Here is a 53323-nt window from a genome sequence, read left to right on the forward strand (position 1 = left end):
CCGGGTCCCAGAAATGCACCAGGCGGATCGCGCCAGGGCCGGCCAGGTCGGCGGGCAGGCGCAAAGGGTCGCCGGAAAACACCGCGGTGTGTTGACTGAAGGCCCGCAGGAAACGGCCCTGGAACCAGTCATAGGCCACCCACAAGACGACGGCGCATCCGAGGGCGAGCAGGCTGGCAAGCAAGGTCGTGCGGTGGGACGGGCGCATGGAGTCGATCCTCTGAAGCCGCGTAGCTTGCCATGCTTGCCGCGACAGATGAATATCGCAGGCCTGTAAAGTCTGTTTCGCGCGATGCGCCCATGCCTGGAAACCTTGATGCCTGCCACTTTCGACCCCGATCTCCTGCGTGCCAGCCTGCAACCGCTGGCCCAGTGGCAAGCCCTGTCCGAGCAAGCCCAGGCTTACCAGCGGTTCTACGGGCTGGATTTTCCCCAGCGCAGTGTGCGCAAAGGGTTGGGGCGTTTCGAGGTGGGCGGGTATGAGGTCGTCAGTCAGGTCTGGTGGCCGGAAAAGGCCGTGGCGACGTTGTTTGTGTTCCACGGTTACTACGATCACATGGGGTTGTACCGGCACTTGATCGAGTGGGCCCTGGAGCAGAAGTTCGCGGTGATCGCCTGCGACCTGCCGGGCCATGGCCTGTCCAGCGGCGAACGCGCCAGCATCGAGGATTTCGCCGAGTACCAGGCCACCTTGCAGGGGCTGTTGGCCGAGGCTGGGACACTGGACCTGCCGCAACCCTGGCACCTGTGCGGGCAAAGCACCGGCGGGGCGATCGTGGTCGATCACGTACTCAACCACGGGGCGCAGAGTCCTGCCCAGGGCCAGGTCATCCTGCTGTCACCCCTGGTGCGGCCACGGGCCTGGGGTTGGTCGCGCCTGAGTTATTACCTGCTCAAGCCGTTCGTGAGCGGTATCGCCCGGCGTTTCAGCGAGAACTCCACCGACCCGCAGTTCCTGCCATTCCTGCAAGCCGACCCGCTGCAGCCGCTGCGCCTGCCTACTGCCTGGGTGGGGGCATTGGCGCGATGGATCAAGCGTATCGAAGCGGCCCCGAGCAGCCCGCGCCAGCCCTTGATCGTGCAGGGGCAGGCGGACATGACGGTGGATTGGGTGCACAACCTGCAAGTGCTGCGCGGCAAGTTCGACCGGCCGCAGGTGTTGATGTTGCCGGAGGGGCGGCATCACCTGGCCAATGAGGCCTTGGCGTTGCGGCAGGAGATGTTTGGGTTTCTGACCAAGCGGATGAGTCGGGTTCGGCGGTGACCGGGCTATTGCTATCGCGAGCAAGCTCGCTCCCACATTGGACCTTTGGTGCTCGCGAAACCTGAGTGCACTCAAGCCCCTGTGGGAGCGAGCTTGCTCGCGATAGCGGTGCCTTGGACGCTGAAGATCTATTGCCCGAGCGTCTGCCCCACCGCCAACCCCGCCCGGATCGCCGCCAAAGCCGCCTGGTAATAAGCCTGGCCTTCAGCCGATTCGGCGAAGGTTGCGAACTCTTCCAGCTCGGTATCCGACAAGTCACGGTAGACGTACAACAATGTGTTGTTCAGGTCCGCGCCGATCTGTTCCATCAGTCGCTGACGCTGGCCGTTGAGCATGCCTTGGGCCTGGCCAGCTCCCAGCAGGCCGGGGATCATCGAGCTCAGGCTGTCGGCCGCCACGCCGGCGATCGCCAGGCTGACTTCGGCGCCGGCTTCGCGGGCGGGCAGGGCCTGGGCCAGGTGGCCGATGATCAACAGGCGGTTGTCGCTGGCTTGCATCTTCGGCAGGCCCTTGGCGTTTTTCGCCAATTGATCGCGCCGGGTCGCCAGCAACTCGGCCGCCACGACCTTGCGGCCCAAGGGCGACTGGAAAAAGCCCAGGGCCGGGTTCGGGTCTCGAAGCTTGCTGCGTAATTGTGCCTCGGCCCGCTGGTCCATGGCCTGGGGGGCGAAACGTTGATTGCTGTTGTTGACCAGCGCCTGGAACACCGCCGGCGGCAGGCTGCTCTGATAGCGCTGCTGGGCGGCGCTCAAGGCATCATTGAAGTGCGCCCGCTGTTCCGGCCAGCCGGCGACCTTGTACAACTGGTCGTAGCTGTCTGCCCAGGCGGGCAACACGCAGAACATCAACAGTGAGAAAAGCAAACGGCGCATAGGGACTCCTGTCAGCAGCCGACTATTCTCCGTGGGGTGTGGGGTCTTGTCGAGAATTCGTATCAAGTTCGTACGGTGGTGCTATCCGACGCAGCGAAGCCGCTGCGTGGCGCTGTCGGTTTTGCAGGCACAGGCATACTATGCGCGCCATGCAAATACCTTCTGATCACCCGCTGCTGTTACGTATCGTCGACGACCTGGCCGAGCGCGGCTGGTCGCAGCAGAACCTCTTCCTGCCGGACGCGCTGACCCGTGCCCTGGCGGCCGAATGCCGCCAGCGTGCCGCCGAGGGTGAGCTGGCTCCGGCAGCGGTCGGACGCGGGCCGTTCTCGGAGATTCGCGAAGGCATTCGAGGTGATCGCATCCAGTGGATCGAACCCGGCCAGGCGCCAGCCTGCGACCGTTACCTGGGGTTGATGGACAGCCTGCGCGAGGCGATGAATCGCGGGTTGTTCCTGGGGTTGGAGGATTTCGAAAGCCATTTCGCCCTGTACCCGCCCGGTGCGTTCTACCTCAAGCACGTCGACCGCTTCCGCGATGACGACCGACGCGCGGTGTCTGCGGTGCTCTACCTCAATGACGATTGGCTGCCGGAACATGGCGGCCAGTTGCGCATGTACCTGGAGGATGGCGTGGAGCGTGACGTGGTGCCCATCGGCGGTTGCCTGGTGGTGTTCCTGTCGGGGGGCATCCCCCATGAAGTACTGCCGGCCACCCGGGATCGCCTGTCCTTGACGGGGTGGTTTCGACGCCGCGGCAACGAGTTGTTCTGACGATGGAAAAGATCCTGGTCAGTCGCTGCCTGCTCGGCCATCGCGTGCGCTACGACGGCGGTGCCAGCGGGCCGTTCGATCAGCTTCAGCACTGGCTCGACGAAGGCCGGATCGTGGCGCTGTGCCCGGAAGTCGCCGGCGGCCTGCCCACGCCCCGGGCGGCGGCGGAGATTCCCGGCGGGCAGGGTGGGCAAGTGCTCGACGGCCACGCAGCCGTGATCACTACCGACGGTGAGGATGTCAGTGCGCAGTTTTTGTCAGGCGCGTATCAAGCATTGGAACAGGTGCGTGAACACGGCGTCCGTATCGCTGTGCTCAAGGCCAACAGCCCGTCATGCGGCAATCTGCTGACCTATGACGGGACGTTCAGTGGTGTGAAGGTCAGTGGCGAAGGCGTGACGGCGGCATTGCTCAAGCGCCATGGGGTGCAAGTGTTCAGTGAGCTGGCGTTGGCTGAAGCGGCTTTGGCGCTCAAGGTATTGATCGACGACTGACTACGGGGCAGCGTTGCTTTTTTTATTGACCTGAGAAACCGAGGTGTCAGGTTTTGGGGCTGCTGCGCAGCCCAGCGGGGATAAATCCCCTCGCCACAAACAGTGTCTACCTTGTCCCCGGTTCAGGCAGGGAATGTCTAGAGCTGCTCGGCCAACTGCTCGATCCGCTCCTGCCGTTCCGCCTGGCTCAACCGCGCATGAGGATTCAGCGACGACCACTGTGGATGCGCCCGGGCCTTGTTCAAGGCATCGGGCAGCTTGCCCTCGCGCCAGGTCTTGTCTTGGGGCGTGGCGATGCGGATGCTGTCCATCGCCGCATGGCCGCGCAGGTTGAGGGCTTGCAGCAATTGTCGTTGGCGCAGGGCCAGCAGGCGCAGCACGCCATCGTCCACCGTCAGTTCCCGTTGCCCCTTGAGCTTGCCCATCAGTCGGTTGCCATAGCTGCGAGCGGTTTGCAGGGTGCCGCCGACAATGGCACCGGCCAGGGCCGCGGCACCGAGGGTCAGGCCACCCACCAGCAAGTCCACGCCGGCGCCGGCCGCCGCCCCTGCCGCGATTCCGCCACCGACGCGTACACCCAGTTGCTTGAGGGTTTCAGGGTTGAACAAATCATCGCCCCAGCGTCCGTCGAGCAGCGGCAGGTCGCTGGCCGCAGCGTCCTGGGGGCGGAACGCGTAGAGCTTGAGCAGGGCTTCGACGCAGCGCTGTTCGCGCTGACGCACCGCGTTGCGCAGTTCACTGATGGCCTCGCGTTCCAGCTCGGCATCACTGGCCACGCTGCGTCGGCAGGCGGCGCAGTCGATCAGCAATTCGGCGATCAAGCGCGCCGCGCTCTGCTGGCGGGCCAGGCGTTGGGCCTGTTGGTCGGCGACCAGTCGCTCCAGTTGCCCACGGGCGCTTTCCAGCAACAACGCGAGGCTTTCATACAGGCGCCGCTCGCCGTCCTCGGGCGGGGCGACGCTGTCGAAGTGCACCAGGGCGTGCAATCCCAATCGCGCCAGGGCTTCGCGCCAGTCGGGCTCGCGATGGTGGGCGCTGCTGACGAAATTCAACACCGGCAGCAGAGGTTTGCCACAACTGGCGAGGACTTCCAATTCATCGCGGTACTTGGCCAGCACCGGCTCACGGGCATCGATCACATACAGCCCGGCGTCGCTGGCGAGCAGTTGCCGCAGCACCTTGGCTTCCTGTTCGAAGCGTTGCCGTGCCTCGCTGCCTTCGAGGAAGCGAGCCAGGCGCGCCGGGCCGTCCAGGCGTTCGCCAGGGCGCTCCAGGCGCTCGAGATAATCGAGCAGGGCGATGGCGTCTTCCAGGCCCGGCGTGTCGTACAGCTCCAGCAGCGCTTCGCCGTCCACCGACAAACGTGCGCCCTCGACGTGCCGGGTGGTGCTCGGACGGTGGGACACCTCACCGAAGCCGACGTCGCGGGTCAAGGTACGCAGCAGCGAGGTCTTGCCGACGTTGGTGTGGCCGACCACGGCCAGCTTCAACGGCTTCATGGGTTCAGTCATGGCCGGTCTCCAGCCAGTTCAAGGGCATGCAGTCGGCGAAGGGTAGCTGCAACTGCTGCAGCGCGTTGTGCCAGTCGCCCAGGCGTTCGGCGTCGAGGGCTTCGCCTAGTGGGGCCTGCAACAGCCAGACGCGGGTGGCGCTGGCGCTGCGGGCCAGCTCGGCGATCAGCGCCAGGCTGCCCCGGTCCGGTGAACGGCGTGGGTCGCAGGCAATCGCCAGTCGCGCCGGGGGAAAGCGCGACAGTTGTTCGAGGAGCCGGTGGCGGGATTCGCGACTGTCGAGGATGCCGGCATTTTTCACGGTGTCTGGCAGTTTCGGTGGCCAGGGCCGCTCGTCCAGTTCGATCGCCACCAGCAAGGCTCCGTCGCTTTCCTGCGCACTGACCGCATTTTCGATCTGATGCAACTGCGCGGGCGCGGCGTCGTTGACGCCCAGGCGCTCGCTGCTGGGCATCAGCCGTTCACGCAATTGGGCGTAGCCCGGCAGGTTCAAATCCAGGTGCAATGTGGCGCGACCGCGTCGCCAGCGCCACAGGCACAGCAAAGCCAGGCCCAGGCGTGGCAGCACGCCATAGACCAGCAGCACGCCGACCAGCCAGGCGGCCCAGGCCTGGCGGGCGCTCTCGATGTCCAGGGCGCCGTCGCCGCTGGCGCGGATCATCTCCACGGTCGGCACACTGAAGCCCAACAGGGCAGGCAGTGCGCCGAGGCCTCGGGTCATGGCGACGAAGGTCTCGCTGCCGAGGAGGGTGGTTTCCCAGACAAAGCCATAGCGCCGGGTCGCCATCAGCATCAGCAGGATGACCAGCGCGCTGAGCATCGCCAGCAGCCACACGCCATTGACCAGCGCACCGAGGGCCCAGCGATTGAGCTTGTGCTGTTGCAGCAACAGCAGCAGGGCCGGTGCCAGTTGGGCGGCCTTGGCATCGCGGGCGAGTTTTTCGCTGAGCCACAGCCACAGGCGCCCCAGCGCGGCACCTTGCTCGCCCGCGAAGATCAGGCCCAGGACCCAACCGACGAGCAGGATCAGGTTCAGCCCCAGAAGACTGCCCAGGGCCCAGAACACATTGACCGGTGTTTGCCCATCGCCGAGGGCGGCGAACCCGAGGCCGGCGCCGCTGATGATGGCGAGCACCGCCAGCACGAACAGCGCCAGGCGTGCCCCTTGCAGCCAATGGCGCAGGGCTTGGGTGAGGCCATCGCGCTCGGCCAGCCAGCGGGCGCGGTGACGGATGCGGGTGGAAAGATCGCCGCCTGCCGCGCGGGCCAGGCGATTGGCTTCCTGGTCCTCGAGCGGGCCGGCGTGCTCTTCACGCAGGCGGATCGTCTCGGTCAACCAGAGGTTCTGCAGTGCTGTCACGGGGGCTTCCGTTGCTCGAATGAGGGTTGAGCATAACCGCTGTGATGCCTGTCGGGGTACGCCGGGCCTCTGGTATCCTCGCGGCCATGAACAAAACTCTCCCCTTAAGCCTGATCGCAGCCCTCGGTGAAAACCGCGTGATCGGCGTCGACAACAGCATGCCCTGGCACCTGCCGGGGGATTTCAAATACTTCAAGGCCACCACCTTGGGCAAGCCGATCATCATGGGTCGCAAGACCTGGGATTCCCTCGGCCGACCGCTGCCGGGGCGCCTGAACATCGTCGTCAGTCGCCAGCCGGGGCTGGTGCTGGAGGGGGCGGAGGTGTTTTCCACCCTGGAAGCAGCGGTGGCACGGGCCGAGGCCTGGGCCTTGGAACAGGGCGTCGATGAGCTGATGTTGATCGGCGGCGCCCAGCTGTACGCCCAGGCCCTGGCACAGGCGGATCGACTGTACCTGACCCGCGTGGCGCTGAGCCCGGAGGGGGATGCCTGGTTTCCGGAGTTTGATTCGAGCCAATGGAAGTTGGTCTCGAACCAGCCGAACCCGGCGGAAGGGGACAAGCCGGCCTACAGCTTCGAAGTGTGGGAAAAGCTGTAAGCCCTGTGGGAGCATGCCTGTGGGAGCAAGGCTTGCCCGCGATGAAAGCGACGCGGTCTTCCATGGACCGGGCCCGGATCGCGAGCAAGCTTTGCTCCCACAAGTGTCAGGCCATCAAGCCTGCACCAACTCCCCATGCTCCTCGGCATCGAGCAAGGCCTTGTCAGTCTGCTGCATCACCTGGCTGGTAATCGCCCCGGCGGTGATCGAGCCACTGACGTTCAACGCCGTACGGCCCATGTCGATCAGTGGCTCGACGGAAATCAGCAAGGCGACCAGCGCGACCGGCAAGCCCATGGCCGGCAGCACGATCAGCGCGGCGAACGTCGCGCCGCCACCGACCCCGGCCACCCCGGCTGAACTCAACGTCACGATCGCCACCAGCGTCGCGATCCAGACCGGATCCAGCGGGTTGATGCCCACGGTCGGCGCGACCATCACCGCGAGCATGGCCGGATAAAGGCCGGCGCAACCGTTCTGGCCGATGGTGGCGCCGAACGAGGCGCTGAAGCTGGCAATCGCCCGTGGAATGCCGAGGCGGCTGGTCTGGGCTTCGATGCTCAACGGGATGGTGGCCGCGCTGGAGCGGCTGGTGAAGGCGAAGGTCAGCACCGGCCAGATCTTGCGGAAGAAGCGCAGCGGGTTGATCCCGGCAGCGGACACCAACAGGCCATGGACCACGAACATCAGGCCCAGCCCGAGGTACGACACCACGACAAAACTGCCGAGCTTGATGATGTCCTGCAGGTTGGAGCCGGCCACCACCTTGGTCATCAGCGCCAGCACACCGTACGGCGTCAGCTTCATCACCAGGCGCACCAGGCGCGTCACCCAGCTTTGCAGGGTGTCGATGGCGTTGATCACTTTCTGGCCTTTCTCCACGTCATCCTTGAGCAACTGCAACGCCGCGACACCGAGGAACGCGGCGAAGATCACCACACTGATGATCGACGTCGGCTTGGCCCGCGCCAGGTCGGCAAAGGGGTTCTGCGGAATGAACGAAAGCAGCAGTTGCGGGATGTTCAGGTCGGCGACCTTGCCGGCGTAGTCGCTCTGGATCACTTGCAGGCGCGCCAGTTCCTGGGTACCGGCCACCAGGCCTTCGGCGGTGAGGCCGAACAGGTTGGTCAGGCCGATGCCGATCAGCGCGGCGATGGCGGTGGTGAACAGCAGCGTGCCAATGGTCAGGAAGCTGATCTTGCCCAGGGACGAGGCGTTGTGCAGGCGGGCCACGGCGCTGAGGATCGACGCGAAGACCAGCGGGATCACGATCATTTGCAGCAATTGCACATAGCCGTTGCCCACCAGGTCGAACCAGCCGATCGAGGCCTTGAGGACCGGGCTGCCGGCGCCATAAATCGTGTGCAGGGCGATGCCGAACACCACGCCCAGCACCAGTGCCAGCAGCACTTTCCTGGCCAGGCTCCAGGTACTGTGGCGGGTTTGCGCCAGGCCGAACAGCAAGGCGAGGAATACCAGCAGATTGAGGATCAGCGGCAGATTCATCAAAAGAGCTCCATCAGACTTGTGCCAGTCGCCTGAAGCCGCGACTGCGAACCGGGGAGCCTAACAGCCTGATAACTAATGAATTAATACTAAAAAAGCATGTAGATTGTCGTTTATGGAATAAGGCAGTGACGTTTACGGATACGCGGCTGGCGTGATCACGATGTAAGCGGTCGCCCACAGGCGAGGACTGTCACAAGCATTTGTTAGCGTCGGATTCTTTGAACCCGGGAGAAATGCCGATGAAGCTCGCACCTCGTTTTCTCGCTGTCGCCTTGAGTCTTGGCCTCGCCGGCCAGGTGCTCGCCACCGAACTCAAGCACTGGCCGGCGGAACAGGCCAAGGCCCTGGACGCGATGATCGCGGCCAACGCCAACAAGGGTAACTACGCGGTGTTCGACATGGACAACACCAGTTACCGCTACGACCTTGAGGAGTCGTTGCTGCCGTTCATGGAGAACAAGGGCCTCATCACCCGGGAAAGCCTGGACCCGTCCTTGAAGCTGATGCCGTTCAAGGACACGGCCGACCACAAGGAAAGCCTGTTCAGTTACTACTACCGCCTGTGCGAAGTGGATGACATGGTCTGCTATCCGTGGGTGGCCCAGGTGTTCTCGGGCTTCACGCTCAAGGAACTCAAGGGCTATGTCGATGAGCTGATGGCGTCCGGCAAGCCGGTGCCGACCACCTATTACGATGGCGACAAGGTGGTCCAGTACAACGTCAACCCGCCGAAAGTCTTCACCGGCCAGGCCGAGCTGTACAACAAACTGATGGAAAACGGCATCGAGGTCTATGTCATGACCGCCGCTTCCGAAGAGCTGGTACGCATGGTCGCCGCGGACCCGAAATACGGCTACAACCTCAAGCCGCAGAACGTGATCGGCGTGACTACGTTGCTCAAGGACCGCAAGACCGGCGAACTGACCACCGCCCGCAAGCAGATCACCGCGGGCAAGTATGACGAGAAGGCCAACCTCGGCCTGGAATACACGCCTTACCTGTGGACCCCGGCGACCTGGATGGCCGGCAAGCACGCGGCGATCCTGACGTACATCGACGAATGGAAAAAACCGGTGCTGGTGGCTGGCGACACGCCGAGCAGTGATGGCTACATGTTGTTCCACGATGTGGACGTGGCCAAGGGCGGGATTCACCTGTGGGTCAACCGCAAGGACAAATACATGACCCAGATTAACGGGATGATGGCCAAGCACGCCGCCGCCCAGGCCAAGGAAGGACTGCCGGTGACAGCGGACAAGAACTGGGTGATCGTCAAGCCGGAAGATATCCAGTAAGCCTGCAATGATCGTTCCCACGCTCTGCGTGGGAATGCATACCGTGACGCTCCGCGTCACTGGACGCAGAGCGTCCCTTGAGGCATTACCACGCAGAGCGTGGGAACGAACAGCCCCGCGCACTTGGCGGGGCATTTTTATTGCGACGAACGACGCTTACAGGCCGTCAAGCATCGCCTTGTTACGCACCGCACCCTTGTCGGCGCTGGTGGCGAGCAGGGCGTAGGCCTTGAGGGCCGTGGTGACTTTGCGTGGACGCACTTCCACCGGCTTCCAGCCCTTGTTGTCCTGTTCGATGCGGCGCCCGGCCAGTTCTTCGTCGCTGATCAACAGGTTGATCGAGCGGTTCGGAATGTCGATCAGGACCTTGTCACCATCGCGCACCAGGCCGATGGCTCCGCCAGCCGCCGCTTCCGGCGAAGCGTGGCCGATGGACAGGCCCGAGGTGCCGCCGGAGAACCGACCGTCGGTCAGCAAGGCGCAGGCTTTGCCCAGTCCTTTGGACTTCAGGTAGGACGTGGGGTAGAGCATTTCCTGCATGCCCGGGCCGCCTTTCGGACCTTCGTAGCGAATGATCACGATGTCGCCGGCCTTCACTTCGTCGGCGAGGATGCCGCGCACCGCGCTGTCCTGACTTTCGAAAATCTTGGCGTTGCCTTCGAACACATGGATCGACTCGTCGACGCCGGCGGTTTTCACCACGCAGCCGTCCAGGGCGATGTTGCCGTAGAGCACGGCCAGGCCGCCCTCCTTGGAGTAAGCGTGCTCGACGCTACGGATGCAGCCGTTTTCACGGTCGTCGTCCAGCGTCTCCCAGCGGGTCGACTGGCTGAACGCGGTCTGTGTCGGGATGCCCGCCGGGCCGGCCTTGAAGAAGTGATGCACGGCCTCGTCGGTGGTCTGGGTGATGTCCCACTTGGCGATGGCCTCGGCCATGCTCTTGCTGTGCACGGTCGGCAGGTCGGTGTGCAACAGGCCGCCACGGGCCAGGGAACCGAGGATGCTGAAGATCCCGCCGGCGCGGTGCACATCTTCCATGTGGTACTTCTGGATGTTCGGCGCGACTTTGCACAGTTGCGGCACATGACGGGACAGGCGGTCGATGTCGCGCAGGTCGAAATCGATCTCGGCTTCCTGGGCCGCGGCCAGCAAGTGCAGGATGGTGTTGGTGGAACCGCCCATGGCGATGTCCAGGGTCATGGCGTTCTCGAACGCCTTGAAGTTGGCGATGTTGCGCGGCAACACCGACTCGTCGTTTTCGCCGTAGTAGCGCTTGCACAGCTCGACGATGGTCCGGCCGGCCTGCAGGAACAACTGCTCGCGATCGCTGTGGGTGGCGAGGGTCGAACCGTTGCCCGGCAGGGCCAGGCCCAGGGCTTCGGTCAGGCAGTTCATCGAGTTGGCAGTGAACATGCCGGAGCACGAACCGCAGGTCGGGCAGGCGCTGCGCTCGTACTCGGCAACCTTCTCGTCAGAGGCGCTGGAGTCGGCGGCGATCACCATGGCATCGACCAGGTCGAGGCCGTGGCTGGCGAGCTTGGTCTTGCCCGCTTCCATCGGGCCGCCGGACACGAAGATCACCGGGATGTTCAGGCGCAGGGCGGCCATGAGCATGCCCGGGGTGATCTTGTCGCAGTTGGAAATGCACACGATGGCGTCGGCGCAGTGGGCGTTGACCATGTATTCGACGGAGTCGGCAATGATCTCGCGGCTCGGCAGCGAATAGAGCATGCCGTCGTGGCCCATGGCGATGCCGTCGTCCACGGCGATGGTGTTGAATTCCTTGGCAACGCCGCCGACGCGTTCGATTTCCCGGGCAACCAGTTGGCCGAGGTCCTTGAGGTGGACGTGGCCGGGTACGAACTGGGTGAAGGAGTTGGCAATGGCGATGATCGGCTTCTTGAAGTCGTCATCCTTCATCCCCGTGGCGCGCCACAAGGCACGGGCGCCGGCCATGTTGCGGCCATGGGTGGATGTTTTCGAGCGGTAATCAGGCATGGAGCACTCCGGGCGGCTAATCAGGTACTTATCAGGTATCAATGGGGAAGTGAGCTTCTGTCGACGTCTGGAGCACCCGGGTTTGGCCGTGTGTCCGGAAGTGGCCGATGACTTTGCAGGATCGCTGCGCGCCTCGGCATGAGCTCATAAACCCGCCGGGGATGAATGGCGATGAATGTCACGATTCTACACCGCTGGCGCCAGGATGAAATGACGCAAAGCGCTGATCGGGCGCCAATGTCGTGCACGGGATGACGACTGGCAGGGTTCAGCCGGTCAACAGCCCCCTGTCACGCTGTCGGACCAGGGCATTGAGCGCCAGCCCCAGCAGGCTGAGCAGGACCAGGCACAGGGCCAGGGTGAGCTGCAAGTCCAGCGGGGTGAGGCTGATCGCGGCACTGGTCAGCCCGCCGACGATGAAGATCAGCACACTGCCGGCGGAGGCGGACGTGCCGGCCCGCCCGGGAAATCTGTTCATGGCTTGGGTGTGGGCGGCTGCGCGGGCAATGGTCGTTCCGGTGGTGCACACGATCATGGGCAGTAACAGGGTACTGACTGACAAACCCAGGTGATTGGCAAGCCCCAGCATTAGGAGGCCTGCGGCGAGGATCAGGGCCAGCCCGGTGATGATTTGCGTCTGTGGATCGATTCGATTGCTCAGCACGGACGCCACCGCGCCTCCGCCGATGTAGGCCAGCCCATAGCCCAGCAGCGCCAGGGAAAAAGCCTCGGGGGAGAGGCGCAACTGGTCGATCAGGACCAGCGGCGAGATGACGATGAACGAAAAATGGCAGGAAAAAGCCAGCGCCGAGGTTAACCAATAGGCCATGAAGCTGAAGTCGCCGCAGACCTTTCGATAGGATGCGATGAAGTCCAGGCGCCTGGGTTGGCTGTCTGCCACAGGGCGTTGAAGTAAACGACAGGCGCTGATGAATGCACCGATTGCCAGGGCAATGAACACCAGGAAGCTGCCTCGCCAGCCCATCCAGCTTTGCAGCCCGGTGCCGGCCAGGGGCGAAACGGAAATGAAAATCCCCCCGCAGGTGACCAGAAAGATCCGCAGGCGCTGCTGTTCCTGACCGGTGAACAGGTCTTGGATCAGCGCTTGGGACAGCACGAAGCAACCGCATCCCAGGGCCTGGACGACACGCAAGAACAGAAAGGCCCCGTAACCGTCGGCGAGCACGCAACCGGCGGCCCCCACGGCGGAAACGGCGATCCCGATCAACAGCAGGTTTTTTCGTCCCATGACGTCGGAGAGCGGGCCGACCAGCAGTTGGGAAAGGGCAATTCCCACCGCGAACAGGCTGACAGACAAGGCAATGTCCGCCGATGAGCGTTCAAAATGCTCGGACAGGGCGGGGAACGAGGGCAGCACGACATCGATGGGAAAGACGCCGAGCAGTGTCAGCGTCAGCAACAAGCCTACGGTGGCCGGTTTGCGGGCAGCCAGGCGATTTTGCGGATCAGTCATTGACGAGGTCCAAGGCGTACCTGAGGGGGCGCTTTCAATCCTAATGCGTCATGCCCGCCGGGCGCGGGGAGATTGAGTAGGAAGGCTCTGGAAATTGTGTGGGAGTTCTCCTATGGACTTGTTCGGGCGTGCAAAAAAAATCGCAGCCGAGGCCGCGATCAGAATGCGATTCGAGTGCGCGGGGCACAGCGCTACGGCACTGGCCCCGCCCGGTGTCAGCTGTTGGGCAACAATCGGCAGGTGATGCTCTTGATGTAGCGGGTCTCGGCGATGGCCGGGTGTACCGGGTGGTCTGGCCCCTGGCCGCCGCGTTCGAGCAGTTGGATGTTGCGGTCCAGATGACGGGCACTGGTCAGCAGGATGTTTTGCAGGTCGTCTTCGGGCAGGTGCATCGAGCACGACGCGCTGACGAGGATGCCGTCCTTGCTGAGCAGGCGCATGGCTTGCTCGTTGAGGCGGCGATAGGCGCCTTCGCCGTTCTTCAGGTCCTTCTTGCGCTTGATGAAGGCCGGTGGGTCGGCCACGATCACGTCGAAACGTTCTTCGCTGGCCTTGAGCTCCTTCAGGGCTTCGAACACGTCGCCTTCGATGCAGGTCAGCTTCTCGGCGAAGCCGTTCAACGCGGCGTTGCGCTCGACACCGTCGAGGGCGAAGGCCGAGGCATCGACGCAGAATACTTCACTGGCGCCGAACGCCGCGGCTTGCACGCCCCAGCCGCCGATGTAGCTGAACAGGTCCAGCACGCGCTTGCCCTTGGCGTACGGGGCCAGGCGTGCGCGGTTCATGCGGTGGTCGTAGAACCAGCCGGTTTTCTGGCCTTCCATGACCGGCGCTTCGAACTTCACGCCGTTTTCTTCCAGGGCCACCCATTCCGGCACCAGGCCGAACACGGTCTCGACGTAGCGGTTCAGGCCCTCGGCGTCACGGGCCGCGGAGTCGTTCTTGAACAGGATGCCGCTGGGCTTGAGCACCTGGGTCAGGGCGGCGATCACGTCGTCCTTGTGGGCTTCCATGGTGGCCGAGGCGATCTGCACCACCAGGATGTCGCCGAAACGGTCGACCACCAGGCCTGGCAACAGGTCGGAATCACCGTAGACCAGGCGATAGAACGGCTTGTCGAACAGCCGCTCGCGCAGGGACAACGCCACGTTGAGGCGATGCACCAGCAGGGACTTGTCCAGCGGCAGCTTCACGTCACGGGACAGCAGCCGGGCGCAGATCAGGTTGTTGGGGCTCATCGCAACGATGCCCAACGGCTTGCCGCCGGCGGCTTCGAGGATGGCCTGGTCGCCAGCCTTGAAGCCATGCAGGGGCGTGGCGGCCACATCGATTTCGTTGCTGTAGACCCACAGGTGGCCGGCGCGCAGGCGACGGTCGGCGTTGGCTTTGAGGCGCAGGCTAGGCAGGGACATGACGTCGCTCCGGAAAAAAGAGCGGGAGTATACCGTGTTGCAACCTTGGCGGGGCTTGCGCTGGACATGTGGCGATGTAGGAGCTGTCGAGTGCAACGAGGCTGCGATCTTTCCCCGGACAATTTGATTCCCAAGCGAAAGATCAAAAGATCGCAGGCTTCGCCAGCTCCTACAGAGTAGAGCGTCCCAGGCTTCAAGCGGACAACGCGCTGAGCAACTCGCGGTTGAACGCCGGGATGTCATCGGGCTGGCGACTGCCGATCAACGTGCCGTCCTTGACCACTTCCTGGTCGACCCAGTTCGCGCCGGCGTTGACCAGGTCATCCTTGAGGGTCTTGTAGCTGGTCATGGTCTTGCCCTTGACCAGCCCGCTCGACGCCAGTAACCAGCCGCCATGGCAAATCACCGCAATGGGCTTGCCCGCCGCCTCGAAGCCCTTGACCAGTTGCTGGGCGTCGGGATCGATGCGGATGGTGTCGGAGTTCTGCACGCCACCGGGCAGTACTACGGCGTCGTACTGCTCGACATTGGCGGCCTTGAAGGTCAGGTCGATCGGGAAGTCGTCGGCCGGCTGGTTATGGTTCCAGCCTTTGACCTGGCCTTCGCGGGCCGAAACGATGTCCACCTTGACACCGGCCTGTTCCAGCGCCTGCTGGGGGCCGGTCAGTTCGGCCTGTTCAAAACCGTCGGTCACCAGGATGGCGACACGTTTGTTGTTCAGGAAACCAGGCATGGAAAAATCTCCTCAAGCTGAGTGGTCGGGCTGCCGACTCAAGCCTGTATGCAGGCTTGGCTGTCGGCCTGTAAAGTCCGAAGCCGATGCCTGAAGGAAAGTTCCGCCGATCTACCCGGCGGTGTATCGGATCCATCTTTAAGGGTTAGAATCCCCGCCTGACCCAGAGTGTGTACTCATGTCCAAAGAACTTTCCGCCGAACAGATCCAACAGTCCCTGCAAGGGATCAGTGTGCCGCCCCAGCCGCAGATCATGGTGGATCTGCAGATGGAGCAGTACATGCCCGACCCGGACCTGGAGACCATCGCCAAGTTGATCTCCCAGGATCCGGGGCTCTCGGGAGCCTTGCTCAAGATCGTCAACTCGCCGTATTACGGGCTGCGCAACAAGATCACCTCGATCCAGCGCGCGGTGAACCTGCTGGGCAGCCGGTCGATCATCAACCTGATCAATGCGCAGTCGATCAAGGGCGAGCTGCACGACGACGCCATCGTGACCCTGAACCGTTTCTGGGATACGGCCCAGGACGTGGCGATGACCTGCCTGACCCTGGCCAAGCGCGTCGGCCTGGAGAACGGTGACGAAGCCTATGCCCTGGGGTTGTTCCACGACTGCGGCGTGCCGTTGATGCTCAAGCAGTTCCCCAACTACATGGGCGTGCTGGAGGAGGCCTACGCCAATGCCAGCGCCGAGTGCCGGGTGGTGGACACCGAGAACCGCCTGTTCAACACCAACCACGCGGTGGTCGGTTACTACACTTCCAAATCCTGGCGCCTGCCGGATCACGTCAGCCAGGCGATCGCCAACCACCACAACGCCCTGGCGGTCTTCAGCGACGACTCTTCACGCAACAACAGCCAGTTGAAAAACCTGCTGGCGATCCTGAAGATGTCCGAGAACATCTGTGCGTCCCACCGGGTGCTCGGCAACCAGGCCGAAGACCACGAGTGGGATAGCGTCGGGAGCCTGGTGCTCGACTACATCGGTTTGTCGGAATACGACTTCCAGACCCAGAAACAGGAAATTCGCGACCTCGCCTCTCGTTGAGTGCGTGGCGTCGCCTGACGCGAGAACCTCATGCCAGAACTGCCGGAAGTCGAAACCACCCGTCGCGGCATCGCGCCCCATCTTGAAGGCCAGCGGGTCAGTCGCGTGGTGGTCCGCGACCGCCGCCTGCGCTGGCCGATCCCGGAAGATCTCGACGTGCGGCTTTCGGGCCAGCGCATCGTTCAGGTGGAGCGGCGGGCCAAGTACCTGCTGATCAATGCCGAGGTCGGCACATTGATCAGCCATCTGGGCATGTCCGGCAACCTGCGCCTGGTGGAGGTCGGCATGCCCGCCCTCAAGCACGAGCACGTGGACATCGAGCTGGAGTCCGGCCTGGCCTTGCGCTACACCGACCCTCGACGCTTCGGCGCGATGCTCTGGAGCCTTGACCCGTTCAATCACGAACTGTTGATCCGCCTCGGCCCCGAGCCATTGACCGACCTGTTCGATGGCGAACGGTTGTTCCAGCTGTCGCGGGGGCGTTCCATGGCGGTCAAACCGTTCATCATGGATAACGCGGTGGTGGTGGGCGTGGGCAATATCTACGCGACCGAGGCGCTGTTCGCCGCCGGGATCGACCCGCGCCGGGCCGCCGGAGGCATCTCTCGGGCGCGTTACCTGAAGCTGGCGATCGAGATCAAGCGCATCCTTGCCCATGCCATCGAGCGCGGCGGCACCACGTTACGGGATTTCATCGGTGGGGACGGTCAGCCCGGCTATTTCCAGCAGGAGCTGTTCGTCTACGGCCGGGGCGGGGAGTTGTGCAAGGTCTGTGGCACGGGGCTGCGGGAAATCCGCCTGGGCCAGCGCGCCAGCGTCTGGTGCCCACGCTGCCAGAGTTGATTCGTCCGACGGTCTATAGTCAGTAGTCATATTGATTTAGCCGAAGGATCGCCCGATGAAACCGCTTCGACCTGTCGTTCTAGCGCTGCTGCTGAGTGTCGGTTTGCCTGCCCTGGCAAACAGCGGCAGCGGCGACCCGCGCTACACCATCCAGAATCCGCCGGCCTTCGCCATGCTCGGTGACCTGCTGATCGCCCGCCCGCTGCTGCTCGCCGCTACGGTGATCGGGGCTGGGGCATTCGTGGTGTCGTTGCCCTTTACCGCGCTGGGCGGCGGTGTCGGCGATGCGGGGAAGGCGTTGGTGGTGGACCCGGCCAGGGCCACGTTCGTGCGGTGCCTGGGGTGTGTGGGGGAGGGGTTTGAGCGGCAGGAGTGAGGCAGGCAGCTGGAGCTTGGGTGTCGCTGCTGGCCCTTTCGCGAGCAAGCCCGCTCCCACAAGGGATTTGCTTAGGACACACATGCTGTGGACATAGCCGATCTCTGTGGGAGCGGGCTTGCTCGCGAAGAGGCCCGCACAAACGCTACAGTGGCTTCTGGCTCAGGCCTTGCCAGTAATCCTGCGATATTTCGCCATCAACTGCTCTTCAGTCTCCGGATGAGCCTCGTCCAGCGGGATGCAATCCACCGGGCAAACCTGCTGGCACTGGGGTTCGTCGTAATGGCCGACGCACTGGGTGCACAGGTTCGGGTCGATGACGTAGATCTCCTCGCCTTGGGAAATGGCCTCGTTCGGGCATTCGGGTTCGCAGACGTCGCAATTGATGCAGTCGTCGGTGATGATCAGGGACATGCAGGCTCCTGCCGGGGCGTTGGGCCCGGGCATCTGAAAACGTATGGGCGCAATTGTGCCGCATTGGCGAGCGCAGTGCACGCGGGCGCGATGGACTGCGTTGCGCTGCGAGGTGCCTCGCAGCGCCTGCCGGTCATTTCTTGAAGCGCAGGGTCAGCGCATCGGCCACGGCCGGGTGGACAAACTTGGTGATATCACCGCCCAACGCCGCAATTTCCCGTACCAGGGTCGAGGAAATGAAGGAGTAGCGCTCCGACGGCGTCAGGAACAGGCTCTCGACGTCCGGTGCCAATTGGCGGTTCATGTTGGCCAGTTGGAACTCGTACTCGAAGTCCGAGACCGCACGCAGGCCGCGCAGGAACACATTGGCGTTCTTTTCCTTGGCGAAGTGGGCCAAAAGCGTCGAGAAACCGACCACTTCCACGTTGGGCAGGTGCTTGGTGACCTCGCGGGCCAGCTCCACTCGTTGCTCCAGCGGAAACAGCGGGTTCTTCTTCGGGCTGGCGGCGACGGCAATGATCACGTGGTCGAACAGGCGCGCGGCGCGTTCGACCAGATCGCCATGGCCCTTGGTAATAGGGTCGAAGGTACCTGGGTACAACACTCGGTTCATCGCGTCGTCCTGGCGGGAGTCCGTTGGGGAGTCGGATGGTATCGCAGCCTTCTCGGTCGGCCAAGTCGGCTGTTGGATAAGAAAGCACTATAGACGCTGCGAATAATCCGGATATTCATGGGTTTTTCAGGCGTTCGGCCAGGGCTGTCGCCAATTGTGCGGTCAGCCCGTACACCGATAATTGCGGGTTGGCGCCGATGCTGGTGGGGAACAGCGAGCCGTCATGGATCGACAGGTTGCCCAGTTGATGATGGCGGCCCAGGCTGTCGGTGACGGCGGTTTTCGGGTCTTCCCCCATGGCGCAGCCACCCATTACGTGGGCGCTGCCCAGGCGCGTGCGGTACAAGGCCAGGTCGAGCCCGTCGATCAGCGTGCGGGCCTCGGCCAGGGTTTTCACGTAGCGGGCGTCGCTGTGCAGGGGCATCACCGCCTTGGCGCCACCGGCGAATTGTATTTCGGCCATGCTGTGGAAGGCCCGGCGCAAGCCGTCCCAGGTATACGGCGAAACGGGGTAGTCGAGCACGGGCGCGCCATCGCTGCGCAACTCGACTCGGCCGCCGGGGCTGTCCGGGTGAAAACCGTCGCGCAGCAGCGCCAGCATGGCATGGGTGTGAGGCAGCCGGGACATGTGCAAGGCGTTCTCGGGGCCGAACCCGCCCAATAGCGTGGCGGCGAGCGCCGGGTGCAAGGGCGGGACTTCGAGCTTGTAGGACATCTTGCCGGTGGTCCCATCCTGCCATTGGAAATGATCCGAATAGATCGATTGCGGCGCACCGTAGAACGGATTGATGACCTCGTCGAATTGCCCGGCGGACATGTTCACCAGGTGCAGGAAGGTGCGCTTGCCCAGACGTTCGTGCGGGTCTGGCGCAGCGGAGCGCAACAGCAGGCCGGGGCTGTTGATGCCGCCGCCCGCCAGCACGTAGTGCCGTGCCTTGACGGTGATGCGTCGCCCGGTGGGCGCCACGCAACGCTCGTCCATGGCCTGGCACTCGAGGCCGGCAACGGCATCGTTCTTGATCGTCAGGCGTTCGGCCCGCGCCAGGTAAAGCAGCGCGCCACCCTTGTCCAGGGTGGCCGGGATGGTGGTGACCAGCATCGACTGCTTGGCGTTGGTCGGGCAGCCCATGCCGCAATAGCCCAGGTTCCAGCAGCCGCGCACGTTACGCGGGATGACGTGCCAGGCGTAGCCCAATTGTTCACAGCCTTTGCGGATCACGTCGTTGTTGGCGTTGGGCGGAACCAGCCACGGCGCCACGCCCAGGCGTTGTTCCATCTGCGCAAACCAGGGCGCCATTTCAGCGCGGCCGTGGCCCTTGACGTTGTGCTCGGTAGCCCAGTGATCGAGGGTCTGGTCGGGCGTGCGGAAGCTGGAGGTCCAATTGATCAGCGTCGTGCCACCGACGGCCCGGCCCTGGAGGATGGTGATGGCGCCGTCCTTGCTCATGCGCCCTAGGCCTTCCTGGTACAGGCTGCTGTAGGCCTGGTCTTCGAGCAGCTTGAAGTCATGACTGGTCTTGAGCGGCCCTTCCTCGATCAGCAACACCCGGTAGCCGGCAGCGCTGAGGATTTCCGCCGTGGTGCCGCCACCGGCACCGCTGCCGATGATTGCCACGTCGGCTTCCAGGGTCAGGTCCTCGGTCAACTGCGCGCCGTTATAGGTGGTCCAGCCACGGGCCAGGCCTTCGCGGAAGGGATCGGGTACGGGCATGTTCTGGGCTCTCTTATTGTTTTGAATAGGTGATGTAGCCCCCTGTGGGAGCGGGCTTGCTCGCGAAGGCGGCGGGTCAGCTTGCACAAGTGTTGAATGTGTAACCGCATTCGCGAGCAAGCCCGCTCCCACAGGGGTTGGTTCTGGTTGGTCAAACCGTTGGCGGCCCCGGATACCCGCAATGCGCCCAGGCTTCGGATTGGGTGTACCAGGCCATCATCACCAATTGCAGCAACGAGCAGTGACCTTGCTGTAGCAGATCCAGCGAACTGTTTTCCCACCGCGCGAGGAACTGGCGGATGTCATCGGCGCTGGCGTTTTCCCACGCCCCCCAGACCCCGGTCAGTGGCCCGCGGGTAACGCCCAGCGTGAGCACATCGAACAGCTGGTGCAGGAGCTTGAGCATGGCGGGGGACAAGTGGGCCAGGCTTCTGTCGAGGCTGCCCAGGGTCGCGTCAATGGCGGCAGGGATCTGCCCGACGGCCACTGCGCCGTCCAGCATCACAGGGATGACGGCGCGTAAAAACGCCAGGTCGCTGTCGCGCAGGGCCGTCAGGCCGGCGGCCGGCTGGCTTGGCGAGCAGCCGCTCAGGCTGGCGCCCAGTCCGACGGTGGCCAGGAAGGCGCTGGCGCCGAGGCTGAATTTCAGCAGGCCGCGCCGTGACAGCGCGGGGGTATCGGTGAGGCTGGCGTTCATTATTGTGATTACCCGGGCAGACACGCGTCAGCGGACAAACAGCTTCTGAATCAGTTTCTGCAAGGGTTTGCCGTAGGGCGGATAAATCAGCTTCGCCGCGTTGAATCGCTGTTTGGTCAGCACGCCCTTGGCCTTGCTGAAAGTCAGGAAGCCCTCATGCCCGTGGTAATGCCCCATTCCCGAGGGCCCGATGCCGCCGAACGGCATGTCATCCTGGGCGACATGCAACAGCGTGTCGTTCAGGCAGACGCCGCCGGAATGGGTTTCGTGGAGCACGCGATGTTGTTCGGCCTTGTCGTAGCCGAAGTAGTAGAGCGCCAGCGGGCGGGGTCGCTGATTGATGTAGGCAAACGCCTGGTCCAGATGGTCATAGGGCACGATGGGCAGCAGCGGGCCGAAGATCTCGTCTTGCATGACGGTCATCTCATCGTTGACGTTGAGCAGCAGGCTGTGGGCCATGCGGCGGCCCTGGCCTTGCTCGAACAGTTCGATCAGCAACGCGCCCTTGCCGGTGGCGTCGCTGATGTAGCCATTGAGCCGCGCCACTTGTCGTTCATTGATGATGGCGGTGTAGTCCGGGTTGTCCGCCAGAGTCGGATAAAATCTGCGCACCGCCTCGCGATACGCCTCGACGAACTCACCGACGCGGTTCTGCGGCACCAGTACATAGTCCGGGGCGACACAGGTTTGCCCGGCATTCAGGGTTTTGCCGAAGGCAATGCGTTCGGCGGCATCCTTGATGGGGACATCGACCGACACGATGGCTGGCGATTTTCCACCCAGCTCCAGGGTGATCGGGGTCAGGTTTTCGGCGGCGGCCCGCATGACATGCTTGCCGATGCTGGTGGCGCCGGTGAACAACAGGTGATCGAAGGGCAACTTGGAAAACGCCATGCCGACCTCCGCCTCGCCGAGCACCACGCACACCAGGTCCTGGGGGAAGACCCGGGCGAGCAATTGCTTGAGCAGCAAGCCGGTCGCCGGTGTCGATTCGCTGAGCTTGAGCATCACCCGGTTGCCCGCCGCCAATGCCCCGACCAGCGGCCCGATGGCCAGGAACAGCGGGTAGTTCCACGGCACGATGACCCCGACCACGCCCAACGGCTGATAGATCACTTTGGCTGAGGCCGGTTGAAAGGCCATGCCCACCTTGCGCCGGGAGGGTTTCATCCAGCCTTGGAGGTGCCGGCTGGCGTAATGGATACCGTGCAGGCTCGGCATCAGCTCGGCCAACAATGTTTCGTCGGCGCTGCGGTGGCTGAAATCCTGGCTGATGGCGTCGATCAAGGCTTGTCGTTCGTTGCTCAATACCTCGCGCAGTGCCTTGAGCCATTGTCGGCGCTGTTCGGCCGGTGGCATCGGATGGGCGGCGTAGGCCTGGCGCTGGGCATCGAAGAGCGACCGCAGCTCGTCCAGTTGTTGTTGAGACTCGTGCAGGTAGGCCACGTCGGCAGGCATCGTCAGGCACCGGATATTATTAGAGTGGGTGTTTTCTAGAGCTTATACTCTAGAAAGTCAATGGCATCCGCAACGGCTGTGGGTTTTTCCTGTGACCGATAGGTCGTAAGATGCCGATCAATGCCTTCGTCGAATTAAAGCCCAAACCATGGCCCCACGAATGAAAACCAGCGAGCGCATCGTGCAAAACAGCCTCGAGCTGTTCAACCAACAGGGTGAGCGCAGCGTCAGCACCAATCACATCGCCGCCCACATGGACATGTCCCCGGGCAATCTCTATTACCACTTCCCCAACAAGCAGGCGATCATCGCCGTGCTGTTCAGTGAATACGAGAACCTGGTGGACAGCTTCCTGCGCCCGCCCCAGGGCCGGGCGGCCACGGTGGATGACAAGCGCTTCTACCTGCAGGAGCTGCTGGCGGCCATGTGGCGCTATCGCTTCCTGCACCGGGACCTGGAGCATCTGCTCGACAGCGATCCGGACCTTGCGGCCCGTTATCGTCGGTTTTCCCAGCGCTGCCTGATCCACGGCACTGCGATCTACGAAGGTTTCGTTGCCGCCGGCATTCTGAAGATGGACCGGGTGCAGATCGAGTCCCTGACCCTCAACGCCTGGATCATCCTCACGTCCTGGGTGCGGTTCCTGTGCACCACGCGGGAAAATTTCAGCCACCTGAGTGAGCAGGCCATCAAGCGCGGCGTCTATCAGGTGCTGGTGCTGGAAGCCGGTTTCGTGACCGATCAGGCCCGCGAAGCGGTGGATGCACTGTTCAAGGAATATTACGTCCCCCTGGCCCAGACCCTGGAGGAAGGGCAGTAGGACCGGTCCCCGACTTAGCCACAGGAGCTCACCATGCCCATCGCGCAACTCATCAGCCCCGAAGCCCTCGAACAGCGGCGATCACGGCCCGGGCTGGTCATCCTCGACTGTCGCTTTGCCCTGGAAGACCCGGATTACGGCCAGCGCAGTTATGCCGAGGGCCACATTGCCGGGGCGTCGTTCGCGGACCTTGAGCGCGACCTGAGCGGGCCGGTGAGCAAAGGCGTGACCGGGCGCCATCCGCTGCCCGAGCCCGAGGCCTTGATCGAGCGCCTCAGGGCTTGGGGGCTCGATAACGACAGCGACGTCGTGCTGTACGACGACGGCCCCGGCGCTTATGCCGCGCGGGCCTGGTGGTTGCTGGCCTGGCTGGGCAAGCGCGATGGCGTGTCCATCCTCGACGGTGGGCTCAAGGCCTGGCATGCCGCTGGCTTGCCGTTGAGCCTGGATCCGCCGCAGAACAGCCTTGGGACTTTCACGGGGGCGCCGGATGCGAGCTTGTTGATCAATGCGCAAGCGCTGCAACAACGCCTCGGTGAGTCGGCCATGACCCTGCTGGATGCCCGGGCGTTGCCGCGCTTCAAGGGCGAAGTCGAGCCGATCGACCCGGTGGCCGGGCATATCCCGGGCGCCCAGTGCGCAGCGTTCACCGACAACCTGGGTACCGATGGACGCTTCTTGCCGGCCGCCCAGCTCAAGCAACGCTTCGCCGAAAAACTGGGCGAGCGTTCGCCCACCGAACTGGTGGCGTACTGCGGCTCCGGCGTGACGGCGTGCCATAACCTGTTCGCCTTGTGCCTGGCAGGGTATCCCTTGGGAAGGCTGTATGCCGGCTCTTGGAGTGAATGGATCAATGATCCCCAGCGGGGCGTGGCAAAGGGCGAATAGCCCAGCCCCTAACCATGTGGGAGCGAGCTTGCTCGCGATGACGGTGTGCCAGGCAACTTCAATGTCGACGTCCCGCCGCTATCGCGAGCAAGCTCGCTCCCACAGGGATTCCTGGCGAACGCTGAACCGGTGAACACCTCCCAGAGGGGATTTGTGTTGTCTGCGAATCGTCAGCCGCGCCTCAGGCTGGCCAGCCAATCGGGAATCCGCCGCTCCAGGTAATACCCCGGGCGCCGCAGGGTTCCGTCGACAAACCCTACATGTCCGCCCCGGGCGTGCAGTTCAAGTCGGGTGGAGGTGGATAGCTCGCCGGGTTCGGGCAGGCTGTGGGGAAACACGAAAGGATCGTCGGCGGCCTGGATGACCAGGGTCGGCGTGCTGATGCCCGCCATGAAATAGCGGCTGGAGGCGCGGCGGTAGTAGTCCGCGGCATCGGAGAACCCGTGCAGCGGCGCCGTCACCCGGCCGTCAAAGTCCCAGAAGGTGCGCATGTTTTCCAGCGGGCCAAGCGCCGCCAAGGTCGCCAGGCCTTCGTGGTGTCCGTCGTGCTGGAACTGGCGTTGCTTGTTGCGCACATAGGCCACCATCTGTCGCATGAAGTGCGCCTGGTAGAACTTGGAAAATCCCTGGCCGATGCGATCGGCGCACTGGTCGAGGCGAAACGGTACCGAGACCGCCACGGCCCCTTGCAACTGGCTGTCGCGGCCGGCTTCTCCCAAGTGCTTGAGCAACACATTGCCGCCCAGTGAATAACCCACCGCAAACAGCGGCGCCAAGGGCCGCTTGGCGCGCAAGTGAGTGATGGTGGCGGCCAGGTCTTCGCTGACGCCCGAATGATAGCTGCGGGGCAACAGGTTCGGCTCGCCCGAGCAGCCGCGCCAGTTCAAGGCCGCGCTGGCCCAGCCCTGGCGACCGAGCGCCTGCTGCAACCCGGCCACGTAAGGCGAGTTGGAAGAGCCGGTCAACCCGTGCAGCACCAGCACCAGTGGCGCCTCGGCGCTGTGGGGGCCGTGCCAGTCGAGGTCGAGGAAATCACCGTCTTCCAGCCACAGGCGCTCGCGTTGACGCTCGATGTGGGTGGTCTGGCGCCACAAGGGGCCCCACAAGGTTTGCAGGTGCGGGTTGCCAAGGCCCGGGGCAGGGACGAAACGTTCAGATGCGGCGGACATCATTATTATTCTCGATGCACTGGTCAGCCGTTCAGCCAATGTCCTTTGGCAAACGCTGCCACAACGCGTAATACACCCGTCCGGATTTCTGCTCGCGGTGCAAGCGCCAATTGCCCGGCAAGCCCAGGGTGGACGGGGCAGTCTCGCTTTCAGTGTAGACCCAGGCATCCTCGGCCAGCCACTGACGCTCCTCGAGCAAGGCGCAGACCGTCGGCAACAGGTTCTGGTTGAAAGGAGGGTCCAGGAACACCAGGTCGAAAGGCGTTGCCGGTTGGCTGTCCAGGTAGCGCAGCGCGTCGGCGGTCTGCACCTGACCGACGGTGCAACGCAGGGTGCCCAGGTGTTCCTTGAGGCTGGAGACCGCCAGGTTGCTGGCATCCAGCGCCTGGCCCATGGCGGCGCCACGGGACAGGGCCTCGAGAAACAGCGCGCCGCTGCCGGCGAATGGATCGAGCACCCGGGCGCCTGCCACGTAGGGCGCGAGCCAGTTGAACAGGGTTTCCCGCACGCGGTCCGGGGTGGGGCGCAGCCCCGGGGCATCCGGGAAACTCAGGCGCCGGCTGCGCCATTCGCCGCCGATGATGCGCAACTGGTTCACACCGTTGTGCACGGGTTTCTTGCTGGAATTCGATGGGCGGGCCATTAGTGCTCCGGAACCCCGAGCGGCTGCTCGGCAGGTTTGTCAGTAGGGGGCGGCAACGGCTTTTGCGGCACGCTCGGGCCGGCGGTGACGATGACCATTTTGTCGGTGCTCAGGTGTTTGTTCAGCGCGGCCTTGACCTGCTCGACCGTCAGTTCCTGGGACTGGCGCATGAAATCTTCCAGGTAGCTGAGCGGCAAGTCATAGAACCCCATGGCGCCGAGCTGGCCGACGATGTCGGCATTGCTGGCGGTGGACAGCGGGAAGCTGCCCGCCAACTCACGCTTGGCGTCATCGAGTTCTTTCTGGGTCGGACCGTTCTTGAGGTAGTCGGCGAACACATCCTGCACCAGTTTCAAGGTGCCTTCGCTCATCTCGGCACGGGTCTGCAGGTTGATCATGAACGGGCCGCGGGCCTGCATCGCCGTGAAGCCGGAATACACGCCGTAGGTCAGGCCGCGTTTTTCGCGGACTTCAGTCATCAGCCGCGTGCCGAAGCCACCGCCGCCGAGGATCTGGTTGCCCAGGGACACCGCGGCATAGTCCGGATCGTCGCGGTCGATGCCCAACTGCGCGAGCATCAGGTTGGTCTGCTTGGACGGGAACTCGATGTGGCCGATGCTCGCCTTCGGCTCCACCGGTGGCGGGGTTTTCGCCAGGGCCGGGCCTTTGGGCAGCGCGGCGGCGACCTGGTTGGCAATCGTTTCGGCTTCGGCGCGGGACAAGTCCCCCACCAGTGCAATCACTGCGTTGCCGGCGGCATAGGCCTTGGCGTGGAACGCCCGGGCCTGGGCCAGGGTGATCGGTGGAATGCTCTCGGCGGTGCCGTCGCTGGAATGGGCATAAGGATGCTCGCCGTACAGGCGCTTCATCAGTTCCAGGCCCGCCAGTTTGCCGGGGTTCTGCTTCTGGTATTCGAAGCCGGCGAGCATCTGGTTCTTGATCCGGGCGAAGGAGTCGGCGGGGAAGGTCGGTTTGCCGACGACTTCGGCGAACAGCTTCAATGCCGGCTCACGCTTGTCGGCTGCGCTGAGACTGCGCAGGGACGCCACGGCCATGTCCCGATAGGCACCGTTGCCGAAGTCCGCGCCGAGGCTTTCGAAGCCTTGGGCAATGGCGCTGACGTCCTTGCCGGCCACGCCTTCGTTGAGCATGGCGTTGGTCAGCAGGGCGAGGCCGGGGGTGTCGCCGTCCTGGCTGCTGCCGGCGGCGAAGGTCAGGCGCAGGTCGAACATCGGCAATTCCCGGGCTTCGACGAACAGCACCTTGGCGCCGTCAGCGGTTGTCCAGGTTTGCACGTCGAGCTGGCGCCGACTGGGGGCCTTGTCGTTCAGTTCGGCCAGGGATTGCAGCTTGTTGCCGGACTTGGCCTTGTCCAATGCCTGGCTGGCGTTGGAGTCGCTGGACGGCGACAAGTAAAAGGCCAGGGCGCCGGCCAGGGCGATCAGTACCAGGCCGATCGGCACCAGGCGCGATGATTTACGCTCATTCATGAGCTTTCTCCTCGGGCAGGACGTGCGCAACGCTCAGGCGCGAGCGGGTGAAATACAGCTGGGCTGCCTTCTGGATGTCTTGCGGGGTCACGCTTTGCAGTTCGGCGAGTTCGGTGTCCATCAGCTTCCAGGACAAGCCGACGGTTTCCAGCTGGCCGATGGCGGTGGCCTGGCTGGTGATCGAGTCGCGCTCATACACCAGGCCGGCGATGACCTGGGCGCGCACGCGTTCCAGTTCCTCGGCGGTCGGGGCGGTGGTTTTCAACTGTTCAAGCAGGCGCCACAAACCTGCTTCTGCCTGGGCGAGGGTTTTGTTTTTCTGCGTGTTGGGCGTCGCCGACAAGGTGAACAACGAGTCGCCGCGGGTGAAGGCGTCGTAGCTTGACGAGCCGCCGGACACCAATTCTTCGCCGCGCTCCAGTTGGGTCGGGATCCGGCCGCTGTAGCCGCCGTCCAGCAGGGCCGAGATCAGCCGCAACGCGTTGACCGAGGCCTTGTCCGTCGCGGTGGCGATGCTCGGCACGTTGAAGGCCAGCATCACGCTGGGCAGTTGGGTCTGCACGTGCAGGGTGATCTGGCGTTCGCCGGGTTCGGCCAGTTCAAGAGGGATTTTCGCGACCGGCACCGCGCGCCGGGCAATCGGGCCGAAATAACGCTGGGCCAGGGATTTGACCTCCTCCGGCGTCACGTCGCCAACCACCACCAGGGTCGCGTTGTTCGGGGTGTACCAGGACTCGTACCAGTGACGCAGTTCCTCGACGGTCATCCGGTCCAGGTCGGCCATCCAGCCGATGGTCGGCGTATGGTAGCCGCTGGCCGGGTAAGCCATGGCCTTGAAACGCTCGTAGGCCTTGGACATGGGCTTGTCGTCGGTGCGCATGCGGCGCTCTTCCTTGATCACCTCGATCTCGCGGCTGAATTCCTCCGGCGGCAGGCGCAGGCTGGCCATGCGATCAGCTTCCAGTTCGAAGGCCACGCCCAGGCGGTCGCGGGCCAGCACCTGGTAGTAGGCGGTGAAGTCGTCGCTGGTGAAGGCGTTCTCTTCGGCACCGAGGTCGCGCAGGATCAGCGACGCTTCGCCGGGGCCGACTTTTTCACTGCCCTTGAACATCATGTGCTCAAGGGCGTGGGACAAACCGGTCTGGCCTGGCGTTTCGTAGCTGGAACCGACCTTGTACCAGACCTGGGACACCACCACCGGCGCACGATGGTCTTCGCGCACGACGACCTTCAGGCCGTTGTCGAGGGTGAATTCATGGGTGGGTTGTGGGTCGGCAGCCAAGGCTGAAAGAGGCAGACAAACTGTGCTGAGCAGCAGGCCTGCGGCGCGGCGGGCAAGAGCATTCATTCGTGTTTAAACCTGTTGGGTTGCCTGCTAGGTCTTAGCCTCGGCAGGCGAGGAGGTGCTAGGATACTGATCCGTTTTACTGGCGGCCACGCCTATCGGGCCTTTTATCGGCCCGGGGTTGCCTGGGTTCTGCGGAGAAACCCTGGGTTTGCTCGTTGATCCCGGCGTTTTCGCCGATGATGCCGTACCAGTCCTTCGAAAAAATCGACTTTGAGGCGTCCTGGGGACGCTTCGACAAAATGTTGCGCGTGAACAAGCTGGATGAAACGCAGTCTGTTCAGCATTGAATATTTATCACCGAGGCGCCCTCGTGGCGCGTCGCTACCGTGAGATAGCCGTCCTCCATGTTTGGTTCCAACGACGACAAGAAGACCCCAGCCGCGGCTGGCGAGAAAAAAGGCCTGTTCGGATGGCTGCGCAAGAAGCCGCAGGATACCGTCGTCGAACAGCCACAAGCGCTGCCTGAGCCCGCCGCCGAGACAGTGGCCGAAGCAGCCGCGCCCATTGTCCTGCCGATCGCCGAGCCGGTGCTGCAACCGGTCGAGCCTGAGCCCGTTGCCGAGCCGATGGCCGAGCAGCCGCTGACCCCGCCCGCCGGGCAAACGCCCTGGCTGACCTTGCCGGTGGCGGAAGAGCCCGTCGCGCTGGTCGAGGAAACGGCGCCTCATATCACCCCGCCGATTCCAGCGCCGACACAGGTTGTCGAGGCGCCGGTCGTCGAAGCTTTCATCGAACCGCCAGCCGCCGTCGTTGCACCCGTGGTTGCGCCTGCCGCCCCCGAGCCGGCACCTGCCGTGCTGGAAACCATGGCCGCCGTCGAGCCCGTCCGTAGCGCTGAGGAAAACAAGGTCGGCTTCTTCGCCCGCCTCAAGCAGGGCTTGTCCAAGACCAGCGCCAGCATCGGCGAAGGCATGGCCAGCCTGTTCCTGGGCAAGAAAGTCATAGACGACGAATTGCTGGAGGACATCGAAACCCGCCTGCTGACCGCCGATGTCGGCGTCGAGGCCACCTCGGTGATTATCCAGAGCCTGACCCAGAAGGTCGCGCGCAAGCAGCTGACCGATGCCGACGCCCTGTACAAATCCCTGCAGGGCGAGCTGACCAGCCTGCTCAAGCCGGTGGAAAAGCCGCTGGTGATCGCCTCGCAGAACAAGCCATTCGTGATCCTGGTCGTTGGCGTCAATGGCGCCGGCAAGACCACCACCATCGGCAAGCTGGCCAAGAAGCTGCAGCTCGAAGGCAAGAAAGTCATGCTCGCCGCCGGCGACACCTTCCGCGCCGCCGCGGTCGAACAACTGCAAGTGTGGGGCGAGCGCAACAAGATCCCGGTGATCGCCCAACATACCGGCGCCGACTCCGCTTCGGTGATCTTCGACGCCGTGCAGGCGGCCAAGGCCCGTGGCATCGATGTGCTGATCGCCGACACGGCCGGTCGCCTGCACACCAAAGACAACCTGATGGAAGAATTGAAGAAGGTGCGCCGGGTGATCGGCAAGCTCGACGCCGACGCGCCCCACGAAGTGCTGCTGGTGCTGGACGCCGGTACCGGCCAGAACGCCATCAACCAGGCCAAGCAATTCAACCAGACCGTCGAACTGACTGGGCTGGCCCTGACCAAGCTCGACGGCACCGCCAAGGGCGGGGTGATTTTCGCCCTGGCCAAGCAATTCGGCCTGCCCATTCGCTACATCGGCGTGGGCGAAGGCATCGACGACTTGCGCACCTTTGAAGCCGAGCCCTTTGTCCAGGCACTGTTTGCCGAACGGGAGCATTCATGATTCGTTTCGAACAGGTCGGTAAACGCTATCCGAACGGTCACGTCGGCTTGCATGAGCTGAGCTTTCGGGTCCGTCGGGGCGAGTTTCTGTTTGTCACCGGCCATTCCGGTGCCGGTAAAAGCACCTTGCTGCGCCTGTTGCTGGCGATGGAGCGGCCTTCCACCGGCAAACTGCTGCTGGCCGGCCAGGACCTGAGCACCATCAGCAATGCCCAGATCCCCTACCTGCGGCGGCAGATCGGCGTGGTGTTCCAGAATCACCAGTTGCTGTTCGATCGCACGGTGTTCAACAACGTGGCGTTGCCGTTGCAGATCCTTGGCCTGTCCAAGGCCGAAATCATCAAGCGGGTGGATTCGGCCCTGGAGCGCGTGGCCCTGTCGGACAAGACCGACCTGTACCCGGGCGACCTGTCCACCGGCCAGCAACAGCGCGTCGGCATCGCCCGTGCCATCGTCCATCGCCCGGCCTTGCTGCTGGCGGACGAGCCCACCGGTAACCTCGACCCGCGCCTGGCGGCGGAAATCATGGGCGTGTTCGAAGACATCAACCGCCTGGGTACCAGTGTGCTGATCGCCAGTCACGACCTGGCCCTGATCGCCCGCATGCGTCACCGCATGCTCACCTTGCAACGCGGTCGATTGATCGGTGACGGGGAGGCTGGCGCATGAGTGCTACTCGCAGCCCGAAAGTGGCCGAACGCGTGGCCCCGAAGGCCTCCGATCCGCAGCCGCAAAAGAAAAAGCGCGACGATGACGACGGCCCGGATTTCGCCACGCTGCTGCGCGCCTGGATCGAAAGCCATCGCGCCAGCCTGCTGGACAGCCTGCGGCGCCTGGGCAAGCAGCCCATCGGCAGCTTCTTTACCTGCATGGTGATGGCGGTCGCCTTGAGCCTGCCTATGGGCCTGTCATTATTGCTGAATAATGTGGAGCGCCTGGGCGGCTCCTGGCAGCGCGCGGCGCAGATTTCCCTGTACCTGCAGATGGACGCCAGTCCCGCCGAAGGCCAGGCATTGGGTGAGCAGATCAAGGCGATGCCGGGTGTGGCTGAAGCCGAGTACATCGGCCGCGAGCAGGCGCTGGAGGAGTTCCAGCAACAGTCCGGCCTGGGCGATGCGCTCAAGGAGCTGCCGGAGAACCCGCTGCCGGGCGTGGTGCTGGTGACGCCGAACGAGGTCGACAAGCCCGCCCTTGAAGCATTAAGACAAAGACTTTCCGAGTTGCCGAAGGTACAACAGGCGCAACTTGATCTAGTCTGGGTCGAGCGTCTTGCGGCGATCCTCAAGCTCGGCGACCGGTTTGTCTTCGGTCTGACGGTGCTGCTGGTTTCTGCATTACTTTTGGTGATAGGCAATACCATTCGTCTTCATATTGAAAACCGCCGCACCGAGATAGAAGTGATTAAACTCGTCGGCGGTACGGACAGTTATGTACGCAGGCCCTTCCTTTATATGGGGGCGCTGTATGGCTTCGGTGCGGGGATTCTGTCCTGGGGCGTATTGGCGTTTGGCCTGGACTGGCTGAACGATGCGGTAGTGGGGCTGGCCGGTTTGTACGGCAGTGATTTCGCGCTGGCCGGAGTGCCAGTCGCCGACGGTCTGTCGCTCTTGCTTGGCGCGGTGCTGTTGGGTTATATCGGTGCATGGATTGCGGTCGCACGCCACTTGCGTGAGCTTGCGCCAAAATAGTGTTTTTTGCGCGTATTGACCTTTCGGTTTTTGTGGGAACTTGTCTTAGGGTTCCCGGTCAATTTTCGCAGTGCTGAACTGCACGAGTTATGTGAGTCGGAGGTTTTTTCGTATGACCACTTCTTTGCAACCTGCTTATGCTCTGGTCCCGGGTGCGAACCTGGAGGCCTATGTGCACACGGTGAACAGCATCCCCTTGCTGACGCCCGAGCAGGAGCGTGAACTGGCCGAGAGTCTCTATTATGAGCAGGATCTTGAGGCGGCTCGGCAGATGGTGCTCGCCCACCTGCGTTTTGTCGTACATATCGCCCGCAGCTATTCCGGCTACGGGCTGGCCCAGGCCGACCTGATCCAGGAAGGCAACGTCGGCCTGATGAAGGCGGTCAAGCGCTTCAACCCGGAAATGGGTGTGCGCCTGGTGTCGTTCGCCGTGCACTGGATCAAGGCGGAAATCCACGAGTTCATCCTGCGCAACTGGCGCATCGTGAAAGTCGCGACCACCAAGGCCCAGCGCAAGCTGTTCTTCAACCTGCGCAGCCAGAAGAAGCGTCTGGCCTGGCTGAACAACGAAGAAGTCCACCGCGTGGCTGAAAGCCTGGGCGTAGAGCCTCGGGAAGTACGCGAGATGGAAAGCCGCCTGACCGGCCATGACATGGCCTTCGACCCGGCCGCCGAAGCGGACGACGACAGCGCTTTCCAATCGCCGGCCAACTACCTGGAAGACCACCGGTATGACCCGGCGCGTCAACTGGAAGACGCCGACTGGAGCGACAACTCCAACACCAACCTGCACGAAGCCCTGGAAGTGCTGGACGAACGCAGCCGCGACATCCTCTACCAGCGCTGGCTGGCCGAGGAAAAAGCCACGCTGCACGACCTGGCGCAGAAGTACAACGTGTCGGCCGAGCGGATTCGCCAGCTCGAGAAGAGTGCGATGAACAAGCTCAAGGTGTCGATTGCGGCTTGACGACGGTAACGCCTAAGAAAACGCCCCGATCAGCGATGATCGGGGCGTTTTTGTTTGTGTGGGCAAAACCTCTGATGTGATCGTTCCCACGCTCTGCGTGGGAACGCATCCTGTGACGCTCCGCGTCACGCTTTGGGACGCGGAGCGTCCCGTGCTGCATTCCCACGCGGAGCGTGGGGACGATCATAAAGCGGGTGGCTATTGCGCCCAAGGCACCCGCCGCGAACGATCGAGCTCCAACAGGTAGCTGTCACCCCCCAGCTGGCTCATCTGCTGGCGAATCCAGCCCGCCCGCCGTAGCACATAGGGGCTCGGTCGGCTGGCGCTCCATTTCCGCGGGTTGGGCAATACCGCCGCCAGCAGGCTGGCCTGTTGCCGGGACAAGGCGTCGGCGCTGGTGCGGAAGTGATGGCGTGCCGCTGCTTCCGCCCCGAACACACCGTCATCCCACTCGACGCTGTTGAGATACACCTCAAGGATCCGCTGCTTGGGCCAGAGCACTTCGATCAGCGCGGTGAACCAGGCCTCCAGGCCTTTGCGCAGCCAGCTGCGGCCCGACCACAGGAACAGGTTCTTGGACACTTGCTGGCTGAGGGTGCTGGCGCCGCGAATCGAACCGCCACGCCCATTGTGAGCGAAGGCGGCCTGGATCGCGCCAATGTCGAAGCCCCAGTGCTCGGGGAATTTCTGATCTTCACCAGCGATCACCGCCACCTTGAGGCTGTCGGAAATCCGGTCCCAAGGCTGCCAGGTGCGTTGCAGGTCGATCGGCTCACCGCCGAACCAGGATTCAACCTTGCGCTCGATCATCAGCGCCGTGAACGGCGGCGGCACCACGCGAAACAGCAGCACCAGCACGACGCTGCCGACGGCGAACCAGAGCAGGGCTTTAAGGAATCGTCGAAACAATAAACGCAGCATAGAGATGGCTTGGCCGAACCCGTCGAGCGGGCCATTATACAGACCCTGTCCACCGAGTCTGACTGGAGTTCCCATGTTGCGTAGCTTTCTGATGCTGGCGGCTTTTTTCGGTTTCACGGGCGTGGCGCTGGGGGCATTTGCCGCCCATGGCCTGAAAAATCGCCTGAGCGCCGATTACCTGGCGATTTTCCACACCGGCGTCACCTACCAGCTGGTGCACACCCTGGCGTTGCTGGGCGTTGCGTTGCTGGCCACTCACATTCCCGGACGCGTCGTCACTTGGGCCGGGATTTCGTTTGTCGTCGGCATCCTGTTGTTCTCCGGCAGTCTGTATCTGTTGACCCTTACGGGCATCAGCAAGCTGGGCATCATCACCCCGTTGGGTGGCGTGGCGTTCCTGATCGGCTGGTTGTGCCTGGGGCTTGCCGCCTGGCGGCTGGGCTGACCTGCCGGTCCATTTCATGACGAATGGCTTGGGTCGCCCAGACTGATCGGGCTAGAATGCCAGCCCCTAAAAATGATGGCGGCATCCGGCATGCGCATTCAGTTGAACGGCGAACCCCTTGAACTGCCCGACGGTGAAACCGTTGCGGCCCTGCTGACCCGTCTGGAGCTGGCTGGACGTCGCGTCGCGGTGGAGCTCAATCTGGATATCGTCCCGCGCAGCCTGCACGCCGAAACCACGTTGAACGACGGCGATTCGGTCGAAGTGGTCCACGCCATCGGTGGTGGCTAGTCGCCTCGGTTTCGCAGCATTTCGCAAGAACCTCACCCCAACAGAGGATTTCCCATGAGCATTGTTCGTAGCGACAAGCCCTTCGTCCTGGCCGGTCGTACCTACCAGTCGCGCTTGCTGGTAGGCACCGGCAAATACCGCGACATGGAAGAAACCCGCCTGGCCATCGAGGCCTCGGGCGCCGAGATCGTGACCGTCGCCGTGCGCCGGACCAACATCGGCCAGAACCCGGGCGAACCGAACCTGCTGGATATCCTGCCGCCGGATCGCTACACCATCCTGCCGAACACCGCCGGTTGCTTCGACGCCATCGAGGCCGTGCGCACCTGCCGCCTGGCCCGTGAACTGCTCGATGGCCACAACCTGGTGAAGCTGGAAGTGCTGGCGGACCAGAAAACCCTGTTCCCCAACGTGATCGAGACCCTCAAGGCCGCCGAAACCCTGGTCAAGGAAGGTTTCGACGTGATGGTCTACACCAGCGATGACCCGATCATCGCCCGTCAACTGGCGGAAATCGGCTGCATCGCGGTCATGCCGCTGGCCGGCCTGATCGGCACTGGCCTGGGGATCTGCAACCCGTACAACCTGCAGATCATCCTGGAAGAAGCCAAGATCCCGGTGTTGGTGGATGCCGGTGTCGGCACCGCCTCCGACGCCACGATCGCCATGGAGCTGGGTTGCGAAGCGGTGCTGATGAACTCGGCCATCGCCCACGCCCAGCAGCCGGTCCTGATGGCCGAAGCCATGAAGCACGCCATCGTCGCCGGTCGCCTGGCGTACCTGGCCGGCCGCATGCCGAAAAAACTTTACGCCAGCGCCTCCTCGCCGCTGGATGGTCTGATCAAGTAAGAGCCATTGATGACTGAATCGAACGACACGCCGGTCCTGCCGGAAGAAGGCGAAGAGCGCCAGCACCGCCGCATCAAGAGTTTCGTGATGCGCGCCGGGCGCATGACCGAAGGCCAGCAGCGCGGCCTGGAGCAGGGCGCGCCGCTGTTTGTCCTGCCCCTGGCCGATGCGCCGGTGGATTTTGACCAGGTGTTCGGCCGCTCGGCCCCGCGCTCGCTGGAAATCGGCTTCGGCATGGGGCACTCGTTGCTGGAAATGGCCGCCGCTTCGCCGGAGCAGGATTTCATCGGGGTGGAAGTCCACCGTCCCGGTGTCGGTGCGCTGCTCAACGGCGTGCTGACCCAAGGGCTGACCAACCTGCGGGTCTACGATTGCGACGCCATCGAAGTGCTCAACCGCTGCGTGGCCGACAACAGTCTCGACCGGCTGATGCTGTTCTTCCCGGACCCTTGGCACAAAAGCCGGCACCACAAGCGCCGTATCGTCCAGGCGTCGTTCGCTGAACTGGTGCGCAGCAAGTTGAAGGTCGGCGGTGTGCTGCACATGGCCACCGACTGGGAACCCTACGCCGAGTACATGCTGGAAGTGATGAACGTCGCCCCGGGCTATCGCAACCTGGCCGAAGACGGCAAGTGCGTGCCACGCCCGGCCGAACGGCCGATCACCAAGTTCGAGCGCCGTGGCGAACGGTTGGGGCATGGGGTTTGGGATTTGAAGTTCGAGAAGGTGGCGTAAAACCCGAAGATCCTGTTGAAATGGGATCTCCTGTGGGAGCGAGCTTGCTCGCGATGGCGGCATAGCAGTCAACATTGATGTTGGATGTTATGGCCCCATCGCGAGCAAGCTCGCTCCCACATTTGTTTTGTGGTGTCTGAGGGGGATCAGCGCCGATCCGCCACCACGCCAATCAACACCAGCACCACCAACAACACCGGCGCCAGGCTGTAGTTGTTGAACTGGCTCAAGCCCCTGACGATCCATGGCGTGGCATAGATCAGCGCCGCACCGCTGCCGATCATGCACAGCAGGGCGATCAAGGGGACGCGCAAGGCGCCGGCGATGCTGCCCAGGCGTTGGTCGACCCAGCCCTTGATGTCGGCACCAAACAGCACCAGCAGGCAGCCTACCAATGCCAGGGAGATTTCCGACAGGTTGCTGCGGCTCCAGCGGGACACGGTGGCCAGCAGGTCGAGTACCAGATCCATTCGATTTCCTTGTGTTGATCAGCTCAGAAAAGTCTGCAGCAAGTCATTGAGAAACAGCTGTCCGCGCTCGGTGGCCGCCAGACGTGTCGGTTCGACCTGCAACAACCCGCTTTGTTCGGCCTCGCGCCGGCCTTCGGCCAGGCTTTGCAGGGGCAACCCGGTGCGTTCCGGGTACAGCCGCGCGTCCACGCCTGCGGTCAGGCGCAGGGCGTTCATCAGGAACTCGAACGGCAGTTCTTCATTGGCCAGGGTTTTCTCGCCAGCCTGGAAGCTTTTGGCCGGATTGAGATAGTCCTTGGGCAGTCGGGTCTTCCAGGTGCGCACGATGCGCCCGTCCGGATGGCTGAGCTTGCCGTGGGCGCCGGCGCCGATGCCGATGAAGTCGCCGAAGCTCCAGTAGTTGAGGTTATGCCGCGCCGCCCGGCCGGGCTGGGCGTAGGCCGAGACTTCGTATTGGGCGTAGCCGTGTTCGGCCAGCAAGGCCTGCCCGGCTTCCTGGATATCCCACAGCGTGTCGTCTTCGGGCAAGGTCGGCGGTTGGTTCCAGAACACCGTGTTCGGTTCCAGCGTCAACTGGTACCAGGACAGGTGGGTCGGCTTCAAGGCAATGGCCTGGCGCAGGTCGCTCAAGGCGTCGTCGAGGGACTGGTCGGGCAGCCCATGCATCAGGTCCAGGTTGAAGTTGTCGAACCCGGCCTGGCGGGCCATGCCGGCGGCGCGTACCGCTTCGTCACCGTTATGGATGCGCCCCAGGGCTTCGAGCTTGGCCTGCTGGAAGCTCTGGATGCCGATGGACAGGCGATTGATGCCCAGGGCCCGGTAAGCGACGAACTTTTCTTGCTCGAACGTGCCGGGGTTGGCTTCCAGGGTGATTTCGATGTCCTGGGCGAAGGGGATCCGTGCCTCGACACCCTTGAGCAACCGGCCCAGGGCCTGGGCACTGAACAGGCTTGGCGTACCGCCGCCGAAGAAGATCGAGCTCAGTTCGCGGCCATGAACCCCGTGCAGGTCCTGGTCGAGATCGGCCAGCAAGGCGTCGACGTATTCCTCCTCCGGCAGCTGTGGACTGGCGGTGTGGGAGTTGAAGTCGCAATAGGGGCATTTGCGCACGCACCACGGGATGTGGATATACAGCGCCAGGGGCGGCAACACCAGCAGTGGCGCCCGCGGGGTTTGTGCACCGCCATGGATCAGGGGTGCGGGGGCGTCGTCGGTCATTGCAGGCCCAGGCGTTGACGCAGCAGGGCCATGGCGCGGGCGCGGTGGCTCAGTTGGTTCTTTTCCACCGGCCCCAGCTCGGCGCTGGAGCAATTGCGCTCCGGCACCCAGAACAACGGGTCGTAGCCAAAACCGTGCTCGCCGCTGGCTTGGGTGAGAATGCGTCCGTGCCACAGGCCTTCGCAGAGGATCGGCAGCGGATCATCGGCATGCCGGACCAGGGCCAGCACACACACGAACTGCGCGCCGCGCTCGGCTTCGGGCACGTCCTTGAGGGCATCGAGCAGCTTGGCGTTGTTCGCAGCGTCTCCTTTGCCGTCAGCGTAACGGGCCGAGTAAATGCCCGGTGCGCCGCCGAGGAAGTCCACGGCCAGCCCGGAATCGTCGGCGAGCGCCGGCAGGCCCGAGATGCGTGCGGCATTGCGGGCCTTGAGGATGGCGTTCTCGACGAACGACAGGCCGGTCTCTTCCGGTTCCACCTGGCTGAATTCGCCAATCGAGCGCAACTGCACCGACCCGCCGAGCATGGCCTGCAGTTCCTTGAGTTTGCCGGCGTTGTGGCTGGCCAGTACGAGTTGGGTGAGGTTCATCATTCGCCGGGGAACAGTTCCTGGTTGAAGTTGAGGGTGTTGATCTTGTCGCCGGTTTGCACCTTGATCTCGAAGGTACGGGTTTCCTGTTGGTCCACTGGATACTGGGCGATGTAATAGATCGCGCCTTGTTCGGTAATCTGGCGGAAGGAGAGAGGGACTGTCTTGCTGGTCAGGTCCTTCACCGTGCCGCTGACGTCGGCGATCAATGGCTTGCCGCTTTTAATCACCGAGACATTGATCACACCTTGGTTCTTGCTGCGAATCAGCTCGGCAGCCTTGGCGATGTCCGGCGTCAGGAAGGTGGAGTTGAACGTGTTGTAGTGCGCGGTGATATCACCGAACACTTCCTTGCGCTCGCCCTTGATGACGTCGGCGGCCATGGCGCCCACGCTCAGGCAAGCGGTGATGAGAAACAACGCTAGACGTTTCATGTCGTGCTCCTGGTGAGGCCGGGGCTTACACCGCGACCTGGTAATCGGCAAGGCCTGGGCTGCTGACCCGATAGATGCCTATTTCACCTAACAGATTAGGCCATAGCTTGCTGGCCCACCCGTGGCGGTGCTGCTGGTCCACGGCCAGGCGATCGATGACCTTGGCTTCACGTTCGCGGCACAGCGCTTCGAAATCCTTGAAGGTGCAGAAGTGGATGTTCGGCGTGTTGTACCAGGTGTAGGGCAGGAAATCCGAAACCGGCATGCGCCCCTTGCTCGCCAGGTACCAGCGGCAGCGCCAGTGACCGAAGTTGGGGAAGGTGATGATGCACTGGCGCCCGACCCGCAGCATTTCGTCGAGGATCTTGTCCGGGTAGTGCACCGCTTGCAGGGCTTGGGTCATGACCACGATGTCGAAGCTGTTGCTGGCGAAGTTGCCCAGGCCCTTGTCCAGGTCCTGCTCGATGACGTTGATGCCCTTGGCGACGCACTCGGCAATGTTGTCCGGGTCGTTTTCCAGGCCGTAGCCGGTCACTTGCTTGTTGTCCCGCAGCCAGGTCAGCAGTTCGCCGTTGCCGCAGCCCAGGTCGAGCACGCGACTGCCGGCGGGAATCCATTCCTGGATGATGTCCAGATCGGCTCTCATGGCGTCCTCACAGCGTTATACGGTTCATGTAGTTGCCGAACGCCTGCAGGTAGCGCGGGATCGGGATCAAAAAGGCGTCGTGGCCCTGGGGCGCGTCGATTTCCAGGTAGCAGACATCCTTGCGCGCGGCCATCAGTGCGTCCACCAGCTCCCGCGAGCGCGCCGGGGAGAAGCGCCAGTCGGTGGTGAACGACATCACGCAGAACTTGGCGGTGGCCTTGGCGAAAGTTTTCGCCAGGTCATCGTCGAAGTTCGCCGCCGGATCGAAGTAGTCCAGGGCCTTGGTCATCAACAGGTAGGTGTTGGCGTCGAAACGCCCGGAGAATTCTTCACCCTGATAGCGCAGGTAGCTCTCGACTTGGAATTCGACGCTGTGGAAGTCGTAGTTGAGCTTTTCGCTCTTGAGGCCGCGGCCGAATTTCTCGCCCATGGAGTCGTCGGACAGGTAGGTGATGTGCCCGACCATCCGCGCCAGCATCAGCCCGCGCTTGGGGATCACGCCGTGTTCCTGGAACGAACCGCCGTGGAATTCGGGGTCGGTGAGGATCGCCTGGCGCGCCACTTCGTTGAAGGCGATGTTTTGCGCCGACAGCTTGGGGGCCGAGGCGATTGCCAGGCAGTGGCGCACGCGGTCCGGGTAAGTGATGGTCCATTGCAGGGCCTGCATGCCTCCCAGGCTGCCGCCGATCACGGCGGCCCACTGGCCGATACCGAGGCGATCGGCCAGGCGGGCCTGGCTGTGGACCCAGTCTTCCACGGTCAGCACCGGGAAATCGGCGCCGAAGGGCTTGCCGGTGTCCGGGTTGAGGCTGCTGGGGCCGGTGGAGCCGTTGCAGCCGCCCAGGTTGTTCAGGCTGACCACGAAGAACTTGCTGGTGTCGATGGGCTTGCCCGGGCCGATGCAACTGTCCCACCAACCGGGCTTGCGGTCGTCGATGCTGTGGTAGCCGGCGGCGTGGTGATGCCCCGACAAGGCGTGGCAAATCAGCACGGCATTGCTCGCCGTGGCATTGAGGGTGCCGTAGGTTTCGTAGATCAGGTCATAGGCTGGCAACGAACGACCGCAGGCCAGGGCCAGGGGCTCGCTGAAATGCGCCGTTTGCGGCGTCACCAGACCAACGGAATCGGGGGGAAAGGCAGCTGGCATCGACCCTGCTCGCGTTGAAATGAGGCGTAAGTCTAAAGACCGCTGTGGCGGGCGGCAAGCAAAGGCGCAACCAGGGGATACAACGGTTGCGAGGGGATTTATTTGTGGCGAGGGGATTTATCCCCGCTGGGCTGCGAAGCAGCCCTGAAACCTGAGTATGTGGAGTATCAGACTGACCGAGCTGTCTGCTTTGGGGCCGCTTCGCGGCCCAGCGGGGATAAATCCCCTCGCCACAAACAGTTCTTTTGCCACAGAGAGCAGAGCTGGGGGCGTCAGATCAGCAGCCGCAGGATTTCCGGCATCATGGTCATCGCCGCCAGGTTGTTGATCACCAGCATGTCGATGAGCTTGAGCACCATGAACGCCAGGATCGGCGAGATATCCAGGCCGCCCAGGTTCGGCACGATGCGACGGAACGGCGCCAGGGCCGGCTCGCAGATCTGGTTCACCAGCTCGGCGCCCGGGTTATGGCTGCCTGGTGCGACCCAGGACAGGATCACGCTGATGATCAGGGCGAAGAAGAAAATCTTCAGGAACAGCGCGGTGACGCCAATGAGCGACCAGATCAGCAATTGCAGCGGGTTGCCGGTGGTGCCGTAGGTCAGCAGCAGGGTCAGGGCCATCAGCGCCATTTGCACGAGGATCGCCAGGACCAGCGACGACATGTCCAGGCCGAACAGGCTCGGGATGATCCGGCGCAGTGGCTTGAGCAGCGGCTGGGTGGCCTTGACGATGAACTGGCACAGCGGGTTGTAGAAGTTGGCGCGCACCAGTTGCAGCACGAAACGCAGCAGTACGATCAGCAAGTACAGGCTGCCGAGGGTTTGCAGCACGTAGACCGCTGCAGTGTTCAATCCAATCATGAATGGCTCCTTATTGGCCCAGTTGTTCGGCCATTTCGGCCGAGCGGTGCGCGGCGGCGCCGAGTGCTTTTTCCACCAGGGCTTCGAAGCCCCCGGCCTGGAACGATTTGATGGCCGCTTCGGTGGTGCCGGCCGGCGAGGTCACGCGACGACGCAGCTCGGCCGCATCGACATCGCTCGACACCGCCATGTGCGCGGCACCGAGGGCGGTCTGCAAGGTCAACTGGGCGGCGGTTTCCCGGGTCAGGCCAAGTTTTTCGCCAGCGGCGGTCATGGCTTCGATCAGCAGGAAAAAGTACGCCGGGCCGGAGCCGGAGACGGCGGTGACCGCGTCCAGTTGCTGTTCGGTGTCCAGCCACAGGGCCAGGCCGACGGCCGACAGCAGCGTTTCGGCCTGCTGGCGTTGCTCGGCGGTCACGCCTGGCGTGGCGAACAGGCCGCTGACGCCCTGGCGCAGCAGTGCCGGCGTGTTGGGCATGCAGCGTACGATCGGCTGCTCGCCGAGCCAGTTGTTCATGCTGGCGCAGGTGATGCCGGCGGCAATCGACACCACCAGTTGATGGGGGGTGAGGCTGGGGCGAAGGGCTTCGCAGACAGTTTTCATCGCTTGCGGCTTGACCGCCAGCACGATGACGTCGGCACCGTCGATGGCCTGGGCATTGTCGGCGAAGGTTTCGATGCCGTGCTCGGCACTCACTCGGGTGCGGGTCTCTTCACCCGGATCGCTGGCGCGGATCAGCGAAGCGTCCAGGCCCTTGGCCCGCAGGCCGCCGATCAGACTGGCGGCCATGTTGCCGGCGCCTATGAAGGCAATACGCGTGTTGCTCATGACAGGTCCTTATAAAGAGATGAGTCGGTCATGGTTCAGGATTGACCGTAGTCGCGGGCACCAAACAGGGCAGTACCGATGCGCACCCAGGTGGCGCCTTGGGCAATGGCCGACTCGAGGTCGTGGCTCATGCCCATGGAAAGCGTGTCCAGCGGCAGTGCCAGGCTGGCTTGCAGGCGTTGAACGGCGGCGAAGGCTGCATCCTGGGCGGTACGTTCTTCGGTGGGTTCGGGAATCGCCATCAGCCCGCGCAGCTTCAGGCGCGGCAAAGCGCTGATGGCGCTGGCCAGGGCGGGCAGGTCCGCCGGGGTGCAGCCGGATTTGCTGGCTTCACCGCTGACGTTGACCTGGATACAGATGTTCAGCGGCGGCAACTCGGTCGGGCGCTGCTCGGACAGGCGCTGTGCAATTTTCAAGCGATCCACGGAATGCACCCAGTCGAAGTGTTCGGCGATAGCACGCGTCTTGTTCGATTGAATGGGGCCGATGAAGTGCCAGATCAAGGGCAGGTCGGTCAATTCGGCCTGTTTGCCCAGGGCCTCTTGCAGGTAGTTCTCGCCGAAGTCCCGCAGGCCGGCGGCATAGGCTTCACGCAGGGCCTGGGCAGGCTTGGTCTTGCTCACGGCCAGCAGTTGGACACTGCCTTCGGTACGTTGGGCGGTCTGCTCCGCCGTGCGGATGCGCGAACTAACCTGAGCAATGTTGTCTGCTATCGTGGACATAAAGGAAGCGCCAGCGGTGAGGTTCGCGGCATTCTACTGGAATTGAGGAGCGCTATGGATATCACTGAACTGCTGGCGTTCAGCGCCAAACAGGGGGCGTCGGACCTGCACCTGTCCGCCGGGCTGCCGCCGATGATCCGCGTGGATGGCGATGTACGGCGGATCAACCTGCCGGCGCTGGACCACAAGCAGGTCCATGAACTGATCTACGACATCATGAACGACCGGCAACGGGTGGATTACGAAAAGTTTCTGGAGACCGACTTTTCCTTCGACGTGCCGGGTGTCGCGCGATTCCGGGTCAACGCCTTCAATCAGAATCGCGGCGCGGGGGCGGTGTTCCGGACCATTCCGTCGAAAGTCCTGACCATGGAAGACCTGGGGATGGGCGAGGTGTTTCGCAAGGTGACCGAATCGCCGCGTGGGCTGGTGCTGGTGACCGGGCCGACCGGTTCGGGCAAGTCCACCACCCTGGCGGCCATGATCGACTACCTCAACAGCCATAAGCACCATCACATCCTCACCATCGAAGACCCTATCGAATTCGTTCACGAACCGCGCAAGTGCCTGATCAACCAGCGCGAGGTGCACCGCGACACCCAAAGTTTCTCCACGGCCCTGCGTTCAGCCCTGCGGGAGGATCCGGACGTGATCCTGGTGGGCGAGATGCGCGATCTGGAAACCATCCGCCTGGCGCTGACCGCCGCCGAAACCGGGCACCTGGTGTTCGGCACTTTGCACACCACCTCGGCGGCCAAGACCATCGACCGGGTGGTGGACGTGTTCCCGGGCGATGAAAAGTCCATGGTCCGCTCGATGCTGTCGGAGTCGTTGCAGGCGGTGATTTCCCAGACGTTGATCAAGAAAATCGGTGGGGGCCGGATTGCCGCGCACGAGATCATGCTGGGCACCTCGGCCATTCGGAACCTGATCCGCGAAGACAAAATCGCGCAGATGTACTCATCGATCCAGACCGGCGGTTCGCTGGGGATGCAGACGCTGGATATGTGTTTGAAGGACTTGGTGAGCAAAGGCTTGATCAGCCGTGAGCATGCGCGGGAGAAGGCGCGGACGCCGGATAACTTCTAGAGGGGCAAGCGGTGTGACCTGTGGCGAGGGGATTTATCTGTGGCGAGGGGATTTATCCCCGCTGGGGCGCGAAGCGCGCCCCAGCAATATAAGGCTTTCACCTTTATTTCAGGCTGGCCATTTGGGGCTGCTTCGCAGCCCAGCGGGGATAAATCCCCTCGCCACAGTGGGCCAGTGAGTTCTTCAGCTCAGCGCTGAACCACGCGCAGCGCACCAGGCTCTTTGGGCAGCACTCGCTTGGCGACCACGTAGTGGGTGTCCCAGTACGGCTTGTTCAAGGTGTCGATGGTCACCGACTTGCCACGGCGTGGGGCGTGGATGAAGCGGTCGTTGCCCAGGTAGATGGCCACGTGGTTGACCCGGCGGCTCTTGAGCTTGAAGAAGATCAGGTCGCCGGGCTTGAGATCCTTGCGCTCGACCTTCTCACCATGACCGGCGGCCATGGCGTTGGACGTGCGCGGCAGGTCGAACGTGGCGTCGTTGAAAGCGTATTTCACCAACCCGCTGCAATCGAAGCCTTTACTTGGGCTGCTGCCGCCCCAACGATAGGGTGTGCCGAGTACATTCACGGCGCGGCTCAGCACGTTGCTGCTCGCTTTGGTCGCCATGGGCGGCACCAGCTTGCTGTTGGCCGTGCCCACGCGCTGGACGCTTGGCTTGTTCTTGCTCGAAGGAGCAGAAACATGGGATTTCGGGGTGTAGCCGTTGACGTTGGGAAGACGTTGCTCACGATTGGTGGCGTGGGCGGCCAGTGGCAATAATAGGCAGATGGTTAGCCATGTCTTGAAAAATGGACGCATTAGGCAAGGCTCTTAAAGGTTAGCGCGCAACTTTATAACAGCTTTTTTTGCCATTCCGAGGCCGTTTGTCGATTCGAAACCCAGCGTAAACCCTGCACAATGGCGACAATTGGGCTTGATTGTCCGACAGAACCCCCGTGACACGGGGGTTTCCCCGGTTCGCGTCGTCCAGGACCGCTTGTCGGCGAGACACAAAAAAGTCACAAAAAGTCCGAACAAATTTTTCTATCGAGGCAAAAGAGGCCATTCATGAACAGCTATCAGCAGGACGCAATCCGCGATACCCACAGCAAAGTCATTGGGTATCTGCTGTGGATTTTCGGTTTTACCGGCGCCCACCGTTTCTATTACGGAAAACCGGTCACAGGCACGATCTGGTTCTTCACCTTCGGCCTGCTGGGCATCGGTTGGCTGATCGACCTGTTCCTGATCCCGTCCATGGACCGCGAGGCGGACCTGCGTTTCACCCCAGGGCCGATCGAGTACAGCGTGGCGTGGATTCTGCTGACGTTTCTCGGGGTGCTGGGCGTACACCGGATGTATCAGGGCAAGTGGATCAGCGGGATTATTTACCTGCTGACCGGCGGGGTGTTTTTTCTCGGGGTGCTGTATGACTTCTGGACATTGAACGATCAGGTGTCGATTCGTAATGCGCAGAAGCGGGGGGCTTTTCACTAAGTCGGCTAGACCGAGTCGCCTGCATTCGCGAGCAAGCCCGCTCCCACACGGGATCCGTTGTGAACACATGATGTGTGAACACCTCAGATCCAATGTGGGAGCGGGCTTGCTCGCGAAGCAGGCGACGCGGTATCAGGCCTGGTGAGTGATCCGCCCATCCATCAGGGTATAGCGCACCACCCCCGGCAGGCTGTGACCGAGGAACGGGCAGTTGTCGCCCTTGGAGCGCCAGGCTTCGCCGGCCACGGTGGATGCGGCTGGGTCGAACAGCACCAGGTCCGCCGCGGCGCCCACCGCCAGTTTCCCCGCTGGCAATTGCAGCGCCTGGGCCGGGCCGGCGCTCAGGCGGGCCAGCAAGGTCGGCAGGTCCAGCAAGCCGTCTTCCACCAGCGTCAGGCCCAGCGGCAGCAGCAATTCGACGCTGCTGATGCCCGGCTCGGTGGCGCCGAACGGGGCCAGCTTGGCATCACGCTCGTGGGGTTGGTGATGGCTGGAGATGGCTGAGATCACCCCGGACTTCACCGCCTCGCGCAGGCCATCGCGGTCGGCGCGGGTGCGCAGCGGCGGCTGGACGTGGTAGACGCTGTTGAAGTCGATCAGCGCCTCGTCGGTCAGGATCAACTGGTACAGCGCCACATCGGCGGTGACCGGCAAGCCGCGGGCCTGGGCCTGGGCGATCAACGCCGCGCCGCGGGCGCTGGTGAGCTGGCTGAAGTGGGCGCGCACGCCGCTTTGTTCCACCAACAGCAGGTCCCGGGCCAGGGCCACGGTCTCGGCGGTTTCCGGGATGCCCGGCAGGCCGAGGAAGCTGGCGGTCGGGCCTTCGTGGGCCAGGCCACCTTCGGCCAGGTCGTGATCCTGGGAGTTGAAGATCACCGTCAGGCCGAAGGTCGCCGCGTATTCCAGGGCGCGGCACAGGGTACGGGTGTTGCGGAAACTGTTCAGGCCGTTGCCGAACGCCACGCAACCGGCGTCCCGCAGGGCGATGAGTTCGGCCAGTTGCTCGCCGTCGAGGCCTTTGCTCAGTGCGCCGATCGGGAAGACCTTGGTGTTGCCGGCTTCGCGGGCGCGGTCGAGGATCAGTTCGGCCACGGCCGAGGTGTCCAACACCGGTTTGGTCTGCGGCGGGCAGCACAGGCTGGTCACGCCACCGGCGGCGGCAGCCCGGGTTTCGCTGACGATGCTGCCTTTGCGGCTGTAGCCCGGTTCGCGCAGGGCGACGTTCAGGTCCACCAGGCCAGGCGCGGCCACCAGGCCCTGGGCGTCGAGGATTTCAGCCGCCACGAAACCGGTGGGCGCGGCGCCCAGGGCGACGATCTTGCAGGCATCGATATGAATGTCAGTCACTTGATCCAGGCCACTGGCTGGATCGATCACGCGTGCGCCGAGAATGCTGAGCTTCACTGGGCGTTCTCCTGGTCGAATTGGCGCTGGGCCGTTTGCCCGCTCATGGCCATGGACAGCACGGCCATGCGGATGGCGATGCCGTAGGTCACCTGGTTGAGAATCACCGAGTGCGGGCCGTCGGCCACCGCCGACTCGATCTCCACGCCGCGGTTGATCGGCCCCGGGTGCATGACGATGGCATCCGGCTTGGCCCCGGCCAGCCGGGCGGTGGTCAGGCCGAACAGGCGGTAGAACTCGCCTTCGCTGGGCAGCAGGCCGCCGGTCATGCGCTCGCGTTGCAGGCGCAGCATGATCACCACGTCCACATCCTTGAGGCCTTCGGTCATGTCGGTGTAGACCTTCACGCCGTATTGCTCGACGCCGATGGGCAGCAGGGTTTTCGGCGCGATCACGCGGATGTCCGGGCAACCGAGGGTCTTGAGGGCCAGCATGTTCGAGCGGGCGACCCGCGAGTGCAGGATGTCGCCGACGATGGCCACCGACAGGTTTTCGAAGCTGCCTTTGTGTCGACGGATGGTCAGCATGTCGAGCATGCCCTGGGTCGGGTGGGCATGACGGCCGTCGCCGCCGTTGATGATCGCCACTTGCGGGCACACGTGTTCGGCAATGAAGTGCGCTGCGCCGGAGTCGCCGTGGCGCACGACGAACATGTCGGCGGCCATGGCTTCGAGGTTGCGCAAGGTGTCGAGCAGGGTTTCGCCCTTGCTCGCCGAGGACGTGGATACGTTCAAGGTGATCACGTCCGCCGACAGGCGCTGGGCCGCCAGTTCGAAGGTGGTGCGGGTGCGGGTGGAGTTTTCGAAGAACACGTTGCACACGGTCTTGCCGCGCAGCAACGGGACTTTCTTCACCGCCCGGGCACCGACTTCGAGGAACGAGTCGGCAGTGTCGAGGATTTCCGTCAACAGCTCGCGGCGCAGGCCGTCGAGGGACAGGAAGTGCCGCAGCTGGCCCTGATCGTTGAGCTGCAGCGGGCGCTTGGTTTCGAGAGGCGTCATCGCGATGGACTCTTACAAGGGCAGTTAAAGGGCAAGGTCTTGCAGTTCGAGTTGCAGCGGCGACGGCCCGGAGAGCTTGACCCGCTCATGGGCGGCCAGCGTCAGCGTCGCGCCGACCACGTTCGGCCGGATCGGCAGCTCGGCGGCGTCCAGGTCCAGCAGGCACACCAGCGTCACGCTGGCCGGGCGACCGTAGTCGAACAGTTCGTTCATGGCGGCGCGGATGGTCCGGCCGCTCATCAGCACGTCGTCGATCAGCACCAGGTGCTGGCCTTCGATCTCGAACGGCAGCGCCGAGGGGCGCACTTGCGGGTGCAAGCCGTTCTGGCTGAAGTCGTCGCGGTAGAAGGACACATCCAGGGTGCCCAGCGGCGATTGGCTGCCCAGTGCTTCGAGCAAGGCCTGGGCGACCCAGACGCCACCGGTGCGAATGCCGATGTAGCGCGGTTCGCTGATGCCGCGTTGTTCCAGGTGTGCCGTGAGACGAATCGCCATCTGGCTGATCAGTTCGGCAGGATTGGGCAGGCTCATGCTGGCTCCTTCAGGTTCCCGGGCCGGTGGTGAGTGGCGCGGCTTATCGCTAAAAGAAAGCGCCTTGGCGGCGCTTTGTAAAAAATCAGGTTTCGAACAGGGCGGCGTTGGCGTCGAGCCAGCCTTGCAGCAGCAGGGCGGCGGCGATGGCGTCCACCGGATTGTCGCGGTAGCTGCCTTTCTGCCCGCCGCGCACCAGGCGCTCGCCCTTGGCCTCGAAGGTGGTCAGGCGTTCGTCATGGGTATAGAAAGGCAGGTTGTAGCGGCCATTGAGCCGGCGGGCGAACTTTTCGGCGCGCAGGCACATGTCGCTGGGCGTGCCGTCCATGTTCAGCGGCAGGCCGACCACCACGGCATCAGGTTTCCACTCCTTGATCAGCGCTTCGACCTGGTTCCAGTCCGGAACACCGTTCTGCGCCTTCAAGGTGCACAACTCGCGGGCCTGGCCGGTAATGACCTGGCCGACCGCTACGCCGATCTGTTTGGTGCCGTAATCGAAGCCCAGCAGCAAGCGCAGGGCCATCAGGCGTGTCCTGCCTGGCTGGTGAGCAGGCTGAGGTTGACCCCCAGCCGGCTGGCCGCCGCTTCCAGGCGCAATTCGCTGCTGGTGTTGAACAGGATGTCGGCGTCGAACGGGCAGGTCAGCCAGGCGTTGTCGGCCAGCTCGGCTTCCAGTTGCCCGGGTTCCCAACCGGCGTAGCCGAGGGCGATCAGGCTTTTCTCCGGGCCGACACCGTCGGCGATGGCGAACAGCACGTCCTGGGAGGTGGACAGCGACAAGCCGTCCAGGTCCACCGTGGCCTGGTATTTGGGGCCCGACGGATGGAGTACGAAGCCGCGGTCGGTCTGCACCGGGCCGCCGATGAAAATCGGCACGTGCTGGCACAAGAGTGGTGGTTCGACCTCGGGCCGCAGTTGCTCAAGAATGTCCGCCAGGCTCAGCTCCTGCGGGCGATTGATCACCAGCCCCATGGCCCCATTGGCCGTGTGCTCGACGATGTAGGTCAAGGTATGGGCAAAGTTCGGATCGGCCATGTGCGGCATGGCAATCAGGAAGTGATGCTTGAGGTAGGTGGGGCTGACGTTTTTCATAGGCGCTAGTGTGGCGGGGCAGGGGCGAACTGACAAGCTGGGGATGTGCAAGAAGTCCCCCGATCTGGCCGGCGACACCGATCAAATGTGGGAGCGGGCTTGCTCGCGAAGGGGCCCGTGTAACCGATAGATCTCTTGCGGCAGGACCGCCGTCTTCGCGGGCAAGCCCGCTCCCACAAGGGATCTGCGGCGGGGGCAGAGGTTATGTCCGGCACAAACCCGTGATCAATTGCTGGACAGCCGGTCGCCGCGGGCGAATTTCCAGGTGCGGATGATTTCCAGCCGGTCGATGTCCGACAGGTCCCCGGTAAACGGCGCGAACGGTGCCGCCAGACGGACGATCCGCTGGGCGGCCTGGTCCAGCAGCGGCTGGCCGGAGGATTCGAGCACCAGCACTTCATACAACGAACCGTCCCGATTGATCGAGACCATTAGCCGCAGGTTGCCGTAGATCTGCTTGCGCCGCGCTTCGTCAGGGTAGTTGAGGTTGCCGATGCGCTCGACCTTCTTGCGCCACTCGTCCTTGTACCAGGCGCCCTTGTCGCGCATGGTCGAGGCGGCGCTCAGGCGGTGGATGCGCGGGCGCTTGGCGTAGAGCTGTTGCTCCTGGGCCAGTTCGGCCTCCAGGCTGGCGATGTCGCTGGACAGTTGGGAGCTGTCGAAGGTCGGCAAGGGGGCCTGGGGCTTGGGATCAGGCTTGACCTCTTCCTTGACCGGGGCTTTCTTCGGCTTCGGCGCCACGGTGGTCACGGCCGCCTTGGGCGCCGCTTCCTGTACTTCGGGCTTGGCCGCTGGCGGCGGGGTGACTTTCTGCACCGTGTTGTCCTGGAAGGGCGCGATCTCGGTGGTCTTGGGGATCGCCTTTTTTTCCAGGGTGCCGCTGCCTTGCTGGTTTTCCTGGGCGAGGAAGTCGGCCTTCTTGGGCTTGGTTTCGCTCTTGAAGGTGGCCAGGGTGATTTCCAGGGTCTGGCTGATCTGTTTCGGCTCGACCGTGGCAAACCCGACACCCAGCAGCAAGGCCAAGTGGATCAGCGCCGCCAGGAACAGGGTAAAACCGAGGCGATCAGCCGGGCGCACGCTGCGGTGGGCGAGCTCTTGGGGCAGATCGGACGGGAGTGTCATGACAAGGAAACCAACATCGCGTTTTTTTCAGGCCGGGCATGATAACGCAATGTGGGTTTCCTTCAGCAGGATCTGGATCAACGAGCCTTGAGCTTCTGATCGATGGCATCCATCAACATGCCGCCGATGTCGGTGCCAAAGGCGTTATCGATCTCGCGGATGCAGGTCGGGCTGGTGACGTTGATTTCCGTCAGGTGCTCGCCGATCACGTCCAGGCCCACGAACAACAGGCCTTTTTCCCGCAGCGTCGGGCCGACCTGGGCAGCGATCCAGCGGTCCTTCTCGGTCAACGGCCGCGCCTCGCCACGTCCGCCGGCCGCCAGGTTGCCTCGGGTTTCACCGGCCGCCGGGATACGCGCCAGGCAATAATCCACCGGTTCGCCGTCGATCATCAGGATGCGTTTGTCGCCATCGACGATGGCCGGCAGGTAGCCCTGGATCATGATCTGCTGTTGGCCGTGCAAGGTCAGGGTTTCCAGGATCACCGACAGGTTCGGGTGGCCGGCAGTGTGCCGGAAGATCGAGGAACCGCCCATGCCGTCCAGGGGCTTGAGGATCACGTCGCCGTGATGGTCGGCAAATTCGCGCAACACGTCCGGGCGACGGCTGACGATGGTCGGCGGCGTGCACTGCGGGAACAGCGTGGCGAACAGCTTTTCGTTGCAGTCGCGCAGGCTCTGGGGCTTGTTGACCACCAGCACGCCGGCGTTTTCCGCTTGTTCCAGCAGGTAGGTGGAGTACACGAACTCCATGTCGAACGGCGGATCCTTGCGCATCAGGATCACGTCCAGGTCGCTGAGCAGCGCGTCGCTTTCGTCGCCCAGCTCGAACCACTTCTCAGGGTTGGCGAAGACGCTCAGCGGTTTCATCCGCGCCCGCGCCTGGCCTTCGGCCTGGTAGAGGTCGCGCTGCTCCATGTAGAACAGCTCCCAGCCGCGCTTCTGAGCGGCCAGCAGCATGGCCAGCGAGCTATCCTTTTTATAGGAAATGCTGGCGATAGGGTCCATGACAATGCCGACGCGTACGCTCATGGCTTGGTTCCTCGAAATATGATGGGCACATAATGGCGTGAAAAAGTGGCGTCAGAGTGGCGCTCGGAGGATTGGCGGTCAAGGAAAAACCACCGCGCCGAGCGGCCGATAGATCGGCGATGGAGACTGTGCTAAAAAGGCTGCCATGTGACGTGCGGGCCTTGAACATCAAGGGTTTGCGCTGTCGATCACACTTACGCGTTAAAAACCGGTTCGCAGTGGCAATGGCAGAGCATCTCACGCAGCAGCAACCCAGTGCCTTGAAGGTCATGGTCATCGACGACTCGAAGACCATCCGCCGCACCGCCGAAACCTTGCTGCGCAACGTGGGCTGCGAGGTGATCACGGCTATCGACGGTTTCGATGCCCTGGCCAAGATCGCCGACCATCATCCGGGCATCATCTTCGTCGACATCATGATGCCGCGCCTCGATGGCTACCAGACCTGTGCCTTGATCAAGAACAACAGCGCATTCAAGGCCACGCCGGTGATCATGCTGTCGTCCCGGGATGGGTTGTTCGACAAGGCCAAGGGGCGCATCGTCGGTTCCGATCAGTTTTTGACCAAGCCGTTCAGCAAGGAAGAACTGCTGGGGGCGATACAGGCCCATGTCCCGGGCTTTGCCGCTGTCCAGCCGCACCAGGCACATTAATGACACTCGGCCAACGGGCCTGGGGTCAACAAGAAAATGGGGAACACCATGGCACGAGTTCTGATCGTCGATGATTCGCCGACTGAAATGTACAAACTGACCGGCATGCTGGAAAAGCACGGCCATCAGGTCCTGAAGGCCGAGAATGGCGCCGATGGCGTGGCGCTGGCCCGCCAGGAAAAACCCGATGCGGTGCTGATGGACATCGTCATGCCCGGCCTCAATGGTTTCCAGGCCACGCGCCAGTTGACCAAGGACCCGGACACCGGCCATATCCCAGTGATCATCATCACCACCAAGGATCAGGACACCGACAAGGTCTGGGGTACGCGCCAGGGGGCGAAGGACTACCTGACCAAGCCGGTGGACGAAGAAACCCTGATCGCGACCCTGAACAAAGTGCTGGCGGGTTGACGACGCGGCCATGAGCCAATCCCTGACGGCCTTCGAACTGCTGCTGCAGATCGACCGGCGTTGCCGGCTGCTGGGGGCGGACCTGCCCTCCCAGCCGACCCATC

59 protein-coding genes (2 of these 59 cut by a window edge) are annotated in these 53323 nt (G+C 63.3%); 23 read left to right on the plus strand and 36 right to left on the minus strand.

Features of this window, described 5'->3' with window-relative positions; translation table 11 throughout:
• A protein-coding gene (locus BLP82_RS17440) for a DUF6436 domain-containing protein (RefSeq protein ID WP_092170628.1) crosses the window boundary here: on the minus strand, window positions 1-208 show its 5' end (the start). 368 nt of this gene lie to the left of the window's left edge; the window shows 208 of its 576 coding nt (coding positions 1-208); the start codon lies at window positions 206-208; its stop codon lies off the left edge, out of view.
• 108 nt (window positions 209-316) lie between these two features.
• Here BLP82_RS17440 and BLP82_RS17445 point away from each other — a divergent pair, with 108 nt between their 5' ends.
• Window positions 317-1264 (plus strand): phospholipase BipL, encoded by a 948-nt coding sequence (locus BLP82_RS17445; protein ID WP_092170632.1) that lies wholly within the window; start codon window positions 317-319, stop codon window positions 1262-1264.
• Between the two features lie 128 nt (window positions 1265-1392).
• On the opposite strand, the gene BLP82_RS17450 is transcribed toward BLP82_RS17445, so the two are convergent.
• On the minus strand, window positions 1393-2136 hold the full coding sequence (locus BLP82_RS17450) for a DUF2059 domain-containing protein (RefSeq protein WP_092170636.1): 744 nt from the start codon (window positions 2134-2136) through the stop codon (window positions 1393-1395).
• A 140-nt stretch (window positions 2137-2276) separates the two neighbouring features.
• Here BLP82_RS17450 and BLP82_RS17455 point away from each other — a divergent pair, with 140 nt between their 5' ends.
• Window positions 2277-2909 (plus strand): 2OG-Fe(II) oxygenase, encoded by a 633-nt coding sequence (locus BLP82_RS17455; RefSeq protein ID WP_092170641.1) that lies wholly within the window; start codon window positions 2277-2279, stop codon window positions 2907-2909.
• Between the two features lie 2 nt (window positions 2910-2911).
• Entirely contained in the window at window positions 2912-3403 is a 492-nt protein-coding gene (locus BLP82_RS17460; protein ID WP_092170644.1) for a 2-thiouracil desulfurase family protein, read from the plus strand.
• A gap of 137 nt (window positions 3404-3540) precedes the next feature.
• Here the strand turns inward: BLP82_RS17460 and BLP82_RS17465 are convergent, their stop codons facing one another.
• Both BLP82_RS17465 and BLP82_RS17470 read right to left on the minus strand, forming a co-directional pair.
• Window positions 3541-4914, minus strand: coding sequence for a GTPase/DUF3482 domain-containing protein (locus BLP82_RS17465; protein ID WP_092170648.1), 1374 nt, complete (start codon window positions 4912-4914; stop codon window positions 3541-3543).
• Entirely contained in the window at window positions 4907-6274 is a 1368-nt protein-coding gene (locus tag BLP82_RS17470) for a DUF2868 domain-containing protein (RefSeq protein ID WP_092170651.1), read from the minus strand. Before BLP82_RS17470 ends, BLP82_RS17465 begins: the two co-directional genes overlap by 8 nt.
• A gap of 86 nt (window positions 6275-6360) precedes the next feature.
• On the opposite strand from BLP82_RS17470, the gene BLP82_RS17475 reads away from it, so the two are divergent.
• Window positions 6361-6873 (plus strand): dihydrofolate reductase, encoded by a 513-nt coding sequence (locus tag BLP82_RS17475; protein WP_092170818.1) that lies wholly within the window; start codon window positions 6361-6363, stop codon window positions 6871-6873.
• Between the two features lie 114 nt (window positions 6874-6987).
• On the opposite strand, the gene BLP82_RS17480 is transcribed toward BLP82_RS17475, so the two are convergent.
• Window positions 6988-8379 (minus strand): L-cystine transporter, encoded by a 1392-nt coding sequence (locus BLP82_RS17480; RefSeq protein ID WP_092170655.1) that lies wholly within the window; start codon window positions 8377-8379, stop codon window positions 6988-6990.
• A gap of 242 nt (window positions 8380-8621) precedes the next feature.
• Here BLP82_RS17480 and BLP82_RS17485 point away from each other — a divergent pair, with 242 nt between their 5' ends.
• Complete coding sequence (locus tag BLP82_RS17485; protein WP_060740173.1) at window positions 8622-9677, plus strand: HAD family hydrolase; 1056 nt, start codon at window positions 8622-8624, stop codon at window positions 9675-9677.
• A gap of 156 nt (window positions 9678-9833) precedes the next feature.
• Here the strand turns inward: BLP82_RS17485 and ilvD are convergent, their stop codons facing one another.
• The 4 genes from ilvD to BLP82_RS17505 all read right to left on the minus strand — a co-directional run bounded on the left by ilvD (window position 9834) and on the right by BLP82_RS17505 (window position 15294).
• Window positions 9834-11675, minus strand: a complete 1842-nt coding sequence (gene ilvD, locus BLP82_RS17490) for a dihydroxy-acid dehydratase (RefSeq protein WP_072405931.1) — start codon at window positions 11673-11675, stop codon at window positions 9834-9836.
• A 268-nt stretch (window positions 11676-11943) separates the two neighbouring features.
• Window positions 11944-13149, minus strand: coding sequence for an MFS transporter (locus tag BLP82_RS17495; RefSeq protein ID WP_092170658.1), 1206 nt, complete (start codon window positions 13147-13149; stop codon window positions 11944-11946).
• 215 nt (window positions 13150-13364) lie between these two features.
• The gene (locus BLP82_RS17500; protein WP_003206543.1) at window positions 13365-14561 is read right to left on the minus strand and encodes a class I SAM-dependent rRNA methyltransferase; all 1197 of its coding nucleotides are present in this window, start codon (window positions 14559-14561) and stop codon (window positions 13365-13367) included.
• Window positions 14562-14754: 193 nt separating this feature from the next.
• Window positions 14755-15294 carry a type 1 glutamine amidotransferase domain-containing protein gene (locus BLP82_RS17505; protein ID WP_092170662.1) on the minus strand — a complete coding sequence of 180 codons (540 nt, stop codon included), beginning with the start codon at window positions 15292-15294 and terminating at the stop codon, window positions 14755-14757.
• Between the two features lie 232 nt (window positions 15295-15526).
• On the opposite strand from BLP82_RS17505, the gene BLP82_RS17510 reads away from it, so the two are divergent.
• The 3 genes from BLP82_RS17510 to BLP82_RS17520 are packed head-to-tail and all read left to right on the plus strand — an operon-like array spanning window position 15527 to window position 17561.
• Entirely contained in the window at window positions 15527-16342 is an 816-nt protein-coding gene (locus BLP82_RS17510) for an HDOD domain-containing protein (RefSeq protein ID WP_170842336.1), read from the plus strand.
• A gap of 30 nt (window positions 16343-16372) precedes the next feature.
• Window positions 16373-17185, plus strand: a complete 813-nt coding sequence (gene mutM / locus BLP82_RS17515) for a bifunctional DNA-formamidopyrimidine glycosylase/DNA-(apurinic or apyrimidinic site) lyase (protein WP_092170672.1) — start codon at window positions 16373-16375, stop codon at window positions 17183-17185.
• 55 nt (window positions 17186-17240) lie between these two features.
• Window positions 17241-17561 (plus strand): hypothetical protein, encoded by a 321-nt coding sequence (locus BLP82_RS17520; RefSeq protein ID WP_060740179.1) that lies wholly within the window; start codon window positions 17241-17243, stop codon window positions 17559-17561.
• A gap of 162 nt (window positions 17562-17723) precedes the next feature.
• On the opposite strand, the gene BLP82_RS17525 is transcribed toward BLP82_RS17520, so the two are convergent.
• The 5 genes from BLP82_RS17525 to BLP82_RS17550 all read right to left on the minus strand — a co-directional run bounded on the left by BLP82_RS17525 (window position 17724) and on the right by BLP82_RS17550 (window position 22454).
• Window positions 17724-17975 (minus strand): YfhL family 4Fe-4S dicluster ferredoxin, encoded by a 252-nt coding sequence (locus tag BLP82_RS17525; RefSeq protein ID WP_009683359.1) that lies wholly within the window; start codon window positions 17973-17975, stop codon window positions 17724-17726.
• A 133-nt stretch (window positions 17976-18108) separates the two neighbouring features.
• Window positions 18109-18588 carry a pantetheine-phosphate adenylyltransferase gene (gene coaD, locus BLP82_RS17530; protein WP_003177462.1) on the minus strand — a complete coding sequence of 160 codons (480 nt, stop codon included), beginning with the start codon at window positions 18586-18588 and terminating at the stop codon, window positions 18109-18111.
• 115 nt (window positions 18589-18703) lie between these two features.
• Window positions 18704-20299, minus strand: coding sequence for a GMC family oxidoreductase (locus BLP82_RS17535; RefSeq protein ID WP_092170676.1), 1596 nt, complete (start codon window positions 20297-20299; stop codon window positions 18704-18706).
• A gap of 151 nt (window positions 20300-20450) precedes the next feature.
• Window positions 20451-20996: a hypothetical protein gene (locus BLP82_RS17545; protein ID WP_060740182.1), complete on the minus strand. Its 546-nt coding sequence runs from the start codon at window positions 20994-20996 to the stop codon at window positions 20451-20453.
• Between the two features lie 27 nt (window positions 20997-21023).
• On the minus strand, window positions 21024-22454 hold the full coding sequence (locus BLP82_RS17550) for a coniferyl aldehyde dehydrogenase (RefSeq protein WP_092170684.1): 1431 nt from the start codon (window positions 22452-22454) through the stop codon (window positions 21024-21026).
• 148 nt (window positions 22455-22602) lie between these two features.
• On the opposite strand from BLP82_RS17550, the gene BLP82_RS17555 reads away from it, so the two are divergent.
• Together BLP82_RS17555 and BLP82_RS17560 are read left to right on the plus strand one after the other, a co-directional pair.
• Window positions 22603-23274, plus strand: coding sequence for a TetR/AcrR family transcriptional regulator (locus BLP82_RS17555; protein WP_060740184.1), 672 nt, complete (start codon window positions 22603-22605; stop codon window positions 23272-23274).
• Between the two features lie 33 nt (window positions 23275-23307).
• On the plus strand, window positions 23308-24162 hold the full coding sequence (locus BLP82_RS17560; protein ID WP_092170688.1) for a sulfurtransferase: 855 nt from the start codon (window positions 23308-23310) through the stop codon (window positions 24160-24162).
• A gap of 170 nt (window positions 24163-24332) precedes the next feature.
• Here the strand turns inward: BLP82_RS17560 and BLP82_RS17565 are convergent, their stop codons facing one another.
• Genes BLP82_RS17565 through BLP82_RS17580 form a run of 4 tightly spaced genes read right to left on the minus strand, consistent with a single transcriptional unit; the run spans window position 24333 to window position 28812 of the window.
• A complete protein-coding gene (locus tag BLP82_RS17565) occupies window positions 24333-25331 on the minus strand; it encodes a hydrolase (RefSeq protein WP_092170821.1) in 999 nt (332 codons plus the stop codon).
• A gap of 31 nt (window positions 25332-25362) precedes the next feature.
• Window positions 25363-25974: a 16S rRNA (guanine(966)-N(2))-methyltransferase RsmD gene (rsmD, locus tag BLP82_RS17570; RefSeq protein WP_092170692.1), complete on the minus strand. Its 612-nt coding sequence runs from the start codon at window positions 25972-25974 to the stop codon at window positions 25363-25365.
• Window positions 25974-27464: a M16 family metallopeptidase gene (locus BLP82_RS17575; protein ID WP_092170696.1), complete on the minus strand. Its 1491-nt coding sequence runs from the start codon at window positions 27462-27464 to the stop codon at window positions 25974-25976. Before BLP82_RS17575 ends, rsmD begins: the two co-directional genes overlap by 1 nt.
• Window positions 27457-28812 carry a M16 family metallopeptidase gene (locus tag BLP82_RS17580; protein ID WP_092170700.1) on the minus strand — a complete coding sequence of 452 codons (1356 nt, stop codon included), beginning with the start codon at window positions 28810-28812 and terminating at the stop codon, window positions 27457-27459. The genes BLP82_RS17575 and BLP82_RS17580 overlap by 8 nt, the downstream gene beginning before the upstream one ends.
• Window positions 28813-29156: 344 nt before the next feature.
• Between BLP82_RS17580 and ftsY the strand changes: the two genes are divergently transcribed.
• From ftsY to rpoH, 4 genes are all read left to right on the plus strand, one after another.
• The gene (gene ftsY, locus BLP82_RS17585) at window positions 29157-30590 is read left to right on the plus strand and encodes a signal recognition particle-docking protein FtsY (protein WP_092170703.1); all 1434 of its coding nucleotides are present in this window, start codon (window positions 29157-29159) and stop codon (window positions 30588-30590) included.
• On the plus strand, window positions 30587-31258 hold the full coding sequence (gene ftsE / locus BLP82_RS17590; RefSeq protein ID WP_060740190.1) for a cell division ATP-binding protein FtsE: 672 nt from the start codon (window positions 30587-30589) through the stop codon (window positions 31256-31258). The genes ftsY and ftsE overlap by 4 nt, the downstream gene beginning before the upstream one ends.
• Complete coding sequence (ftsX, locus tag BLP82_RS17595) at window positions 31255-32277, plus strand: permease-like cell division protein FtsX (protein WP_060740191.1); 1023 nt, start codon at window positions 31255-31257, stop codon at window positions 32275-32277. The genes ftsE and ftsX overlap by 4 nt, the downstream gene beginning before the upstream one ends.
• Window positions 32278-32389: 112 nt before the next feature.
• Window positions 32390-33244: an RNA polymerase sigma factor RpoH gene (gene rpoH, locus BLP82_RS17600; protein WP_003177476.1), complete on the plus strand. Its 855-nt coding sequence runs from the start codon at window positions 32390-32392 to the stop codon at window positions 33242-33244.
• A 198-nt stretch (window positions 33245-33442) separates the two neighbouring features.
• On the opposite strand, the gene mtgA is transcribed toward rpoH, so the two are convergent.
• The gene (gene mtgA, locus BLP82_RS17610; protein ID WP_092170709.1) at window positions 33443-34165 is read right to left on the minus strand and encodes a monofunctional biosynthetic peptidoglycan transglycosylase; all 723 of its coding nucleotides are present in this window, start codon (window positions 34163-34165) and stop codon (window positions 33443-33445) included.
• Window positions 34166-34238: 73 nt separating this feature from the next.
• On the opposite strand from mtgA, the gene BLP82_RS17615 reads away from it, so the two are divergent.
• The 4 genes from BLP82_RS17615 (at window position 34239) to trmB (ending at window position 36485) form a co-directional block, all read left to right on the plus strand.
• Window positions 34239-34610, plus strand: a complete 372-nt coding sequence (locus BLP82_RS17615) for a DUF423 domain-containing protein (RefSeq protein WP_092170712.1) — start codon at window positions 34239-34241, stop codon at window positions 34608-34610.
• Window positions 34611-34700: 90 nt separating this feature from the next.
• Entirely contained in the window at window positions 34701-34901 is a 201-nt protein-coding gene (thiS, locus tag BLP82_RS17620) for a sulfur carrier protein ThiS (protein WP_170842332.1), read from the plus strand.
• Between the two features lie 54 nt (window positions 34902-34955).
• A complete protein-coding gene (locus tag BLP82_RS17625) occupies window positions 34956-35750 on the plus strand; it encodes a thiazole synthase (protein ID WP_060740195.1) in 795 nt (264 codons plus the stop codon).
• Between the two features lie 9 nt (window positions 35751-35759).
• A complete protein-coding gene (trmB, locus tag BLP82_RS17630; protein ID WP_014340682.1) occupies window positions 35760-36485 on the plus strand; it encodes a tRNA (guanosine(46)-N7)-methyltransferase TrmB in 726 nt (241 codons plus the stop codon).
• A 146-nt stretch (window positions 36486-36631) separates the two neighbouring features.
• Here trmB and BLP82_RS17635 read toward each other — a convergent pair whose 3' ends face one another.
• The 9 genes from BLP82_RS17635 to BLP82_RS17675 all read right to left on the minus strand — a co-directional run bounded on the left by BLP82_RS17635 (window position 36632) and on the right by BLP82_RS17675 (window position 43404).
• Window positions 36632-36955 (minus strand): DUF3392 domain-containing protein, encoded by a 324-nt coding sequence (locus BLP82_RS17635; protein WP_060740196.1) that lies wholly within the window; start codon window positions 36953-36955, stop codon window positions 36632-36634.
• Between the two features lie 18 nt (window positions 36956-36973).
• Window positions 36974-38173, minus strand: coding sequence for a radical SAM family heme chaperone HemW (gene hemW / locus BLP82_RS17640; RefSeq protein ID WP_092170716.1), 1200 nt, complete (start codon window positions 38171-38173; stop codon window positions 36974-36976).
• Window positions 38170-38766, minus strand: coding sequence for an RdgB/HAM1 family non-canonical purine NTP pyrophosphatase (gene rdgB / locus BLP82_RS17645; protein ID WP_060740198.1), 597 nt, complete (start codon window positions 38764-38766; stop codon window positions 38170-38172). The genes hemW and rdgB overlap by 4 nt, the downstream gene beginning before the upstream one ends.
• Entirely contained in the window at window positions 38763-39197 is a 435-nt protein-coding gene (locus BLP82_RS17650) for a DUF4426 domain-containing protein (protein ID WP_092170720.1), read from the minus strand. The genes rdgB and BLP82_RS17650 overlap by 4 nt, the downstream gene beginning before the upstream one ends.
• Window positions 39198-39222: 25 nt before the next feature.
• The gene (gene metW, locus BLP82_RS17655; RefSeq protein ID WP_060740200.1) at window positions 39223-39843 is read right to left on the minus strand and encodes a methionine biosynthesis protein MetW; all 621 of its coding nucleotides are present in this window, start codon (window positions 39841-39843) and stop codon (window positions 39223-39225) included.
• A gap of 7 nt (window positions 39844-39850) precedes the next feature.
• Complete coding sequence (locus tag BLP82_RS17660; protein WP_092170724.1) at window positions 39851-40990, minus strand: homoserine O-succinyltransferase MetX; 1140 nt, start codon at window positions 40988-40990, stop codon at window positions 39851-39853.
• Between the two features lie 272 nt (window positions 40991-41262).
• On the minus strand, window positions 41263-41853 hold the full coding sequence (locus BLP82_RS17665) for a YggT family protein (protein WP_060740201.1): 591 nt from the start codon (window positions 41851-41853) through the stop codon (window positions 41263-41265).
• Window positions 41854-41863: 10 nt separating this feature from the next.
• Window positions 41864-42682, minus strand: coding sequence for a pyrroline-5-carboxylate reductase (proC, locus tag BLP82_RS17670; RefSeq protein ID WP_092170728.1), 819 nt, complete (start codon window positions 42680-42682; stop codon window positions 41864-41866).
• A gap of 35 nt (window positions 42683-42717) precedes the next feature.
• A complete protein-coding gene (locus tag BLP82_RS17675) occupies window positions 42718-43404 on the minus strand; it encodes a YggS family pyridoxal phosphate-dependent enzyme (RefSeq protein ID WP_092170732.1) in 687 nt (228 codons plus the stop codon).
• Between the two features lie 54 nt (window positions 43405-43458).
• On the opposite strand from BLP82_RS17675, the gene BLP82_RS17680 reads away from it, so the two are divergent.
• Window positions 43459-44493, plus strand: a complete 1035-nt coding sequence (locus tag BLP82_RS17680) for a type IV pilus twitching motility protein PilT (RefSeq protein ID WP_092170735.1) — start codon at window positions 43459-43461, stop codon at window positions 44491-44493.
• A gap of 188 nt (window positions 44494-44681) precedes the next feature.
• On the opposite strand, the gene BLP82_RS17685 is transcribed toward BLP82_RS17680, so the two are convergent.
• On the minus strand, window positions 44682-45293 hold the full coding sequence (locus tag BLP82_RS17685; RefSeq protein ID WP_060740205.1) for a C40 family peptidase: 612 nt from the start codon (window positions 45291-45293) through the stop codon (window positions 44682-44684).
• 249 nt (window positions 45294-45542) lie between these two features.
• On the opposite strand from BLP82_RS17685, the gene BLP82_RS17690 reads away from it, so the two are divergent.
• Window positions 45543-45971, plus strand: a complete 429-nt coding sequence (locus BLP82_RS17690) for an NINE protein (RefSeq protein ID WP_092170738.1) — start codon at window positions 45543-45545, stop codon at window positions 45969-45971.
• Between the two features lie 132 nt (window positions 45972-46103).
• Here the strand turns inward: BLP82_RS17690 and BLP82_RS17695 are convergent, their stop codons facing one another.
• The 7 genes from BLP82_RS17695 to gshB form a co-directional block, all read right to left on the minus strand.
• A complete protein-coding gene (locus BLP82_RS17695; RefSeq protein ID WP_092170742.1) occupies window positions 46104-47375 on the minus strand; it encodes a dihydroorotase in 1272 nt (423 codons plus the stop codon).
• The gene (locus tag BLP82_RS17700) at window positions 47372-48376 is read right to left on the minus strand and encodes an aspartate carbamoyltransferase catalytic subunit (RefSeq protein ID WP_003177495.1); all 1005 of its coding nucleotides are present in this window, start codon (window positions 48374-48376) and stop codon (window positions 47372-47374) included. The genes BLP82_RS17695 and BLP82_RS17700 overlap by 4 nt, the downstream gene beginning before the upstream one ends.
• Window positions 48377-48400: 24 nt before the next feature.
• Window positions 48401-48907 (minus strand): bifunctional pyr operon transcriptional regulator/uracil phosphoribosyltransferase PyrR, encoded by a 507-nt coding sequence (gene pyrR / locus BLP82_RS17705; RefSeq protein WP_053126217.1) that lies wholly within the window; start codon window positions 48905-48907, stop codon window positions 48401-48403.
• A gap of 85 nt (window positions 48908-48992) precedes the next feature.
• The gene (ruvX, locus tag BLP82_RS17710; protein ID WP_003177497.1) at window positions 48993-49430 is read right to left on the minus strand and encodes a Holliday junction resolvase RuvX; all 438 of its coding nucleotides are present in this window, start codon (window positions 49428-49430) and stop codon (window positions 48993-48995) included.
• Entirely contained in the window at window positions 49430-49999 is a 570-nt protein-coding gene (locus BLP82_RS17715) for a YqgE/AlgH family protein (RefSeq protein ID WP_092170747.1), read from the minus strand. The genes ruvX and BLP82_RS17715 overlap by 1 nt, the downstream gene beginning before the upstream one ends.
• A gap of 225 nt (window positions 50000-50224) precedes the next feature.
• On the minus strand, window positions 50225-51121 hold the full coding sequence (locus tag BLP82_RS17720; protein WP_092170750.1) for an energy transducer TonB: 897 nt from the start codon (window positions 51119-51121) through the stop codon (window positions 50225-50227).
• Between the two features lie 77 nt (window positions 51122-51198).
• Entirely contained in the window at window positions 51199-52152 is a 954-nt protein-coding gene (gene gshB, locus BLP82_RS17725; RefSeq protein ID WP_092170753.1) for a glutathione synthase, read from the minus strand.
• Between the two features lie 224 nt (window positions 52153-52376).
• Here gshB and BLP82_RS17730 point away from each other — a divergent pair, with 224 nt between their 5' ends.
• The 3 genes in view from BLP82_RS17730 to BLP82_RS17740 are tightly spaced (at most 48 nt apart) and all read left to right on the plus strand, a layout consistent with a single transcriptional unit that may run on beyond the window.
• On the plus strand, window positions 52377-52805 hold the full coding sequence (locus BLP82_RS17730; RefSeq protein ID WP_092170757.1) for a response regulator: 429 nt from the start codon (window positions 52377-52379) through the stop codon (window positions 52803-52805).
• Window positions 52806-52853: 48 nt separating this feature from the next.
• Window positions 52854-53219, plus strand: coding sequence for a twitching motility response regulator PilH (gene pilH / locus BLP82_RS17735; protein WP_003206465.1), 366 nt, complete (start codon window positions 52854-52856; stop codon window positions 53217-53219).
• Window positions 53220-53229: 10 nt separating this feature from the next.
• Window positions 53230-53323, plus strand: partial view of a chemotaxis protein CheW gene (locus tag BLP82_RS17740; protein WP_092170761.1) — the start only. It continues 446 nt past the right edge of the window; only the first 94 of its 540 coding nucleotides appear in the window; the start codon lies at window positions 53230-53232; its stop codon lies off the right edge, out of view.

This window comes from Pseudomonas sp. NFACC37-1 (assembly GCF_900101575.1).
GTDB lineage: Bacteria > Pseudomonadota > Gammaproteobacteria > Pseudomonadales > Pseudomonadaceae > Aquipseudomonas > Aquipseudomonas fluorescens_AA.

Excerpts from the sequence above, each read along its gene's own strand:
- BLP82_RS17445 (WP_092170632.1), top strand. The coding sequence starts at position 317 with ATGCCTGCCACTTTCGACCCCGATCTCCTGCGTGCCAGCCTGCAACCG.
- BLP82_RS17450 (WP_092170636.1), bottom strand. The coding sequence starts at position 2,136 with ATGCGCCGTTTGCTTTTCTCACTGTTGATGTTCTGCGTGTTGCCCGCC.
- BLP82_RS17455 (WP_092170641.1), top strand. The coding sequence starts at position 2,277 with ATGCGCGCCATGCAAATACCTTCTGATCACCCGCTGCTGTTACGTATC.
- BLP82_RS17460 (WP_092170644.1), top strand. The coding sequence starts at position 2,912 with ATGGAAAAGATCCTGGTCAGTCGCTGCCTGCTCGGCCATCGCGTGCGC.
- BLP82_RS17465 (WP_092170648.1), bottom strand. The coding sequence starts at position 4,914 with ATGACTGAACCCATGAAGCCGTTGAAGCTGGCCGTGGTCGGCCACACC.
- BLP82_RS17475 (WP_092170818.1), top strand. The coding sequence starts at position 6,361 with ATGAACAAAACTCTCCCCTTAAGCCTGATCGCAGCCCTCGGTGAAAAC.
- BLP82_RS17480 (WP_092170655.1), bottom strand. The coding sequence starts at position 8,379 with ATGAATCTGCCGCTGATCCTCAATCTGCTGGTATTCCTCGCCTTGCTG.
- BLP82_RS17485 (WP_060740173.1), top strand. The coding sequence starts at position 8,622 with ATGAAGCTCGCACCTCGTTTTCTCGCTGTCGCCTTGAGTCTTGGCCTC.
- ilvD (WP_072405931.1), bottom strand. The coding sequence starts at position 11,675 with ATGCCTGATTACCGCTCGAAAACATCCACCCATGGCCGCAACATGGCC.
- BLP82_RS17495 (WP_092170658.1), bottom strand. The coding sequence starts at position 13,149 with ATGACTGATCCGCAAAATCGCCTGGCTGCCCGCAAACCGGCCACCGTA.
- BLP82_RS17500 (WP_003206543.1), bottom strand. The coding sequence starts at position 14,561 with ATGTCCCTGCCTAGCCTGCGCCTCAAAGCCAACGCCGACCGTCGCCTG.
- BLP82_RS17505 (WP_092170662.1), bottom strand. The coding sequence starts at position 15,294 with ATGCCTGGTTTCCTGAACAACAAACGTGTCGCCATCCTGGTGACCGAC.
- mutM (WP_092170672.1), top strand. The coding sequence starts at position 16,373 with ATGCCAGAACTGCCGGAAGTCGAAACCACCCGTCGCGGCATCGCGCCC.
- BLP82_RS17520 (WP_060740179.1), top strand. The coding sequence starts at position 17,241 with ATGAAACCGCTTCGACCTGTCGTTCTAGCGCTGCTGCTGAGTGTCGGT.
- BLP82_RS17525 (WP_009683359.1), bottom strand. The coding sequence starts at position 17,975 with ATGTCCCTGATCATCACCGACGACTGCATCAATTGCGACGTCTGCGAA.
- coaD (WP_003177462.1), bottom strand. The coding sequence starts at position 18,588 with ATGAACCGAGTGTTGTACCCAGGTACCTTCGACCCTATTACCAAGGGC.
- BLP82_RS17535 (WP_092170676.1), bottom strand. The coding sequence starts at position 20,299 with ATGCCCGTACCCGATCCCTTCCGCGAAGGCCTGGCCCGTGGCTGGACC.
- BLP82_RS17545 (WP_060740182.1), bottom strand. The coding sequence starts at position 20,996 with ATGAACGCCAGCCTCACCGATACCCCCGCGCTGTCACGGCGCGGCCTG.
- BLP82_RS17550 (WP_092170684.1), bottom strand. The coding sequence starts at position 22,454 with ATGCCTGCCGACGTGGCCTACCTGCACGAGTCTCAACAACAACTGGAC.
- BLP82_RS17555 (WP_060740184.1), top strand. The coding sequence starts at position 22,603 with ATGGCCCCACGAATGAAAACCAGCGAGCGCATCGTGCAAAACAGCCTC.
- BLP82_RS17560 (WP_092170688.1), top strand. The coding sequence starts at position 23,308 with ATGCCCATCGCGCAACTCATCAGCCCCGAAGCCCTCGAACAGCGGCGA.
- BLP82_RS17565 (WP_092170821.1), bottom strand. The coding sequence starts at position 25,331 with ATGTCCGCCGCATCTGAACGTTTCGTCCCTGCCCCGGGCCTTGGCAAC.
- rsmD (WP_092170692.1), bottom strand. The coding sequence starts at position 25,974 with ATGGCCCGCCCATCGAATTCCAGCAAGAAACCCGTGCACAACGGTGTG.
- BLP82_RS17575 (WP_092170696.1), bottom strand. The coding sequence starts at position 27,464 with ATGAATGAGCGTAAATCATCGCGCCTGGTGCCGATCGGCCTGGTACTG.
- BLP82_RS17580 (WP_092170700.1), bottom strand. The coding sequence starts at position 28,812 with ATGAATGCTCTTGCCCGCCGCGCCGCAGGCCTGCTGCTCAGCACAGTT.
- ftsY (WP_092170703.1), top strand. The coding sequence starts at position 29,157 with ATGTTTGGTTCCAACGACGACAAGAAGACCCCAGCCGCGGCTGGCGAG.
- ftsE (WP_060740190.1), top strand. The coding sequence starts at position 30,587 with ATGATTCGTTTCGAACAGGTCGGTAAACGCTATCCGAACGGTCACGTC.
- ftsX (WP_060740191.1), top strand. The coding sequence starts at position 31,255 with ATGAGTGCTACTCGCAGCCCGAAAGTGGCCGAACGCGTGGCCCCGAAG.
- rpoH (WP_003177476.1), top strand. The coding sequence starts at position 32,390 with ATGACCACTTCTTTGCAACCTGCTTATGCTCTGGTCCCGGGTGCGAAC.
- mtgA (WP_092170709.1), bottom strand. The coding sequence starts at position 34,165 with ATGCTGCGTTTATTGTTTCGACGATTCCTTAAAGCCCTGCTCTGGTTC.
- BLP82_RS17615 (WP_092170712.1), top strand. The coding sequence starts at position 34,239 with ATGTTGCGTAGCTTTCTGATGCTGGCGGCTTTTTTCGGTTTCACGGGC.
- thiS (WP_170842332.1), top strand. The coding sequence starts at position 34,701 with ATGCGCATTCAGTTGAACGGCGAACCCCTTGAACTGCCCGACGGTGAA.
- BLP82_RS17625 (WP_060740195.1), top strand. The coding sequence starts at position 34,956 with ATGAGCATTGTTCGTAGCGACAAGCCCTTCGTCCTGGCCGGTCGTACC.
- trmB (WP_014340682.1), top strand. The coding sequence starts at position 35,760 with ATGACTGAATCGAACGACACGCCGGTCCTGCCGGAAGAAGGCGAAGAG.
- BLP82_RS17635 (WP_060740196.1), bottom strand. The coding sequence starts at position 36,955 with ATGGATCTGGTACTCGACCTGCTGGCCACCGTGTCCCGCTGGAGCCGC.
- hemW (WP_092170716.1), bottom strand. The coding sequence starts at position 38,173 with ATGACCGACGACGCCCCCGCACCCCTGATCCATGGCGGTGCACAAACC.
- rdgB (WP_060740198.1), bottom strand. The coding sequence starts at position 38,766 with ATGATGAACCTCACCCAACTCGTACTGGCCAGCCACAACGCCGGCAAA.
- BLP82_RS17650 (WP_092170720.1), bottom strand. The coding sequence starts at position 39,197 with ATGAAACGTCTAGCGTTGTTTCTCATCACCGCTTGCCTGAGCGTGGGC.
- metW (WP_060740200.1), bottom strand. The coding sequence starts at position 39,843 with ATGAGAGCCGATCTGGACATCATCCAGGAATGGATTCCCGCCGGCAGT.
- BLP82_RS17660 (WP_092170724.1), bottom strand. The coding sequence starts at position 40,990 with ATGCCAGCTGCCTTTCCCCCCGATTCCGTTGGTCTGGTGACGCCGCAA.
- BLP82_RS17665 (WP_060740201.1), bottom strand. The coding sequence starts at position 41,853 with ATGATTGGATTGAACACTGCAGCGGTCTACGTGCTGCAAACCCTCGGC.
- proC (WP_092170728.1), bottom strand. The coding sequence starts at position 42,682 with ATGAGCAACACGCGTATTGCCTTCATAGGCGCCGGCAACATGGCCGCC.
- BLP82_RS17675 (WP_092170732.1), bottom strand. The coding sequence starts at position 43,404 with ATGTCCACGATAGCAGACAACATTGCTCAGGTTAGTTCGCGCATCCGC.
- BLP82_RS17680 (WP_092170735.1), top strand. The coding sequence starts at position 43,459 with ATGGATATCACTGAACTGCTGGCGTTCAGCGCCAAACAGGGGGCGTCG.
- BLP82_RS17685 (WP_060740205.1), bottom strand. The coding sequence starts at position 45,293 with ATGCGTCCATTTTTCAAGACATGGCTAACCATCTGCCTATTATTGCCA.
- BLP82_RS17690 (WP_092170738.1), top strand. The coding sequence starts at position 45,543 with ATGAACAGCTATCAGCAGGACGCAATCCGCGATACCCACAGCAAAGTC.
- BLP82_RS17700 (WP_003177495.1), bottom strand. The coding sequence starts at position 48,376 with ATGACGCCTCTCGAAACCAAGCGCCCGCTGCAGCTCAACGATCAGGGC.
- pyrR (WP_053126217.1), bottom strand. The coding sequence starts at position 48,907 with ATGAGCCTGCCCAATCCTGCCGAACTGATCAGCCAGATGGCGATTCGT.
- ruvX (WP_003177497.1), bottom strand. The coding sequence starts at position 49,430 with ATGGCCCTGCGCTTGCTGCTGGGCTTCGATTACGGCACCAAACAGATC.
- BLP82_RS17715 (WP_092170747.1), bottom strand. The coding sequence starts at position 49,999 with ATGAAAAACGTCAGCCCCACCTACCTCAAGCATCACTTCCTGATTGCC.
- BLP82_RS17720 (WP_092170750.1), bottom strand. The coding sequence starts at position 51,121 with ATGACACTCCCGTCCGATCTGCCCCAAGAGCTCGCCCACCGCAGCGTG.
- gshB (WP_092170753.1), bottom strand. The coding sequence starts at position 52,152 with ATGAGCGTACGCGTCGGCATTGTCATGGACCCTATCGCCAGCATTTCC.
- BLP82_RS17730 (WP_092170757.1), top strand. The coding sequence starts at position 52,377 with ATGGCAGAGCATCTCACGCAGCAGCAACCCAGTGCCTTGAAGGTCATG.
- pilH (WP_003206465.1), top strand. The coding sequence starts at position 52,854 with ATGGCACGAGTTCTGATCGTCGATGATTCGCCGACTGAAATGTACAAA.